This is a genomic window from Actinoplanes sp. CA-015351, from assembly GCF_050955685.1.
Taxonomy (GTDB): Bacteria; Actinomycetota; Actinomycetes; order Mycobacteriales; family Micromonosporaceae; genus Actinoplanes.
The window spans coordinates 6,720,305-6,777,975 of the sequence record NZ_CP192102.1; the positions used below are offsets into that span (position 1 = coordinate 6,720,305).

The window sequence follows — 57,671 nt, forward strand, 5'->3', positions numbered from 1 at the left end:
GTAGCCGCTGGTGTTCGGGTGGTAGGAGTTCTGCGGCGGGATCACGGTGAGCCCGTTGAGGTACGGCCGGGCCGAGCACACCCCGTGCCCGCTGAACTCGTCGCGCACGTCGGAGAAGACGAAACCGGCCGCTGCGGCCCGGCTCTTGATCATTTCGTCGAGGACCTGCGCCCCGCTGTTCAGCGACTTGCGCTTGGCGATGCTCATCTCGCAGAGCACCGACGTCGTGTCGAAGATCAGTGGGTACGACAGAACGACGACCCGAGCGTCCGGAGCCTTCGCCCGGATCGCCTTGTACGCGGCATCGAGCTTGCCGGGCAGTGTGTTGTTCACGTACGTCTTGCCCGACTCGACCTTGGCAGCACAGGCCGAGTCGCTGGAGGTGAGGCAGGTGATGACGGTCGGCGCGAAGCCCGCGTCGTTGCCGCCGATCGTGATGCTGACCAGTTCGGCCCCGGCCTTCATGGCCGGCACCTGGGTCTTGACGACGTCGTCGGTGACCGCGCCGCCGCAGGCCAGGAACTGGAACGAGGCGGGCGAGTTCCGTGCGGCCCACTGTGCCGCGTAGCTGTTGTTGCTGCGCAGGCACGTTCCGGACTGGCCGGGTGCGCCGACGCCGGAGGAGTACGAGTCGCCGAGGGCGACATAGTCGACGGTGCTCGCCGCCTGGGCGGGTGCGGCGAGGACGAGGCTCAGTGCGGTAGTGACGAGAGTGGCGAGGACGGTAGCCGTTCTCATCGATGGCCTCCGATATCCGCGTGGGGACTTCAGGGCCGAAGCGCTTCGGTTACCGAACAGTAAGTCAAGGTATCGAGAAAAGGAATCCAGTGACATTCCTGTTACAGGGGAGTAACATGCGTCGATGTGACCAGGGGTTACGCCCACGGGTGATGTTTCATGTTCTCTCTGTGACGACCGCACAACGGCCGTGGAGCCGATCTTCAGCGTGTCCTCAGATCCGCGCGCTAGATTTCGGTCATGGAAGAGAGCCGGACCCGCCGCCTGGTACGGATCCTGCGGGACCGCAACGTTTTCGCGCATGTCCGGTTGCCGCGTGCCGGCGGCTCGGGTTACGGCATCCGCGTCGTCCTGCCGGACGGCCGCGAGGCCGAGTGGGAGGCCGGCGCGGCCGGACTCCAGGCCCAGGTGATGCGCAACGGGGTCCTCGTCGGGTTCGTCGAGTCGATTCCCGGCTCCGAGCACTTCACCGAGGAGCAGACGATCGAGGCGATCGCGGCCACCGATTACGACCGCCCGATCGGCCGGTCCGAGCCGCCGTCCACTCGCCGCCCGGTGCCGCCTCCCCCACCGCCGAGCCTCGCCGACCGCCTGCGCTCCAGCTTCCGAGGCTGAAACGGCCGACAAGGCCGACATGACCCGGCAAGGCCCGGCAAGGCCGACATGACCTGGCAAGGCCGACATGGACGGCAAGGCCGACAACGCCGACAACGCCGACAGCGCCGGCAACGATCACCATCGGAACGGCCGGCCCGTCGTCGTGCGGGACGCGGTCCGGCCGTCTCGGACGTACCGGTACGTCATCACGACCGCGTACTGCCGGCCCCTCCGTGGCTCGGCCACCAGCGGACCGCAGTCCTGGGTGATCGAGCGCCGGGTGAACGACAGGTCGTCGCAGGTCCGGGGCCCGGCCACGGTACGGCCGGTGCGGGCGTCCTGCAACGCCACCGAGATGCGTCCTCGCCCGCCGGCCGGTGCGGTCAGCGCCGCTCGGAACTGGATCTCGTCGCCCAGCTGGTGACAGGGTCGCGGGCCCAGCGGAGCACGGGTGCGCAGGTCGAGGATCAGGCCCGGGGAGCACTGCCATCGACCCTTTGCCGCTTTGCCCTCCGGGACGTGTGGCCGATCGTGGTGTCGCGACGAAGCGGGGTGCTTCGTGCGTACCGAAGTGGCGGGCTTGGGCGCGGAATGCGCGACTCCCGTCGCGGACCTGGGGAAACGCGCAGGCCGGGTAGAGGTGACCGCCGCGGGAGGATGCGGGGCGGCGGCGTTGCGGGCAGCGGCATTGCGGGCAGCGGCATTGCGGGCAGCGACGGAACCCGCCGGTGAGACCGCCGGCGGCGGCTGGCTGGGTGCGGTGATCACCGTGGGTACCGCTTGGGGATCACCACCGGGACGGCTCAGGTGCCAGGCGCTGGTGGCGATGCCGGAGGCGAGCATGGCTCCGGTGACAGCGAACGCGGTCGCGCCGGGACGCGACCATCTGCCCGCGGGCGCGGCGTTGCCGCGAAAACGGCGACGACGGGGTACGACGGGCCGCGGTACCGACTCGACGACGAGCGACTGGTCCGGAGGGCTGCCCGGGCGGGACAACGCTGGCGTGTCAGTGAGATTGCGCGCGAGAAAGCCCAGGTCGGTGACGAGGTCGGCGGCGCTCGGGCGCTGACGTGGCTTCACCGCCAGGCACATCATGATGATCCGCCAGAGCGGGTCGGGGATGCCGGTACGCCGATCCGGAGCACCTTCGGCGTGCAGGCGCATGAGCTCCGGTATCGAGTCGCTGCGGTACGGCGGCTGTCCGCTGACCAGCTCGTAGAGAAGCACCCCGAGCGCGTAGACGTCGGTGGCCGGGCTGGGTGTCGCCCCATGGAACGCCTCGGGAGCCATGTAGTGCGGCGTGCCGACCACCGCGTTCGGTGTGGTCATGCTCGGCAGCGCCAGAATCCGGGCGATCCCGAAGTCGGTGAGCCGGGTCTCCAGTTCACCGCCGTCGTCGCGCAGCAGGATGTTGTCCGGCTTCAGATCGCGGTGGATGATGCCCAGGTCGTGCGCCTCGGCAAGGGCCGAGGCCACCTGACCGGCGAGCCGCACCGCCTCGCTGGGCGGGACGGTTCCGTTGCGGTGCAGGTGGTCGCGCAGGTTGCCCCCGCTGACCAGGTCCATCACCAGGCCGAGGCTCTCCCCCGCGCTGAACAGGTCACGGACCCGCACCACGTTGCGATGCCGCAGCATCAGCAGGATCGTGCGCTCCTGGACGAACCGGGTGACCAGCCGGGGCTGCCGCAGCAGGCTCTCGTGCAACAGCTTGATCGCTACCGGCTCACCGGTGGCGCGGTCTTCGCCGCGCCACACGGTCCCGGTGGCACCCTGACCGATCGGCCTGACCAAAAGGTACGAATTACCGACACACCGCCCGGCGAGTTGCGTGCCCGAACGGTGGTCCGTGAGATCCTCTCCAGGGTCGTTCGCTCCGGGGTTGTTGTCCACTCCGGTCCTTCCGACGGCGGCAATGCCCCGGAATGATGCTGTTTGTCCGGATAGGCTGGCAAGCCCACAGACGGAAGTTCGCACCCTTAGGGCAGAGTCGCCGCCCCACCGTCACTTCGTCGGCGGCACCTCGTTCTGGCGTACGGGCTGCGGGCCGCACAGCGACCGGATCGCACCCAGCAGCGTCGATCGGGTGAATGGTTTCTCCAGCAACATGCTGTTGTCGTCCAGGTGCAGCTGCGGGCCGAGCGAGGCCGCCGAGTACCCGGACATGTAGAGCACCGGCAGGTCCGGCTGGTGCGTACGCAGCGCGCTGGCCAGCTCCGGGCCGGTCATCGTCGGCATCACCACGTCGGTGATCAGCAGGTCCGGCCGGGCGCCGGAGGCCACCTGGGTGACCGCCATCAGCGCGTCGGTGGCCACCGCGATCTCGTAACCGGCCGGCGCGATGAGCCGCTGCACCAGCTGGGCCACGTCCGGCTGGTCCTCCACGATCAGAACCCGGCCGATCACCGCCTGCTTGGTCCGGCCCTCACCCTCCGGGACCTTGCGCTCCTCGGCGGCCGGCAGGTAGATGTGCACCGTGGTGCCCATCCTCGGCTGCGACTCCAGCTCGATGTGCCCGCCAAGGTTCGTCACGATGCCGGCCGTGGTGGCCAGGCCGAGCCCGGCCGCGGTCGGGCGGGTCGTGAAGAACGGCTCCAGGGCCCGCCGGCGGACCTCCTCGTCCATCCCGACGCCGGTGTCGGTGACCACCAGGTGCACCAGCTTGCCGTTCGGAGCGCCCTCGGCGGCGAACTGACCGGGTTCGACCACCTCGTTCGTGGCGGTCACCCGGACCATGCCGCCGTGCAGCATCGCGTCCCGGGCGTTCGCCGCGAGGTTGACCAGCGCCTGCTCCAGAGGGCCGCGCTCGGCTTTCACCGGCCACACGTCCGGGCCGAACGTCAGGTCCAGGCCGATCCGCTCGCCGAGCGTACGGCTGAACAGCGACTGCACGTCGGTGAGCAGGTCCGGGATCGGGATCACCTCGGGGCGGTTGCCCTCGCTGCGCCCGAACGCGAGCAGCTGGTGGGTGAGCGTGCGCCCGGTGGAGACCGCGTCGAGGATGTCCTTCGCCAGCGCGTGCTGCGAGGAGTCCTCCTCGGTGCTGGTCAAGATCATGTCGGCGGAGCCGGCCACCACGGTCATCAGGTTGTTGAAGTCGTGCGACAGGCCGCCGATCAGCTGGCCCAGGCTGTCCAGCCGGCGCAGGTGGTCGAGCTGGCGCTTGAGACCCCGGGCGTCGATGTGGTCGGTCGTGTCGGTGATCATGCAGAGCACCCCGGCGAACTCGCCGTGGTCGTCGCGGATCGGCATCATGCTGATCCGTACGCTGCGGCGCGACCCGTCGGCGCGCATCAGACGGGTGGCGCCCACCGTCGACCGGCCGGTCTTGCACTCGGCGATCCGGCGGTCCAGCTCCTTCTGCCCGACGTTGTCCAGGAAGCCGCGCAGCGACACCCCGATCAGCTCGGCGCGGGGCATCCCGAGCACGACACCGATCGGCTCGTTCGCGTACGTGGCAACGCCTTCCGGGTCGAGCTGCAGCACGCCCTCGGGGATCGTCTCCAGGACCCGGTGATACCGCTCCTCGGCCGCTTTCAGCCGCTCCTGCGCCCTGGCCGAGGAGACCGCCAGGGAGACCTCACCGGCGATGTCGCGGGCCAGCTCCACCTCGGGCGTCGAATAGAACGCGTCCGGCATGTGCCGGGTCAGGATCAAGAAGCCCGAGTACGTGTTGTCGACGATCACCGGACAGAGCACGGCCGCCGTGATCTGGTGTTCCCCGGTGGCCAGGGCCGCCGCCGGCTCGCCGGCCAGCACGATCGGCCGCCGGCTCGCGGCCAGAGCGGTGGAGTACTCGTCGTCGGGCGTCTCACCGACCCGATCCAGGGCGCGGCCCAGCGTCGCCGAGCGATCGTCTTCGACGTGGTGGTACGCGATGTTGTCGTACCCGCCGTCGTCGCGGAGCAGTTGAACGCCCGCGCCGTCACCGATCATGTCGGCAGCGGCGCGGGCAGCCGTGGAACTGACCTCGGCCGGATTCGCCCCCGCTCGGCTGAGAGCGAGGGCGAGATCGGCGAGCGCGTACCGGAGGGGGTAAGCCATGACACCCATGTGGGTCATGATTCGCGTTGGATCAGCTTTGTGAGGGCGGTTCGCGGGATTTCTACCCGAAAAGCGCGCTCACCGATTCACCGTTGTGGATCCGGCGCATCGCCTCGGCCAGGGCCGGCGCGACCGACAGGATCGTCAGCTTGTCGGTGTGGTTGGACGCCGGGATCGGCACCGTGTTGGTGCAGACGATCTCCTCGATCTCCTTCTCCGCGGAGAGCCGCTGCACCGCGTCACCGGTGAAGAGCCCGTGCGTGCAGGCCACCCGGACGCTGCGGACGTTGCGCTCACGGAGCCGGGCCAGCAGCTCGAAGACCGTGCTGCCCTTCGCGATCTCGTCGTCCAGCACGATCACGTCCCGGTCGGCGACCTCACCGATCACCGAGCTGATCACGACCTTGTCGTCGGCGAACCGCTGCTTCGCGCCGGCCGCCACCTCGATGCCGAGCATCCGGGCGAACGCGGCCGCCTCCTTGGCGTTGCCGAGGTCCGGTGAGACCACGACGGCGTTCTCCAGGTTGTACCGGCGGAAGTGGTTGGCCAGTTCGCGCAGCGCGTGCAGGTGGTCGACCGGGATGTTGAAGAAGCCGTGCACCTGCGGCGAGTGCAGGGTCATCGCGAGCACCCGGTCGGCGCCGGCGGTGGTGAGCAGGTCGGCGACGAGACGGCCCCCTATGGAGATACGGGGCGCGTCCTTCTTGTCGCTGCGCGCGTACGCGTAATGCGGCAGGACCACGGTGATCCGACCGGCCGACGCGCCACGGGCGGCATCGAGCATGAAGAGCAGCTCGGCGAGGTGCTCCTGGGTCGGCGGGGAGAGCGGCTGGATCAGGAAGACGTCCCGTTCCCGGCAGTTGCCCTGCAGCTGCACCTCGATGCAGTCGTTGGCGAACCGGGAGATCCGCGTCGGATTGAGTGGAACACCGAGGTGCTCGCAGATCTCGGCGGCGAGTTCAGGATGAGCTGATCCGGTGAAAACGGCGATGTCGCGCACGGGGACACCCTATTCACTGAGCCTTCTTCAAGATGGCGAGGGCCTCGCCATGCCGGCGCCGGACGACGGCCCGGCGGCTTCAGGCCCGATGCCAGGTTGAAGATTGCTCACAGTGGCGTTAGTTGATTAGTTTGGGCGTCATGAACGGACTGGCCGTGGCCTGCCGCCGGGTGGTGCACATCTATCGCGCCGAAGCCGGTGACGTGGTGGCGCTCGCCGGTGTCGATCTCTCCATCGCTCCGGGCGAGACACTTGCCCTGGTCGGGCCGTCCGGCTCCGGCAAGTCCACGCTGATCGCGCTGCTCTCCGGGCTGATGCGCCCGTCCGCCGGCCGGATCAACGTGGGCACGTACGACATGGGCAAACTCTCCGACGGCGAGATCTCCCGGCTGCGTGGCACCGAGATCGGCGTCGTCCTGCAGGGCGCGGCACGCAACCTGTTGCCGTACGCGTCCCTGCACCGCAACATCTGGCTGGCCCAGCGCCGCGCCGCGCACACCCGGGGCATCCAGCTCGACGACCCGGACCGCATCCTCGACCTGGTCGGCCTGCCCGGTCAGGGCCGGCGCCGGCTCGCCGACCTCACCCCCGGCGGCCGTCAGCGGGCCGCGCTCGCGGTCGGCGTCGCCGCCGGTCCCGGGTTGCTGCTGGTGGACGAGCCGACCAGCCGGCTCGACACCGCGGGCCGCGACGAGGTGCTGGACGCACTCGAAACGGTGAACGCGGAACGGCACACCACGATCGTGGTGGTCACCCATGACAACGAGGTCGGCGCCCGGCTCGGGCGGGCCGTGACAATCCGGGACGGCCGGGTTGGCGCCGAGGGCCGCGACGGGCAGGATTTCGCGGTGGTGGCCGGCGACGGGACCGTGCAGCTGCCGCCGGACGTGCTGGGGTCCTACCCGCCGGGCACGCTGTTCACCGTGCAGAACGTCGACGGCGAAGTGACACTCATTCCCGGAAGCTGAGGACGCCGTCGGCGAGGTGCACCTCACGGTCACAGGCAGCCGCCGTTTCCGGGTCATGGGTTGCCAGAACCACTGCCACACCCCGGTCCGCCTCGGCGCGCAGCAGGTCGAGCACCTTCTGCCGGTTCGCCGCGTCCAGCTCGCTGGTCACCTCGTCGGCGAGCAGCACGTCGCCACGCAGCGCCAGGCCACGGGCGATCGCCGTACGCTGTTGCTGACCGCCGGAAAGCTCGTCGATGAGCTGATTGGCCTGCCCGGAGAGGCCGAGCGCGTCCAGCGACTCGGCGGTGCGCCGCCGGGCGTCGGCCGGAGTGCCGCCGGTGGCGATCACCGCGACCGCGATGTTCTCCGCCGCGGTGAGGATCGCGGCCAGCCCGTTCTCCTGCGGGATCAGCACCACGCCCCGGGCCACCGCCTGGTCCCGGTCGCCGAGCGCCGTCCCGTCGACGGTCACCGACCCGGATCGCGGCGTGAGCATCCCGGCCATCGCGCTGAGCAGCGTGGTCTTGCCCGCGCCGGAGGTGCCGGTGACCGCCAGCAGCTCGCCGGGCCTCGCGGTCACGGTCACCCCGCTCAGCACCGGTTCGCCCGCACCGTGGGCGAGCTCGGCCGCCTCCACCGTCAACGTCGTCACGACAACCCCTTCTCGGTCCGTCTCCACAGATCACGCCCCCCGGCGAGAGCCACCACCACCAACACCGCGAGCACCAGGCCGGCCACCGCGAGCAGCACCGGCAGACGCGGCATCCCCGGCATCGGCAGGTCCGGCGGTGTCAGACCGGCCAGCGGCAGCGCCCAGCCGGTCAGCCACCAGGTCGCCACGCCGACCAGCAGGCCGGTCACCACGGCGAACCCGACAAGCACCGGATAGGTCCAGAGTGTCGCCCCCCGGACCACCCGCGCCGGCAATCCCTGTGCCCGCAGCGCCGACAGGTCGCCGGCCCGCCGGTCCCGGTCCACCGCGACGGTCAGCACCAGCGCGCCCGCCCCGAGCAGGATCGCGAGCACCCCGGCCAGGATGTGGAAGGTCAGCGCGAGCGCCGGCCCCTGCCGATCGAGGCGTTCCCGCACCTGCGCCGCGTCGGTGTCACCCAGCACCGTCAAGCCCTGCTCGGCGATCCGCTCGACGATGTCGTCCGGCGCCGCCGGACCGAGCCACACCTGCGGAGATTGCGCTCCGTGCCCATCCACCGCCAGGCGGTCGGCAAGCTCCAGATCCATGAGTACGGCATTACGCCCGGCCCGTGGCACCGCCGGCAACGACGCGACCCCGGTGATCGGGATCGGGTCCCCGCCCAGACTGGTGATCACACCACCGGGCGGCCCGGCTCCGGCGTACGCAAGGGGCAGGGGTGTGGGGGTTGCCAGGGGCCGGGCCCAGGCGGTCCCGGCCGGAGCGGCGCGGGCGGCAGCGTCGATGACCAGGCTGCTCCCGGTGGTCACCCGAGCGTTCTGGGAAGCCCACCAGCTGCTGGACAAGGCAATGCCGCTCAGGCTCCGGATCTCCACCTTGCCGGTGGTCTCGGTCGCCTTGCCCAGGCCGGAGACGCCGATCCCGTTGATCCAGCATCCCTTCGCGCAGAACGAGAGCGGTTGCCGATAGGTGTTGGGGCCGGTTTTCAACACCCCGATCTCCACGATCGTCTCGCCGAGACCGGCCTGCGAGGAGACGGCGATCCCGAGCAGCAGCCGCCGATCCGCCGCGATGCCGCTGAGCGTCACGTCGACGACGATCTCGTCGTCAGTGAACGACGGTCGTTCCGCGACCTGTGGGCGCAGTCTCGCCGCCACCTCGGCGGCGGCCGGGCCACCGGCCGGCCAGGAGGCCACCGCGGGCAGGCGCGCCGAGTCCACAGCCAGCCCGGGAACCCCGGCGCTGCCGCCGCTGGGCAGCTCGGCCACCGCCATCGCGAACCGGCCTTCCGGGTCGACAGTGCGGACCGCGTCGAGCAGTCGGCGCCGGGACAGGGTCGGCTCGGGGCCGGTCTCGATTCTGAGCACCCGGTCGGCGCCGGTGCCGAGCCGGGCCTCGACCTCCCGGCCCTGCCAGGCCGTGTCGACCGCGCAGGTCGCGAACCCGGCCACTGCCGCGGCCGCCGCCAGCAGCGCGAAGAGCCGGCCCGCGCCAGGCCGGCGGGAGAGCTGCAGACCGGCCAGCCCGGCACCCAGCCGGCCGCGGTGCAGCGCCCGGCCGGCATAGCGGCTGACCAGCGGGAGCACGGCCCGGGCGGCAAGCAGGGCGAGCGCCAGCATGACCAGGGCCGGCGCGAACGTGCCGAGCCCGTCGAGCGAGCCGTCGGAGAGGTAGAGCTGCACCCCGGCCAGCACCGCCAGCACCAGGACGACCGCCTCGATCACCGGGATCGGCCGACGGTTACGAGTGGTCCGCTGCAGCAGCGCGGACACCGGGCTCAGCAGCGGTCCGCGCTGGGCCAGCAACGCCGCGGCCAGGGCGACCACGGTGGCGGCCGGCGCGTACCGCAGCGAGGAGAGCGTGGGATCGGCGCCGGCCCCCGGGAAGATCGCCGCCGACACCGCGTTCACCAGCAGCTGGCCGACGACGCAGCCGGCCAGTGCCCCGGCGAGCACTGCGGCGAGGCTCTCCCCGGTCGCCAGCCACCAGCGGGTCCACCACCGGGAGCCACGGAGCGCCACCACGGCGATCTCGTCCCGCCGCCCTTCGGCACCGTGCCCCACGGTCAGATAGATGCTGAAGCAGGCGAGCAGCACAAGAGGCAGGGCCAGCACGGGTACGAGCAGCCGCGCCTCCGCCCGTCCACTCTCGATCCGGTCGAACAGCCGCGGGATGCCGGTGTCCAGAATGATCCCGGAGACCGCCGAGGTGACGGCCTCCAGCGCCGCGAGGTCGGCGCGAACCGTGTCGAGCCGGTCGATGTCGAGCGTGCCCGGATCCGCGATGCCGTCGATCGCCGCGATCGAGATGGTCCGCTGAACCGAGGTGAGCGTGGTCTTCGTGGTGAAGATCGGCTCACCGGGCCCGATGAACGGCCCGCTGATGAAGTATCCGTGCGTTCCCCAGTAGAACTCCGACGGGTTCGGTACCCGGTACGTGCCGACGATCGTGTATGTCTTCGGCTCGGCGCCCGGGACCCAGGTCGCCGGCCGGGTGTCGCCCTTCATCTGCGCGGCTCGTAGCTGGAAGGCGTCGCCGGGTCTCAGCTTCAGCCGTTCCGCACTCGCCGCGCCGATCAGCACATCACCCTCGCCGGACACGCAGCGCCCGGCGACGAGCACCAGGTGGTCACAGACGTCCTGGCGGAACACGACCCGGGACGCGTACAGATCGGTCGGCTCGATCCCGACCGCCGGCATCTCCTCGGAGTAGATGAAGGAGAAGCCGGTCATCGCGTCGAGCGCCGCGCCGGCCGAACTGATGTCGACTGTCCCGCTGATCTGGTCGGGGGACGTGGCGTCACTCGCGGCCCGCAACTGAAGCCGCAGCTCGTCGAGGTCGGCCGTCTCGATCTGCCCCTGCGCCACCGCGCGTTCCACGGCGAGCAAATACGCCGGGGCGGCGACCGACGAGACGACAGCGAGCATCGCCAGCAGGGCGAGGGTGACGGCCTGGCCGCGCCGGGACCAGATCATCGCGAGAACCACACTGATCATCGGGCGGTCTTCTTCCGCAGCTCCCGGGCCAGCGGGGACACCGCCAGGAAGGCGGCCAGGCCGAGCACTCCCAGGGCGACGGCTGTCGCGATGGCGAGCGCCGCCGGGATCAGCGGATCAGGTGGTGGCAGCACCTGCCAGCCGTCGGCGAACGGCGGCAGGACGCTGCCGGCCAGCGGGACGGCCAGGAGCGCGGCCACCACACCGGTGGCGAGACCCGCAGCGAGCAGGGCGGCCGTCCCGGCGTAACTGGTCGAGACGGCGATCCGCGCCGACAGCCCCTGTGCCCGCAGCCCGCGCAACTGCGCGCCCAGCGACCGGTTGTCCACGGTGGCCGCCACCGCGATCGTGGCGGCCGCGAGCAGCAGCACGGCCAGCGCGTTGATCAGGGCGAATCGCGCCACGGCGGCCGGTCCCTGTGCGCCGAGCCACTCGACGCGGCCGGTCACCGACTGATCGCCGGTGACGGTGAGCCCGGCCGCGGTGAGGTCCGCGATCAGGCCGGGCCGGACGGTGGCGGCGAGCCACACCTGGAACTCACCACCCGGGTCGGTGTCGGCGGCGAGCCGGCGCATCGAGTCCAGATCGGCGACCAGACCCGCCTGACCCACAGCGGGCAGCCCGGACACCACCCCGGCGATCCGGACCGGCGCGGACTGCCCGTACGACTTGAGCAGCTGGTCGTTGTAGCGCCACGGATCCGGGGCCGGCCCGGCCAGCACGACCGGCAGCGGCATCGGGGTGTCCGCGGCGTAGACGGCCGTGCCGATCAGTTTCGACTCGGTGGAGTTCTCGTCGGCGGCCATCCGCAGCCCGCCGTCGATCGCGATGTTCATGTTCGCCCCTTCGGTGCCGGGCCGCCATCGGGCCACGTCACCGAGGACGGCGGTGTCCAGCCCGGTCAGGCTCCGCACGGTCACGGCCGAGCCTTTCGGCGCCGGCTTCAACCGGCCGATCCGATCCGGCGGCAGGGTGACCTCCCAGCGCACGACCCGGCAGCCGGGCGCCGCGGCACAACCCTCGGCCGGCGCGCTGACACGCTGCTCACCGGCTTTCAGGGTGCCGAAGCGGGCGGTCACCCGAGCCCCGGTGCCTTCGTGCTGGAGCACCAGGGTGAGCTGCACCGGCGGGGCGCTGTCCCGGCGCACCTCGGCGGTCAACCGGCCGGCCGTGACCACCGGCGCGTTCGCCAGCGGCTTCAGCACGGTGGGTACGCCGTACTCCGGGCGCCACAGGGTCACCGCAGCGAGCCGGGCGGTGTCCACCTCGAGGATCTCCACGTTGTCGTCGTTGCGGTTGCGGACCACGGCCATCGCCTCCTGGCCGCCCGGGTCGGCGGTGCGGACCGCGTGCAGCAGCGTGGTCCGGTTCGTCGACTCCACCGTGAGGACCCGGGTCGCGCCCAACTCGGCGGCGCTGCGCTCGTCACGGGCGACCCGGTCCGCCTGCCATCCGCCGGCCGCCGTCACGAACAGCGCGACCGCGACCACGACCAGGGTGAACACCCGGTCGGCACCGGGTGACCGGGAGAACTGCAGACCGGCCATGCCGAGACGCAGCCGCCCGGCGCGCAGCGCGATCGAACCGGCCTGGCCGGCGACCCGCCGCAGCAGCCGGGCCAGCAACAGCCCGAGTGCGAGGGCCACCAGCGCCGGCGCGACCACGGCGAGCCCGCTGTTCGTGGTGTCACTGCGGGCCTGGTAGATCGCGGCCGCGGCGATCGCGAGCAGCAGCAGGTCGGTGAGCGCGGACCGCAGGTCGCCCCGGCCCGGAGCCGTCCGCTGCAGCAGCGCCGCGACCGGCCGGCCGAGCATCGCCGCCTCGACAGCGGCGAGCACCACGAGGCTGCCGAGCAGGACCGCGGCCACCGCCACGGCGCTCTGGGTCAGCGCGGTGGCCCGGTCGGGCGTCACCTGTACCGCGCCGGCCAGCAGCCGGGCCAGGAGATAACCGGCCGGCACGCCGATGACCGCGCCGAGCAGCAGCGGCACGACGTGCTGTCCCCAGGCCAGTCGCAGCGTCCGGAACCGGCTGACGCCGCGCAGCTTGAGCAGCGCCGTGTCGGCCCGGCGGTCGCGCAACGTGTACCAACCGGCCAGGCCGACCGCGAACCAGGTGAGGATCAGCGTCTGCACGCCGGCCGCGCGGACCCCGCTCAGGATCGCGGCGCGGTCCTTCGCCACCGTCTGGAGCAGCGGTTTCGCGTTGCTCTGCAGCCGGAATCGCGCCGCGGTGAGCTGGGTGTCGGTGGCGGCGAGCACGGCGGCCAGGTCGTAACCACCGTCGCCGCGGAGCAGCGCGGCCGGCAACTCCACGTCGTAGACCAGTGTGGTGTTCCAGAGTGGTCGTTCCTCGAACGTCTCCAGCACCGTGAACATCGGGTCGATCTGGGTCCGGGTCCGGAAGACCTCACCGGCCCAGTACGTCCCGGACGCGCCGGTCAGGGCGTAGAGCGCGACCACCCGTACGACAAGCGGCCGGTTCGTGATCGAGCTGGCCAGCGACAGCTGCTCACCGGTGGTGACACCGAGCCGCTGCGCGGCCTCGTGGGTGAGCGCCACCTCACCCTTGGCCTGGGGACAGGGCCCTTCCAGTCGTACGTTCGCGCAGAACCCGTCCCGGTGCGCCACCGCCATGGCCGTGGTGGTCGAGCCCTCGCGCACGCTCAGCGGAACCGTGATCCCGACGATCGGGTCGCCGAACACGGACGGCAGCCTGCCGCGCACGTCGCTGGTGAAGCGGGTGAACGCCTCCTCCGCCAGACCCTGGGTGTCGGCGCCGGTGCGCACCGACACGACACGGTCGGCCGCACGGGCCGCACCCAGGTCCGCCTCGGCAGCCTTGCCTGCGGCGGCGAAGGCGTACCAGGGCCCGGCCACCGCGACCGCCGTGGCGAGCGCAGCCAAGAGAAAGATCGTCAACGCCTGCGCGGTCCGTGCCCGAACCGCGCCGATGACGAGCATGAACATCGACACACCCCCGCTTCGCCGGGGACGTTACACACCGCACATTTCTACAGCCACCCGCGTTTTCTCAGGAAAACCCAGAGGCCGGAGGCGGAGCCGGCGATCAGGACACTGCTCACCACGAAGCCACTCGTCTCGTCGTATCCCGGGTACGGCAGGTTCTGCCCGAAATAACCGGTGAGCGCGGTCGGAACCGCGATGATCGCGGCCCAGGCCGCCAGCTTGCGCGTCACTTCATTGAGTACGTTGCTCTGCTCGGCCAGATCGGCGTCGAGCAGCTCGTTGATCCGGGTGATCGAGTGCTCGGTCAGCTCGGCGGCCTGCTGGGCGTGGTCCTCGACGTCGCGGTAGTACGGCCGCAGCTGCTCGGCGCCCGGCCCGATGCCGGCCTGCCCGATGCCGGCCTGCACGGTCTCGCGGACGACGTCCGCCATCGGACCGACGGCCCGGCGCAGGTAGGAGAGAGCCTTGCGGATGGCGAAGCCGTACATCCGGACCGAGCGCGGGGCGCCGCCCTCCTCCAGCAGTGAGTCCTCGGCGGCATCCATCGCCTCGTCGAGCGCGCGGGCAGCCGACTGCTGGCTGTCCACGACCGTGTCGAGCAGGCCGTACACCAGGAAGTTGAGACCACCGGCGGCCGCGAGGCCGCTGTCGGAGTCCCAGCGGGCAACCAGCCGGTCGAGGTCACCGGCCTGCTTGTGCACGGTGATCAGCGCCCGGTCGGTGACGAAGGCGCTGATCTCGATCTTGTTGGCCGCGACCGAGCTGCCCTCGTGGTGGTACCGGACCGCGTAGATGTTCATGAACAGGTGGCCGTCGTATCGGTCCAGTTTCGGCCGCTCGTGCTCGTGCAGCGCGTCCTCGACAGCGAGCGGGTGCAGCTGGAAGTCCTCGGCGAGATGCTGGAGCTCGGCCTGGTCCGGGTCGAGAAGGTCGATCCAGGCGACCGCATCGGTGTTCTCGCGCAGCCGGGCCGCGGTCTCGGCGACCGGGAAGTCCTCTGCGATGACGTGACCGTGCGCATAGAGCCGCGTTCGGGTGGGTGTTTCGCTCACCGGACCACATTAGGATGCGGTGTGACCTGGATCGATCACTTGTTGACCACCTTTTACCACGCCAAGTGGCAGGTGACCGCCGACCAGGCGATCTATTGGCGTGAGATCGTCGGCAACGCGTTCGGGTTGGGCTCCGCGCTGTTCGGCCTGCGCCGCAACTACTGGGCCTGGCCGGTCGGCATCGTCGGCAACCTGCTGCTCTTCACCGTCTTCCTCGGCCAGGCGCTCGGCAACGACCAGGGCACCCCGCTCTACGGCCAGGCCGCCCGCCAGGTCTTCTTCCTCGCCACCAGCGTGTACGGGTGGTGGGCCTGGCAGCGCAACCGCCGCCGCGACCACGGCACCGCGGTCGTGCCGCACTGGGCCGGCCACCGGCAGCGAATGATCCTCATCCCGCTGGCGCTGTTTTTGGTCGGGTGCTGCTTCCTGATCTTCCGCGCGATCGGCGCCGGTTTCCCGGTGCCCTGGTGGTACTACCTGGCGGACTCGTGGATCTTCGTGGGCTCGATGCTCGCGACGTACGCGATGGCCCGCGGCTGGGTGGAGTTCTGGCTCTGCTGGATCGCGGTGGACCTGGTCGGCGTCCCGGAGCTGATCCACTTCGGCTACTACCCGTCCGCGATCCTGTACGGCGTCTACGCGTTGTTCGTGATCTGGGGCTTCGTCGTCTGGCTGCGCATCTCCCGCACCACGCCGGAGCCGCGACCAGCTATCCAGCCGGCCACAGCCTGACCGCCAGCGCTCCGCACCGCCGCGCCCTCGGTGGTCGTGCTCGTAGTAGTGGTCGTGCTCGTGGTAGTAGTGGTGCTCGTAGTAATGGTCGTGCTCGTGCTCGCCGCAGAGTTGCAGGCCGGCAGCGGACGAAGGCGGATTTATCCGGCCTGACGGGCGGGCGGCCGGACCCGAGCAGCTTCCCGCCCGCCAGACCCGTGCCTACGGCCACACAGCCACACGGCCGGGGCCCAGCGTGTCGACTCAGGGCTCAGTGTGTTGATTTGGGGTGCGATCCGCACCCCATGCCGACACGTACGCCACGAAACGGCTGCTGCGTGTTGACTTCCGGTTCGAATCGCACCCTAAATCAACACGTAAAGAGGGGCTGCGGCGGAGCCGCCATGCGGAACGGGGGTTTGCGGCTCCCCGGGCGCGCCCGGCCTGCCTCGCCGTGACAGCGCGTAACACTCGCAGCTAAAAGTCTCCAAGATCCTGGAGTGACCGGCGCGTGCCGCTCCACGAGACTCTCGGCGCCGGACCGCGCGGACGCCGGCTTGCGGACGCCGGCTTGCGGACGCCGGCTTGCGGACGCCGGCTTGCGGGCGCCGGCCTGCGGACGCCGGCCTGCGGACGCCGGCCTGCGGGCGCCGACCTATCGGCCAGCGGTTCAGCGCTGTCTCGCTGGCGGTTTGAACAGCGCTGAGCGCCAGCCGGGCCGGCTGGCGCTCAGGGTTGCCTGCTGTACAGCGCGGTGACCACCCTGTACAGCCGGCGCGGCTGCTGCTCTGCGGAGACGCTCGGGAGAAGGGTGGGTCAGACTGTTTCCAGTACCTTGGGCTCGTCGGCCGGGGCTGGCGTGCGGCGCAGCATCCAGAGGCTCAGGGGGACGCCGGCTGCCACCAGGGCGGCTGCGATGATCAGCGAGAACTGGTAACCCTCCAGGAAGCGGTGCAGCTCCGCGCCCTGGGCGGCGTTGGCCCGGTTGCTCAGGATCGCGCCGAGGACGGTGACGCCGAGCAGGCCGAACACCTCGCGGGAGACGTTGAGCATGCCGGAGGCGATTCCGGCGCGTCCGGGCGGCAGCGCGTCGACCACCACAGTGCTGAGCGGGATCAGCAGGCCACCGCCGACGCCGTAGAGCGCGAACCAGGGCAGCAGGTCGGCGTACGAGGTGCCCTCGCCGTACTGCGCGATGCCGGCGATGGCGGCGGCCATCACGGCGAGACCGAAAGCGGTCACCCGGGCCACCCCGAAGCGGGCCTCGAAGCGGGGTGCCAGGACCGCGCCGATCGCCGTGATGATCGCCATCGGGACGAAGGCCGCGCCGGCGCCGGTGGGCGAGAACCCGAGGACGTTCTGCAGGTAGATCGCCATGTAGAAGTAGATGCCGAACACGCCGAACGCCCACAGGCCCATCGCGAGCAACCCGCCGGTGAACATCCGCGAGCGGAAGAACGAGAGCTCGACCATCGAGTCGGCGTTGCGGCTCTGCACGACCAGGAACGCCACGGCGGCCAGTGCGGCCACCCCGAACGAGCCGAGGATCAATCCGGAGGTCCAGCCCTCCGCGTCGCCCTCGATCAACGCGTACGTCAGGGCGAAGAGTGAGAGAGACGATGTGATCAAGCCGGCCGGGTCCAAGCGCCCCAAGGCGCGAGTGAGCCCGGATGCGCGGCCGGTCGCTCGCTTGGCCGCGTCGTGCGAGGCCGGGACGCTGAAGAGCGTGATCGCGAGTGTCGCCAGGCCGATCGGCAGGTTGATCAGGAAGATCCAGCCCCATGAGACGTGCTCGCTGAGCACGCCGCCGGTGAACGGGCCGACCGCGAGGGCGAGCGCGCCGACGCCGCCCCAGACGCCGATCGCGGTGCCGCGTTCCTTCGGGTCCGGGAACAGTTCCTGGAGCAGCGCGAGCGAGGCGGGCGCCAGCAGCGCGGCGCCGATGCCCTGCACCGCGCGGGCGCCGATCAGCAGGCCCTGACTGTCGGCGAGGCCGGCCGCGACCGACGCGAGGGTGAAGACCACCAGCCCGGACAGGAACGCGAGCCGGGTGCCGAGCACGTCCGCGATGCGGCCGCCGGCCAGGAGCAGACCGGCGAAGACCAGGATGTACGAGCTGGTGATCCACTCCAGGCCCGCGATGCTCAGTCCGAGATCGCGTTGAATGCTGGGTAATGCCACGTTGACGACGTTGTTGTCCAGGTACGTCATGAACGTACCGAGCGCTACCGCTACGAGCGCCCACCACTTCTTCTGCATCGACCTCTCCCCCTGTACTGCGTACATATACAACGTACATGTACCTCGTACATGAGACCTGTACGTTGTATGGTTGTCAAGTGACGGGTGATCGACTTACCAAGGCGGCCGTGGCCGAGCGCGCCCTGCTGCTCGCCGACTCCGAGGGGCAGGAGGCGGTCACGATCCGCCGGCTCGCCAAGGAGCTCGGCGTCACTCCGATGGCGCTGTACTGGCACTTCAAGAACAAGGACGAGCTGCTGCTCGGCGTCGTCGACCACGCGCTGTCCGAGGTGCGCGCCGACCCGCAGACCGGCGAGACGTGGCAGAAACGGCTGCGGACGCTGTTCGAGACGGTGGTCGGCGTCATGCGCGAGCACCCGTCCCTGCCGAGCCTGCTGTTCGCGGTCGACAAGACGCAGACGGGCAGTTTCGCGCGTGCCACCAACGACACTCTCGCCCTGCTCAGCGACGCGGGTTTCACCATCGAAGAGGGTTATTGGGTCGCCACCCACCTGCTGCACGCCGCGATTGGCCTGGTGTCCGGCCAGCCGGGCTGCCCACCAGGCGTTCCGGCCGACCAGACCGAGGAGTGGCGCCGCCAGAAACGGATGCAGATGTCACTGCTGCCGTCCGACCGATACCCGAAACTGGTCGAGTACGCGGCGTCGTACGAGACCGAGCCGGACATGGATCGGTACTACACGTTCTGCGTCGACCTGATCGTCGGCGGCGTCGAGACGATGGCCGCCTCTCGGTAAAACCGCACAGCTTCCGGCGGCCGTCCCCCATGGACGGCCGCCCTTTCTCGTTCATGGACCTGCATCTTTTTCCAATCGGCGAGCAATCTCTTCCAACGTGTGCAAGAAGTTGCTAGCTTGCGTTCCAATGTGAACGCAGGATTACGCCCGTCCCCTTGCTGAAACAACGCCATCCCCGACGTTGGAGGCTCCGCCGTGCCCAAATCCCCGCCACCCCCTTATCGACGCCGCTGGCTGGCTGCGCTTGCGGCCGTACCCATGCTTCTTGTGCTCTTTCCGCCGCTGGCAGCGCTTGCGGCGAACTCGCTGACCGTCTACTACCAGCCGGCCACGACGTGGACCTCGGTGAACGTTCACTACGCGCCCACCGGCGGGTCGTGGACCACGTCGCCGGGTGTGGCGATGAGCGCCGACGGCTGTGCCGGATGGTTCCGCAAGGAGATCGATCTCGGTGACGCGACAGGTGCCCAGCTGACCTTCAACAACGCGGCCGGGACCTGGGACAACAACTCCGGGCGCAACTACAGCGCCGGCACCGGTGTGGTGACGATCGCCGGTGGCACGGTGGGGTCGGCGGTTCCGTGCGGGACGGCCAACACCGCGACGATCTACTACCGGACCGCGTGGGCCACGAGTTATCTGCACTGGGCGCCCGCCGCCGGGTCCTGGACCACCTCCCCCGGCGTGGTCATGAACGAGACGGCCTGTGCGGGATGGGCTCGCAAGACGGTCACCCTCGGCAGCGCGAGCGCGCTGCAGGCGACGTTCAACAACGGATCGGGTACGTGGGACAACAACTCCGGTCAGAATTATCGGCTCGGTGCCGGGGTGACCACGGTGACCGGTGGCGTCGTCACCGGGAACACGAGCTCACCGTGTGCCGTCGTCTCGCCTTCTGTTTCCCCCTCTGTTTCCCCGTCCGTTTCGCCCACTGCTTCTCCGTCCGTCTCACCTTCTGTTTCGCCCACTGCTTCTCCGTCCGTCTCGCCTTCTGCTTCTCCCACGCCGTCGGCCTCCACCCCGGCGACCACCGGCTCGATGCTCGGCGGCGACCCGCGCAAGGACAGCATCTACTTCGTGCTGACCGCGCGGTTCTACGACGGCGACAGCGCCAACAACCGGGGTGGCAGCCAGAACACCAAGTCCGGGAACGCCGCGAACAACGACCCGATGTTCCGCGGTGACTTCAAGGGCCTCGTCGACAAGCTGGACTACATCAAGGCGCTCGGCTTCTCCGCCGTCTGGATCACGCCGGTGGTGCTGAACCGGTCGGACTACGACTACCACGGTTACCACGGGTGGGATTTCTACGAGGTGGACCCGCGGCTGGAGTCGGACGGAGCGTCGTACCAGGATCTGATCGACTCGGCGCACGCCAAGGGATTGAAGATCTACCAGGACGTGGTCTTCAACCACACGTCCCGCTGGGGCGCGAAAGGCCTGTTCACGCCGACCATCTACGGCGTCCGGGACAGCCAGTGGAGCTGGTACTACAGCGAGAAGGTGGCCGGCAAGGAGTACAACCCGCTCGCAGAGAACGCCACCGGCAGCACCTACAACGGCGACCTGTGGAGCAGCACCGCGCCGGCCGGCAACACCTGCCCCAACTACGGCCTCGCGACCGGAGCGAAAAGCAGTGAGGGGTACGCGCTCTACAACTGCCAGTGGCCGTCACCGGCCGCCAAGATGTTCCCGGCCGATCTGTTCCACCAGTGCTGGATCGGCAACTGGGAGGGTGAGGACGCGCGGTCCTGCTGGCTGCACGAGGACCTGGCCGACCTGAACACCGAGAACGCGACAGTGCGGGAGTACCTGATCGGCGCGTACAAGAAGTACATCGACATGGGTGTGGACGGCTTCCGCATCGACACGGCGGTGCACATCCCGCGCGTCACCTGGAACCGCAAGTTCCTTCCGGCGCTGCAAGCGCACCTCACATCGAAGTACGGCGCCGCCAAAGCCAAGGACTTCTACATCTTCGGCGAGGTCGCCGCGTTCGTGAACGACAAGTGGAACCGCGGCTCGGTCAACCACTCGGCACAGTTCTTCACCTGGAAGGAACGCAAGGAGTACTCCTCCGACGACGTCGCTGCCGCGCTCGAACAGTTCAATTACGAGAACAACCTGGGTACGGCGAACCAGCCCACCAGCACGAACGCATTCCTGTCGGTAAACAGTTACCACGCGCCGGACCACAGCCAGTTCTCCGGGATGAACATCATCGACATGCGGATGCACATGAACTTCGGTGATGCGTCGAACGCGTTCTACAACGGCAAGGATTCCGACGACTCGGTGAACGACGCCACGTACAACACGGTCTATGTCGACTCGCACGACTACGGCCCGAACAAGTCGTCGACCCGGTATGCCGGCGGCACCGACGCGTGGGCCGAGAACATGACGCTGATGTGGACGTTCCGCGGCATCCCGACGCTCTATTACGGCTCGGAGATCGAGTTCAAGGCCGGCCAGAAAATCGACTGCGGTCCGACGTGCCCGCTGGAGACAACCGGCCGGGCGTACTACGGCAGTCACCTGGCCGGCTCGGTGACCGCTTCTGATTACGGTGTTGTCGGCTCGGCCAGTGGAACGGTCGCCACGACGCTGGCGCAGCCGCTGGTGAAGCACCTGCAGCGGCTCAATCAGATCCGGCGTGCGGTGCCGGCGTTGCAGATGGGCCAGTACTCGACCGAGGGTGTCAGCGGCGGGATGGCGTACAAGCGGCGGTACACATCCGGGAGTGTGGACAGTTTCGCGCTCATCTCGGTGTCCGGCGGGGCGACGTTCACCGGCATCCCGAACGGTACGTACGTCGACGCGGTCACCGGCGACACGAAGACCGTGACGGGTGGTTCGCTCACGATCAGCCTCAGTCAGAAGGGCAACCTGCGGGTGTACGTGTTGTCGCAGTCCGGCAACCCGGCCCCGGGCAAGGTCGGGGCAGACACGACATACCTCAAGTAGACAAAAAGGCCGCGCCGACTGGAGTCGCCTTGCTTCAAGTCGACATGCATTGCTTCGGGGCGCCGCGGCTCGACATGCGCGCCGTCGGCGGTTTGCCGACGGCGCGCCGCGTCAAGGCCGGGGCACACAGCGTGTGAGGGCCAGGGCACACAGCGACCGCATCCAGACGAATCGGACACCGTGCCGCCATTTCGGCCCGGGAACGCGACTCGCCCCCCAACGTGGACGGGATCGTTCGAGGCGGGCGTGGCGGCTTGGCGGATCCTGGGCTCTGCGGGTGGGGGTGTTCTCGTCAGGTGGTTGCCTTCTCGCGCAGGGCTTCGGCTACTGCCTCGCGGACTCGTTCTTCCTCGCGCTGCTTGCGGGTGGCCCGGCGGCGGCGGGTGAGGATCACTGCGGCGATGAGCAGGGCGATCAACGCGACCACCAGCACGGTCAGCGACCACGGGAATGCCCACACCCGGGCTGTCGCTGTCACCGGGTCCAGGGACGTCGTCGAGCCGGACGCGTCGGTGAGCAGCGGGGTCAGGGTCGCGGTGGCGGCGAGCAGGACTGCCGGGGAGACGTTGTGGACGGGTACGGTCACCGTCCAGGATTCGCCGGGCAGCAACTCCGGAGGGGCGTCGATCGCGCCGGCGTCGGTGCGTAGCCAGCCGAACGGGCCGGCGATCGACACCTGCTGACGAGCCGACTCGACCGCGTTGCCGGTATTGCGAATCGTGTAGCTCACCGTGGCGTCGCCCTTGCCAAAAGCGCCCCCGCCGAAAGCGCCGGCCAGGGAACCCGCGGACGGGCCGTCGAACGAGACCTTCAGATCTTCAACTGCCAGACCGGGTACGAGATCACCGCCCACCCGCAGTTTGATCTTGATGCCGAGTCGGCGCTCGACGTTGATGGTCTCCTGGGAGGCCTGGGTCAGCGAGGTCAGGATGCCCCCCACGTAATCACCGGGTGTCGCGTTCGCCGGAACGTCCACGGTGAACGGAACCTCGGCCGAAGCGCCGGCCGGGACCGTCACCGTCGCGGCGGAGGCGTGCACCCAGGCGCCGATCGCCACCGATTTCTTGTCGGCGGTGAGCAGGTCGAGCTGTCCTTCGCCGGTGGTGTACCCGTCGGCGGTGTAGACGGCGAGCGTGATCGGCGCCTTGCCGTGGTTCGCCACCACCAGGGCGTCCGAGGTCTCGGCGCCGGCGTTGACCGCGTAGGTGTAGCTGGACCGGTCGGCGCCGTAACTGTTCGACGCGGTCCGTACCGTCCAGGTCACGTCACCGTCGGCGGCGAGCGCGGGCGCGCCCGGCACCAGTGCCGCGACAACGGCTGCCAAAACCAAAGCGATGCGCATCAAAATCCTTAGTAGACAGCGGTGGGGCGGCCGCCGAAGACGACCGCCCCACCAAACGAATCAGCTGCTCAGTGCAGTGATCGTGAGGGTCGTACGGTAATTGCCCTTGGCGACGTCAGCCGGGATCTTCAGATCCAGGTCGGCACCGAGGCGGGCGGAGCCACGGGTGTGGCCCTGCGCGGCGGAACCGAGGCCACGGGAGACCGACAGGCCCTTGCCGTCGGTGCCGTAACCGGACTCGACGGCAGCGCCGGCCGAAGCACCCGCGCCGGCGTCGGCGACGAACGGCGTCCAGCCCAGGTACGAGCCGGAGAACGTCTTGTCGGCGTCCTTGAAGTCGCCCACGCTGGCCGAGAGTGACCACGGCGAGAGGGAGCGACGCGAGTCCGACACCTTGATCGGGTTGATCTTGCCGGCCGCGGTGAAGTAGTCACCCGGCTGCTCGACAGCGGTGCCGAGGTCGACCAGGCCGTTGTAACCGTCGATCGTCCAGCCGAACTCGCCCGGCTTCGCGTTCGGGACGTTGACCTGGATGTCCTGGCTGTCGCCGTGGTACGGGTGAACCGTCACCTTGTCGACGACCGAACCGACCGGCTGGGCCTCGGTGGTGTTGGTGCAGGACGAACCGAGCTCGACCGACGCGTTCGGCGCGGCGCAGGAGCCGCTGCGGATGTTCTCCACGACGAGCTTGTCGCTGCGGACACCGACCTTCACGTAGGAGCGCACGTGCTCCTGGTTCTGGACCGAGCTGTACCAGTAGTCGCTCGGCTTCAGCGGGTCTGGCCCGTTGGTGCCGCTGGCGTCCGGCTTGGTGATGTCGTAGTACTTCGAGCCGGAGGCCGAGTTCGCGGTCACGTACAGCACGCCGCCAGGACCGGCGAAGACGTCCTCGGCAGCGGGCTGCTCGGCCGCGTTCGCCTTCTCGCCGTTCTTGATCAGGTAGCTGCGGGCGTAGACGTGGTCGTGGCCCTGCAGCACCAGGTCGACCCCGAGGTCCGAGAACGTCTTCGGGAAGTCGGTGCGGCGAACCTTGGCGTCCGAGTCCTTGGCGTGCGAAGCAGCCGAGTAGATCGAGTGGTGGTAGACCAGCACCGTCCACTTGGCGTCGCCGCCGTGCTGCTTGACCACGTCGGTGACGTACGCGACGTGCGCCGCGTCGCCGCCGCCGCCCTGCGAGGTGGCGTAGCTGTTGCTGTTCAGGTCGATGAACAGGGTGTCCTTGTAGATGTACCAGTAGTCGCCACCGGACGTGTTCGACGCCGGCTGGCCGTTGGAGTAGTACGCGGCCGAGCGGTCCGTGTTCGGGGTGAACAGGTGCTGCTCGTACGCCTTTCCGCCGACGTCGTGGTTGCCGATGGTGGCCACCCACGGGTACTGACGCAGCTTGTCGGAGGCCAGGAAGGCGTTCCACTGCGACTCGGTGTTGGCCGTCTCGACCTGGTCACCGCCGGAGACGAGCAGTTCGGCGTTGGGGTTGGCGGCCAGCGACACGTCGAGGGTGTCGGTCCAGCCGGCCTGGTCCTTGGCGACGTTGCCGGACGCGCCGATCTGCGGGTCACCGTAGAAGAGGAAGTCGTAGTCGCCTTCGAAGTCCTGCGTCTTGAAGGCGTACGCCGACGACCAGTTGCCCTCGGAGCCCACCCGGTACGAGTACGCGGTGTTCTCCTTGAGCCCGGTGATCGTGGCGTGCCGGTTGTAGCCGCCGCTCGTGGCGATGTTCGCGGCACCGACGGCGGCAAACGTCGCCGCGGTCGCCGGGAACTCGCCGGTCACCAGGTCGGCGGTGGGCGCCAGCTGGATGGCTTGGGCGTTGTCGGCCGACGAGTACCAGCTCACGATGCGCTGGGTCTCGTTGGCACCGACGCCGAGGATGACGCTGCTCAGCGTGGCCGTGTCGGCGGCGAGGGCCGGGGTGGCCACTCCGCTGCCGAGGGCGACCGCGACGCCGAGGACCGCGGCCGTGGCGCTCGCGGCGACACGACTGCGGCGGGACAGATGGGTTCTCATCGGTGTCCGTTCCTTGCTTGATGAGAGAAAACGCTTCCCAATGGGAAAGAACAGGAAGCGCCGATCAAGCTCGTCCTGCGTCTTGAACCGCAGGTGAACAAGATCAAGATCGGCGGTGCTCAGGACGCGAAGATCCGCTCGACGAACCAGATGAGCCCCATCACAGCCACACCCGCGCAGAGCAGCCCGGTCACCCAGTTGCCGATCCGCGGCGCGCGCCGGCGCAGCAGCGTCAGCGCCGGGAAGGCCAGCAGGATCAGTCCGATCTGCACGCTCTCGATGCCGACGTTGAAGACCAGCAGCGACCACAGCAACGTCCATGACCATGCCTCGTCGATGCCGAGCGCCCCCGCGAACCCCAGCCCGTGCACCAGCCCGAAGAGGAACACCACAACAAGGCGGCCCCAAGCGGTGCCGGAGCCGGAACCACCACGACGCACCTGGACGAGATGCCAGCCCGCCACCACTGCGATCGACAACGCGATGATCGGCTCGACCACCCTGGCCGGCACCGAGACCAGCCCGAGAGCGGCGAGCACGAACGTCACCGAGTGGGCGACCGTGAACGCGGTCGCCGCGAGGACGATCTCCCGCAGTCGTCGCGAGCCGGCGATCAGCGCCAGCAGGAACAGGATGTGGTCGATACCGAAGAGCAGGTGTTCGGCGCCGAGCACGAAGAACTCGCCGAACCGCTGTCGCCAGCTCTGCGCGGTGGAGAAGACCGGGTGGCCGGCGTCGAGCGCGGCGCTGCCGTCCCTGCCGTCGATCTCGTACGTGACGATCGTCTTGGTGTCGCGCACGTATGTCTCGGCGTCCGGGAAGAGTCCAGTTCGGATCTCGTGCTCACCGGTGCGCTCCGCACACGCCCAGTCGAGCACCAGCGTCGTGTACGGGACGCCGTCCCGCGTACCCATGGTGAAGGGCCCGGAGGCCGACGGCGCGCAAGCGTCTCCGCCCGCGGTGACCGAGAAGCGGTCGGTGACATATCCGAGAGCCGCAGCGGAGTGGGCGTTGAGCGCGGCGGCCTGAGCGGCGGCGTCGCCGGCGTCGAAGGCCGCGGTTCCGTCCTGGAAGAGCTGGTCGTCGTCGCGGTAGTCGGCGGCGGAGACGACCAGGAGGTCGTATTCGAGTTCGAGCGCGGTCCGGACGTGGCCGGACCCCCCGGGCGTGACGTCGGCGTAGACGGTGGAGGAGAACCCGTGGGCGAGTGCGGGACCGGCACTCGCCATCAGGGCACCAGCTCCGATGGTGAGGACCGCGAAGGCACGGCGTAGATGATGTTGCACGGCGGGACACGCTGCACCGTCCGGGTTAACAAGATCAAGATGTTGGGCGAACCGCTGGAGACATCCTGGTCGCGGCGTTCCGATAACCGATCCGGCACGTGTATCAAGGGACCCGTGCTCCGCCTGCTCACCGCGTCTCTCATCGCCGCTCTCCTGCTCACCGGCTGCTCGTCCGCGGATGACTGGTCGCAACCACGACCGGTCCCGGTCCCGGTCGGTGCCCTCGGCGCCGGCTTCGTCGACACCGCCTCGTTGCCCGCACCTGAGTCGACGATCACGCCCAGCCCCGGCTCGTGGGACGGCGTGCATCCGCCCGAGGGTTACCGCGTGGTGCTGCTCACCACCGGATCCGACGCCCCGACCAGGACCCTCGTCACCGCCGTGCAGGAGTGGGCCGACGCCGAGGAGGTGTCGTTGCGGACCGTCACGGCGGACGCCGCCAACCCGGTCGACGGCATCGTCGAGGCGATGGACCTGAAGCCGGACCTCGTGGTCAGCGCCGGTGACGGCCTGGTCGACCCGCTCGCGCTGGTCACGCCGAACCACCTCGACCAGCAGTTCCTGGTGGTCGGGGCCGAGCTGGCCGAGCCGACCGGCAACGTCACCGCGGTGGACTGGACCGGCGCGTCGTTCCGCGGTGAAGGGCTGGGCGCGGCGTCCGCGTACGACCCGGCGTCGTTCACAGCCGAGCGCAGCGCGCGCGCCATCCGAGCCGGCGCGGCCGCCGTTCTGCACCAAGTGACCGGTTTCGTCATCTGGATCAGCTGAGTGTCCTTATTCCCGCTGTTCTCGTGAAAAACCCGACCCTGCCGTTAACCCTAGTTCGGCCATAGGATTTTCGGAGTAACGAGAACGGGGAGTCGCCATGTCCTTGCACCTCGCTCTGGAGGTCGCGCGTGAGCACCTGGACCTGGAGGTCCCCGCGTGATCGACGTCGTGGTGGTGGGCGGTGGGGCGATGGGCTCCGCGGCGGCGTGGCAACTGGCCCGGCGCGGCACGGACGTGCTGCTGCTGGAACGCTTCGCGCCGGGCCACCACGAGGGCGCCTCGCACGGCGCGTCCCGGATCTTCCGGCTCGTCTACGCGGAACCCGACTACATCGCGCTCGCCCGCCGCGCCCTGACGCTCTGGTCCGAGCTCGAATCGGCGACCGGAACCGACCTGCTCGACCTGACCGGCGGCGTGGACCACGGTTCGCCGGCGCTTGTCGAGCCGATCGCCGCCGCCATGGAGGCCGCGGGCGTGCCCGGCCAGTGGCTCGCCCGTGAGGAGGCCGCCGAGCGCTGGCCCGGCCTGCGCTTCGACGGCCCGGCCTTCTTCCACCCCAGCACCGGCCGGGTGCACGCCGACAATTCGATCACCGCCCTGCAGGCGGCAGCCGCCTCGCAGGGCGCGGTGGTCAAGCATGAGACTCCGGTCCGGCACATTCTGGTACGCGGAAACGACCACGCCGAGGTAGTCACCGATGATGGTGTGGTGCACGCTCGACGGGTGGTGGTGGCGGCCGGAGCCTGGACGGCCAAGCTGCTGCCGTTCCCGGTCTCGTTGACCGTGACGCAGGAGCAGCCGGCTCACTTCACGCCGCTTTCCGAGGACGTCCGGTGGCCCAGTTTCATCCACCACGGGCACCGGATCTACGGCATGCTGACCCCCGGTGAGGGCGTGAAGGTCGGCCTGCACGGCATCGGCATCCCGGTCGACCCGGATTCGCGTGACTTCGCCGCCGAGCCATCCCGGGCCGCGCAGCTGGCCGATTACGTCAGCGCGTGGGTGCCGGGTGTGGATCCGGCGACGGCGGCGCCGGTCAGCTGCACCTACACCACGACGCCGACCTCGGACTTCATCGTCGACCGGACCGGTCCGCTGGTGGTTGCGGCCGGTTTCTCCGGGCATGGGTTCAAGTTCACGCCGGCGATCGGTGAGCTGATCGCCGACCTGGCCGGCGGGGCAACGGGGCCGCACCGGTTCTCGTTCGCCGCCCGTGATGTGCATCCCTAGATCACCCATCGGGACGAAACCGCGCATAGCCTCGAAGCAGCGGAACAGGAGTACCCACATGGCCATGCGATCGGCGCTCGAACCACTGCGGCTGCGACGGGTCTTCGGGTCCTTCCCGACCGGCGTGACCGTCCTCGCCGCCCTGGTCGACGGGGTGCCCACCGGCCTCGCCGCCAACTCGTTCGTCTCCGTGTCGCTGGACCCGCCGATGGTGTCGGTCTGCGTGGCGCACACCTCGACCACCTGGCCGGTGCTCCGGCAGGCCGCGCGGATCGGGGTGAGCGTGCTCGGCGCCCACCAGGAGAACGCAGGCCGGCAGCTCAGCGCCCGCGACACCGACCGGTTCGCGGCGCTGGACTGGCAGGCCAGCGACGACGGCGCGATCCTGCTGGACGGCTCCAGCGCGTGGCTGGACTGCTCCATCGAACAGCAGATCCCGGCCGGCGACCACGACATCGTGCTGCTGCGGGTCCACGACCTGGACGCCGATCCGGACGTCGCACCCCTGGTCTTCCACGGCAGCCGGTACCGCCGCCTACTAGATTCACCCCCGTGAGATTCTTCCCGCGCTCGGCAGCAGGCTGGACGATCGCCGTCTTCGGCGTCATGGCAGCGCTTTTCGGCGCCCTGGGCCTGGCCCTGCCGTCGGTCGTGCTGGACACCATGGGTCTCGCGTCGATCCCGGCGAACCAGCGCTCGGAGTTCGACTACACCCGCGTCTTCGTGGCGGCCTCGTCGATGGCGTCGCTGAACATGGGCGTGTACTACGTGGTGGCCGCCGCTACCGAGTGGCGGCCGTTCTTCCGCTTCACGGTCCCGTTCCGGCTGCTGACGTTCACGGTGTTCACGGCGCTGGTGGTGACCGAGGTGGCTCCGTACGGCTTCATCGGGGTGGCGCTGTGGGAGGCCGCCGGAGCGGTCGCCACCGCCCTGGCCCTGTTCTACGACACCCGCCGCCCCGCTCCGGTCAGCTCGTCCGAGGCCGCGCGGTAAGCACCGACGACCGGCAGCCGACGGTGACCGGCTCCAGGCGGCGCGAAGGCCCGTTACCCCTCGTTGCGCGACCGGTCCCCCGCTCCTTCACAGATCTTGGAGACTTCTGGTTGCGGAGTGTTACGCGCTGTCACGGCGAGGTTAGCCGGTAGCCGATGTATGGAGCATGGTGGTGCCTCCAGGCTCCGCCCGTCTCCAAGATCCCGCGGGCACGACACGCAGAGCGACGAAGGCAGTCCCCGGGTGAACCGCGCACCGCTTGGCCGGCTCCGCCACAGACAGCCCTAAAGCGTGTTGATTTAGGGTGCGATGCGAACCTGGCGTCGACATGAGCAGCCGTTTCGCAGCGTGCGTGTGGACATTGGGTGCGGATCGCACCCTAAATCAACACACTGGGCCAGGCCCCGGTTGTGCGGTCGCTCCGGGCGAAACGGCTGGGTGTTGGGCGCGGCGGTGGAACTATCTCAAGAAGAACAAAACGACCGTCAAGGACCACGGAACGGGGGGTGTGCTCGTTCATGAGTTTCTTCGGCTGGAGGTCCACGCCGCCCACAGGCGTGCGTAGAGGCCGTGGGCCGCGACGAGTTCGTCGTGTGTGCCTTGCTCGGTGATGCGTCCGTGCTCCATGACCACTATCCGGTCGCAGGCGGCGGCCTGTGACAGCCGATGGGCGATCACCACCCCGGTACGACCGGCCAGGGCAGCTTCGGAGGCGCTGTCGAGGAGGTCGGCGTGGGTGGAACCGGCCTCGGCGGTCGCTTCGTCGAGGATCGCCAGGTCAGGGTCGGTGAGTAGCAGGCGTGCGAGCGCTATCTGTTGTGCTTGGGCGTCGGTGAGCGGGAGTCCGCCGGCGCCGACCACAGTGTCGAGGCCATCCGGCAACAGGTCGAGCAGGCCGGCTGATCCGGTGGTCACCAGCGCCTCCCGTACTTCGCTGTCGGTGGCGTCCGGTGCGGCCAGCGTGAGGTTCTCGCGCAGCGAGCCGGCGAAGACGTGCACCTCCTGGGTGATGACTGCCGTGCGCTCCGGCCGTGCCACGGTCCCGGCATCAGGCGGGTGGATACCGGCGATCACGGTTGCGAGTGTGGTCTTGCCCGCGCCGGATGCTCCGACCACGGCGACGCGCTGACCGGAACCGATGTCGAGGGAGACGTCGTTCAGCACTAGCGGGCCTTCGTCGTACCTGAACGCGACCTCGTGGAGCCGGACGGAGGTGCCTGCGCCCGGCGCCGGGCCCGGCCGGTCCGCCGCATCCTCCGGAATCCTGATGACGCCGATCATGCGGCTCAGCGAGACGAGAGCGGACTGGAGGGTGTCGATGACGAACAGCAGCTGGTTGACCGGTCCGAGCAGACGCAGCACGAGCAGCATCGCGGTGGTGGCAGCGCCGACGGTGGAGGTTCCGTGGCCGGTCAGGACGAACCCGACGACGAGCACCGCGGCCAGGCTCAGGCACTCGCCGACGTTGAGGCGGGCGTTGAGCATGCTCTGCACGGTCCGGGCGCGCAGCGAGCGCACCGCGACACCCCAGGAGGCGTTCATCACGGCGCGGTGCCGCTGCTCGGCGAACCCGAAGCCGAAGCCGAGCACGGTGGCGTATCCGCGCTGGGATTCGAGGATCTGCTGGGCACGCGCGCTCATCGCCGACCGCTCGGCGCGGTACACCTGCGGCCCGGTACGCAGGTACCAGCGCATGGCGAGCACGTAGACGGGCAGCACGACGGCGAAGGCGGCGGCGTACGGGTATTCCAGCGCCGCAAGACCGCCCAGTGACACGACGATGGTGAAGGCGGTCACGGTGAACGCCGGGATCACCGCGGGGGCGGCGTCGGCCACAGCGGTGACGTCGTCGCTGGACCGGGAGATCAGGTCTCCGGTCCCGGCCCGTTCGACGATGTGCTGCGGGAGTGTCATGGCGCGGCCCACGAGCCGTTCACGCAGCGCGGCGAGGATGGTGTGGTAAACCCGGGTGGCGAGCACGATCGTCACCGCGGTGCCCGCCGCGCCGAGGATCGCCGAGAGTGCCATGACGGCAGTGAGGGCCAGCACGGTGCGCAGGTCGGCGGTGCCTGCCTGCACGTGGTCCACGAGGTTTCCGATTGCCACCGGTGGGATCAGGCCGATGCCGGTGCCGACGATCCCGAGCGCGCCGGTCGCAGCGAGCTGGAGCCGGTGCCCGTGGCTGAGCCGCCACACCTCCGCGGCGGTCTCCCGACCGCCCGCCACCGGCAGTCCAGCATCGGCCGAAGCGGACTCGGTGGCCGCGGATGCGCCGGTCACTGTGCTCCCCGGGCATCCGCCGGCGCATCGACGAGCAGCTCGATGACGCGGTCGCAGGCACCGAGCAGTGCCGGGGCCGAGGCGATCAGCAGCGTCGAGCGCCCCTGACGGATGTCGTGCAGCCGGCCGGCGATGGCATGCTCGGTGACCGAGTCGACCGCGGTGGTCGGGTCGTGCAGCACGAGCACGGGCGCCTCGCCGGCCAGGGCGCGGGCGAGCGCGACCCGCTGGCGCTGGCCGCCGGACAGGCGGTTGCCGCCCTCGCCGGCCGGGGCGTCGAGATCGGCTGCGAAGTCGTCGCAGGCTGCGGCGTGCAGCGCTGTTTCCAGGCGGGCGGCGGCCACGCGCTCGGTCACGGTGAGGTTGTCGCGGAGCGTGCCGCTGAACAATGTCACCCGGTGCGGGGCGACAGTGACCCGGGATCGGTACTCGGCCGGCGACAGCTCCCGCGTCGGGAGTCCGTCGAGCCGGACCTGGCCCGCGTCGCTGGCCCATGGGTTCAGCAACGTGCCGGCAATGCGAGCCGCCGTCCGATCGTCCGTGAGGATTCCTACCAGCTCACCCGGCTCCACCCTGACCGAGTTGCCGTGGCAGGAAAACTCCAGCACCGGAATTGCCGCGACCTCGAGAGGGGTCGCGTCGCCGGGTGCAGGCGTGTGGGTGCCGCCGGCCCGCAGGACGTCGAGGATGCGGGCGGCCGAGGCGCGGGCTCCGGCGAAGTTGGGGACGGACACGTTCGCGATGGACTCGATCTGCGGCAGGAGTGCCTGGGTGAGGCCGACGGCGGCGATCAGCTCGCCGATGCTCAGCTGCCCGTCGACGGCGAGCCAGCCTGCCAGTCCGATCACCGTCGCGACGAACACGCCGGTGACCACCCCCGAGCCCACCAGGAATCCTCCCAGCAGGCCGGCATTGCGTTTGGCGCCGGCGAGGGTCCCCTGGCTTGCCTGCCGGTACCGCCTGGTCGCCTCCGCTTCGGCGCTCAGGCCGATTCCCTTGACCACGCGGTACCCGGCGACCAGGTCGGTGGCCCGCCCGACGGTGGAGGCCAGCAGCTCCTGGTACTCGCGGGTGTCCCGGGAGAACCGCTCGCTGAGCATGCCCATCAACCAGACCGCGGCAGGCGATCCGATCAGCACCACGAGTCCGAGCAGCCAGTGCGCCGCCAGCAGCGATGCCGCGATGAACCCGATGGCCGCGATCCGCGCGAGCGGCATGATCACCAGGATCACCCCGTTGGACAGGCGGGCAACGTCGTTCGTCATCACCGACACGACGCTGCCGTCCGGCGGATGGGCGGTGCCGTCGACCGGATGCAGCACGCTCGTGGAGAGGGTGCCGCGGAGCCGGTGCTGCAACAACTGCACCGCATAGGCGGTCAGCCGCAGGGAGAGCTTCGCCGCCGACGTCAACGCGATGTACAGGGCGACCAGCACACCGAGCCACAGCGTCAGTTGTCCCGTGTCCCCGGTAGCCAGCGCGCGGTCGATCGCGAGCCCCATCACCACCGGGACCACCGCCTCGCCCACCTGCCACACGATCGCCAGCAGCATCGCGGGAACACTGACCCGTGTCACCGAGAAGATCACGCGCAGCAGGAACCCGCCCGGAGTGATACCGGCCGCGGCCGCGAACGGCCGGACATCGATCGGTTCGGCGGGGACGTCCAGCAGGACGGGCAGCCGGCGGGTCAGTGGTCCCCGGCCCAGTCCCGCCGGGTCGGCCAGGTTCACAGCCGTCTCCTGGCTTCGGTGAACAGCAGCCAGGCCAGGTAACCGCCGCCGAGCGTAACGGTGATGATCCCTACCGGCAGTGGAGTGGGTGCGATGTGCTGGGCGATGTAGTCCGCTGCCAGGCACAACAGTGCGCCGACCAATGCGGCGGGTGCGAGGGTGATCCCGGCGGTGCGGGCGAGCCTCCGGGCGATCTGCGGCGCGAGCAGGGAGATGAAGGCGATCGGCCCGGATGCGGCGGTGACGGTTGCGGTCAGCGCCACACCCACCACGATCAAGCAGAGCCGAGCGTACGAGACCCGCACCCCCTGAGAGGCGGCCGCGTCGTCCCCCAGCTCCATCTGCCGCATCGGCCGGCTCAACATCGCCGCCAGCAGCAGGAGCACAGCGATGCAGGCGCCGCCGATGACCACCTGATCCCACGACACACCGTTGAGCGACCCGGCACCCCATGAGGCCGCGGCCATCGCCTGCTCCAGTTCGGCCTTGAGGATCAACCAGGTGTTCAGCGATTCGAGCATGGCCGATACGCCGATGCCGACGACGATCAGCCGGAACCCCTGTACCCCCCGCCGGTAAGCGAGCACGTACACGGCGAGGGCGGTGCCCATGCCGCCCAGCAGTGCCCCGCCGACCAGCTGCCAGTAGGAGCCGTTGACGACCAGGATCACGATCAGCGCTCCGGTGTAGGAGCCCTGGGAGAACCCGATGATGCCGGGGTCGGCGAGCGGGTTGCGCAGCATCGACTGGAAAACCGCGCCGGACACCCCGAGCGCGGCGCCGAACACCAGCGCCGCCACCACCCGGGGCAGCCGCCACTCGACCACGATGTCGTGGACGAGCCCGGCTTCGCCGCCGGTGAGCGCGGAGATCACCTGCCCGGGACTGAGCTGGTACGAGCCGGTCATCAGCGCGAGCACCGCCACTGCTGCGGCCGCGGCCGCGAGCACGGCGCAGACGACGACCGAGCGCCATTCGAGTCGTACCGCGATCCTCCACCGCCGCAACACCAGCGCTCGCCGCGCGGACGAAACGCCGGTGCTCACAGTCCGCTCACTTTCTTACGCCGTACCAATGCGATGAGAACAGGAGCGCCGACGAACGCGGTGACCACGCCGACGGGGATCTCGCTCGGGTGCATGACGACGCGCCCGAGGATGTCGGAGGCCAGCAGCAGGATCGGGGCCAGCAGAACGCTGTAGACGAAGATCCATCGCTGGTGCGGGCCGACGATCCAGCGAGCCACGTGCGGCACCATGAGCCCGACGAAGCCGATGGGTCCGGCGATCGCTGTCGCTCCGCCGGCGAGCACGGTGAGCGCGATGATCCCGAGAACGCGGGTGCGGGCCAGCCGGACACCTTGAGCGACCGCCAGATCGTCACCCAGGGCCATGGCGTTGAGAGGACCGGCCACCGCGAAGGCCAGGATCAGGGCCGCCGCCAAGAACGGCAGGATCGGCCACACCAGGTCGAGTGGCCGGCCGACGATCGAACCGGCATTCCAGGACCGCATCGCGTCGAACGCGTCGGGGTCGGTCAGCTCCAGCGCCGACCCGGCACCTCGGAGAACCGCGCCGACGCAGACCCCGGCGAGCACCATGACCACCGGCGATTGCCCCTGCCGGGTCGTACCGAGGGCGAGCACCATCAGGGTGACGATCAGCGCCCCGGCGAAGGCGAACCACATGTAGCCGCCGATGTCGCGGATGCCGAGCAGCCCCACAGCGACCGTCACCGCGAACGAGGCGCCCGCGTGGATGCCGAGGATGCCCGCGTCGGCCAGTGGATTGCGGGTCAACGCCTGGATCAGCGCTCCGGACACGCCGAGCGCCGCGCCCACGACAAGACCGACGACGGTACGCGGCAGCCGGTAGTCGCGGATCGCGAACTGATCGATGTCGGCGGTCGGATGGAACAGTGCGTCCCAGACCACTGATGGCGCGATCGTGGTCGACCCGATCATCACGCTCAGCACCAGCAGGACCAGCAATGCCACGAGCGCGACGACCAGTCCGGTGAGGCGCCGACGCGGTCCGGGCACCGCCGCGGTGCCCGGACCGTCGTGGCGCGGGGCGAGAGTTGTCACCCCTTGGCGGGCAGCGTCGCCAGTGCGGTGCCGAGCGAGTCCAGGTACTGCAGGACCGGCCCGTAGGAGTTGTTGCCGGGGCAGAAGACGCCGAGCGCGCGACCGGACTTCACGGCGGGCAGCGCCTTCCAGGTGTTGGTGGCGACCACCGGCGCGAACGGCGCCTTGGGCTGGCCCGCGGCGTCGACCGGGTAGGTGATCACGTCGTACTTGGACAGCTCCGCGAGCTGCTCGAACGGCAAGGACGTCCAGCCCAGCGGGTCTGCGCCCTCGGCTGCCTTGGGGAAGTTCATACCGAGGTCGCCCTGGGCGATTTCGACGCAACCGAAGTCCGCGACGGAGAACGTACCGGGATCGGAGCTCTCCCAGCGGTCGAGGTTGACGAACTTGGTGTCGGCGATGAGCGCGCTGTAGGTCTTCTGGATGGTGGCGATCTTCTCCTGGAACTGCGCCTTCTGCCCGCTGAGCCCCTCCGCGACGTTGCCGGCCTGCGAAAGTCCGTCGGCGAGCTCCTTCCACTCGACGTCGAGCCCCCAGAAAACGGTCGGGGCAACCGATTCCAGCTGCTTCTTGATCTGCTCGAACTCGGTGTCGGGGAGCTGGGCCAGGATGAGGTCCGGCTTCAGGCCGGCAAGCTTCTCCATGTCGACCTGGTCGCCGCTGGCGCCGAGGGTCGTGGCCGCCTCGAACGTGGCTTTCTGCTCCTGGGGAATGAGGCCGAGTTCGGAGGCACCCACCTCGGTGACGCCGACCGGCTTGCCACCCATGTCGATCAGCGGAAGGGTCGTGTTGCCGATCGTGACGATCCGCTGCGGGTCGGCAGGCACCTCGACCGGGCCGTTGTCCGCCGTCACCGTGCGCGTCGCAGCGGTCGTGGTACCGGCGTCGTCGCTGGTGCTCTCCTCGCCGCATCCGGAAAGGACGAGCGTGACACTGAGCAGGGCGGCGGCCAGAGCCGCGCCCTGTCGCCGCGAAGGTGTCGTTGTCATATCTGTGCTCTTCTTTCTCTTCTTCATGAGGGGATCAGCTCGTGGACCGTGGTGCCCCAGCCGACGGTGTGCTGCGCGGCGCGGACGAGACCGGCCCGCGCGATGACGGCGTCGAGTTCGGCGGCGGTACGCAGGCCGGAACCGTGCACGGTGAGGGCGAGCAGATCGGCCTCGCCGTCGTGTTCGTCGAGGTCGTCGGTGTCGAAAAGGTCTTCGATCAGCAGCAGGCGGCCTCCCGGCAGGAGGTTCTCGGCTGCTCGGCGCAGGGCATAGGCGGCGTCCGCGTCAGCCAGGGTCTTGAACGCGCGGATGACGAACACGGCGTCGGCCGGCGGGCTGGGCTCGAAGACGGACTGTTCGACCACGCTGACCCGCGCGCGCTGCTGCTCGTCGGGGATGGTGTCGGGCAGGTCGCGGCGCAGCCAGTCGGCTTGGGCGGGCAACGCGCAGATCGTCACGCGCAGGCTGTCACGGGCGGCGACGAACTCCCGGACCTGGGCGCCGGCGCCGCCGGAGTGGACAACCAGGTGCTTGACTCCGGCGAGCAGCTCGGATTTGGCGATCGGCTCGGCCAGCGCGGCCTGGAACTTCGCCAGCCGTTCCAGGTAACGATCCTCGTAGTCCTGCTCGGTCCGTACCTCGGTGAAGGTCTGGCCGGTGACCGCGACGTATGACGCCTGGCCGGTGCGAATCGAGGTGGTGAGCCCGTAGATGCCGAGCATCTCGCGTCCCGCGGCCCCAGCGGGGTGCAAAAGGTCGACCATGAATTCGAGGGTCAGGACCTCACCTACCGGCGTCAGCGCGTAGTGGCCCGGTCCGGTCCCGGTCAGGATGCCCAGGGCGTGCAGGTAACGCAGCAGCTTGCCCAGCGCCCGCTCATCGGCAGCCACCTTGGCGGCCAGGTCCTCGACACCGGTCACGCCTCGGGAGATCAACTCAGGTATGCCCAGCTCGACAGCCGTACGGATCGCGATCGGTGCGATCAGCTCGGCCAGATCGTGGAGCTTCTCGAACGGTGTTCTGGTCTTCTCCGGGTCGGGCACCGCGTTGTCGGTGTCCAGGACGACGACCTCGCCGCGACGCCAGTACCCGATGAACTCGATGTCCTCCTTGGGCACGCCTCGGTCCTCGACCAGATGGCGCCGGATGTCTCGCACCGACCGCTGTTCGCCGGCCAGCCACGCGAACGGCTTGCCGTCCTGCCAGCCGTAGTTCCGGACAGCATCAACCAGGAGGGTTGTCGTGCCGGCCTCGGCGCCGTCGCGCACCAGCCAGGTCACTTCGACGCCGGGCAGCTCCCGCAGCTCCTGGCGGAATTCGTTCTCGGCGACCTCGATGAATACCCGCGCCCTCGTCTCGGTGGGCAGTTCATCGAGAAGCCGGGCGATCGCGGGGATCGCCGTGTCGTCGCCGGCGACCAGGAGCCAATCAGCGTCGTGCGGATAGGCGCGGGACGCACTCGGGCCGAAGAAGTGGATGCGGTCACCGACCTCGGCACGGTACGCCCAGGTGGTGCCCACGCCGACGCCGTGCTTGACGAAGTCGACGTCCAGTTCCCCTGCCTCGGGATCCCAGCGACGCACCGTGTAGATCCGCGACAGCGGCCTTGGATCTCTTGGCAGGTCCAGGCCCTTTTCCTTCTGCACCGGCAGCACCGGCTCGGCCTGGCCGGGGTAGCGGAACACCAGCCGGATGTCGTCGTCGAAGCCCGACGAGTCGAACGCCGGCTGAGCGAAGCCGTTCGCCGAGGTGAAAGCGCGGAGCTGTGCACCGGCCAACGTGATCCGCCGCATTCCCGGCGTCAAATCCCGTACCCGTACGACCTCGACCTCTCGCAAGGTCAACGGGCGCACGGTGATCCGGCGTGAGGTCTTCGGCATGACGCTAAGGTTAGGCAATCCTTACTAGTGATGGTGTGCGTAGATCGCCATATAGTTAGGACATGGGGGAAGTGGATCTACCTCTGCTGGGGCCGAGCCGACCGCCGCCGATCCCTCGGGTGCGATCGAGCGGTCTGTGGGACCAACCCGAGCATCTGCTGCTCTGGGTCCGGACAGGTTCGGCGTGCATCCGGATGGAGGGCACTCCGGAGTTCCGGCTCGCCGAGGGCGAGGGTGTCTGGATTCCGTCGGACGGAGGCAAGAACCGGTGGACGGTCGACACCGAGCCCGGCACTGTCGCCTTCCCGTTGCTGGCACATCCGAAAATCGCCGCCGAGGACTTGTCGGAGCCGAGGCTGGTCGTGATTCCCGACGGCTGGCAGGACTGGCTGATCCAGCACTTCAATCTCATGGTCACGCCGCTGACCAGCCACGAATACTCCCAGGACGCGCTCGTCGACCTCCTCCGTGGCTCCGGCCGGCGACCACTCGTGCCACACGGGGACACCGGAACATCCGCGGTGGATCTACCGGTCATGCCGAGAGCCAGCGGGGCCCGGGTGGTGGCCGACGAACTACTTCGGAATCCCGCACTCGACCTCACCGTCGCCGAATGGGCGGCACGGGTGCTGTCCAGCCCGCGTACCCTGCTCCGCGACTTCCGTGCTGACACCGGGCTGACCTTCGAGCAGTGGCGGCTGCGCTGCCGGTTGAACGCGGCTGTCGAGTTCCTGGTCGCCGGGTACGAGGTCGACCAGGCCGCCGCTCGGGTGGGCTTCGCCAGCCGCAGTGGATTCACCCGCGCGTTCAGGCAGCAGTTCGGGTCGACACCCTACGAGTTCAGCCGGACACTCGCTGCCCAGCGTGTCTTCGGTGACCACTCGCAGCGCGCGACCGCGGCGCGTCAGGCCAATGACCTCGTGACGATGGTGCGGGATGGCCGCGGCTCACCCGACGCACCCGCATTGCTCCCGGCGACCCGCACGACCCCGCACACCAACAACTTCCATGTGCTCAGCTGGGTGTACCGCGGCAGCGGCTACCTGGACATCGGCGATCGCCACTACGAGCGAGGGAGAGGGGTCGCGACCTGGATCCCGGCGGGCGTGGAGCATGTCACGGGTCTTCGCGCGAACTCGGTTTCCCTGCCGATCGGGAACGCGACCACCGGTGAGTTGCAGCTGACCGAGCCGCTGCAGACCCAGTTCTCGCCCGCCTGGGACGACTACCTGATGTTCTGCGCCATCAGCTCCCGAACCCCGATGCGACCGGACGACTACAACCCCAGCCAGGTCCTCGAGCCTTTCGCCGACCAGCTCGCCGCGCGGCGAGCGCTGTCGCTACCGATGCCGACCGGCTCCCGGGCACGGGGAGCGGCAATGGATTACTTGCGCCGCATCGGTACTTCCGGCGGATCGGCGCTCGACGTGCCCGCCGACATCCACCGGGCCTTCCGCGAACAGACCGGAATGACCTTCGCCCGATGGCGTTACGCCGCCCGCATGCACACGGCCCGCGACCTGCTCGCCGGCGGCGCCAAACCCAGCGCCGTCGCCCGCCGCGTCGGGTACGCCCATCTGCCGACGTTCAGCTCCGCCTTCACCCGCTTCCACGGCCTCTCACCCCGGGACTACGCAGCCCGTCAGGTCGACCAACCACCTGGATGACGGCGGATCAGGCGGTGGTGCCAGATGTTTTCCGAGTAGTTGAAGGTTGCCACAGTGGAAAACATCTGCGATAGTTTCCCCCATGGAAAACAATGTGGACGTTCCGAGCCCCTCCGAGGCCCGCGAGGCACTGGCCGGCATCAACACGGTGCAGCGCGCCGTCCGGGACACGCCGTGGCCCACCTGGCTCTACCCCGTCAACGCCCTTCTGCTGGGCGCCATGACACTGACCTTCGCGCTGGGCGACGACGGCTTCATCCCGCTCCTCGCCACCAGCGCCGTGCTCATCGCGGTCAACACGGTCACCGGGTACCGGATGGGCACCCCGTTCACGTACCCCACCAGCCGCATCTTCCTCGCCTCGGTCGGCGCCGCGATGGCCTGCATCCTCGCCGCGTTCATCGTCGCCGATCTCACCACCCGGACATGGCCGATCATCGTCCTCGCCATCACCGCGGCCGCCGCATACCTGGCCGGCGCCGTAGCGCACCGACGCTCCACCGGCGCGCCCCGGTGACCCCGAACCTCGACCCGATCATCCACCCGACACACCGGCTGCGCATCTGCGCGATGCTCGTCGCCGGCGGCACGCTGGAACTGTCGGTCATCAAAGAACACCTCGACCTGAGCCCATCGGCACTCAGCAAACAAGTCGCCGCCCTCCTCGACGCGGGTTACGTCAAGCAGGAACGCCTCGGCTCGGACACCCGGCGGGTGTGGTTGTCGATGACACGCCAGGGGCAGCAGGCGTACCAAGGGCATGTCGCCGCACTCCAGGAGATCGTCAACGCGACAACGGTCCCCTCGATCGACTAGTGGGCCGTGTGAGAGCGAACGACTGCTGGATCTGCCATCAGTTGATCACCGGCGACCTTTCAGCGGTAGGACGCCCTGGCGACCGGATCATGCAAGCGAACGATTCAATACGCCGAACACCACTCTCACTGCAATGCCGATGAGAGCGAGTCTCTCAACCCTGAGACACCCATCAGGGAGAACGCCCGCGAGGTAGTTCGCTCAGGCTCCCGGTCGGTCAAAGAAAACTCCGATGGCCATGTCCACGAACCGCGCGAGATGGAGTTGGATGCGACTGTGACCGCGTCAGTCGGACGGTGTCGATGTTTCGCCACAATGAAGTCGGGGTCTTTGCAATAGTGACTGCATGCAATGACCGAACGAAGGATACCAATCGTCGTCGATGGGCTCTACCTTCTAGCGCATGACATATCCGATCGATGACGAACCTCGACTGACAACCTGGCGATCGATTGTTGACAAGGATTCCTTCGGTCGGCAGCTTGCGGATGCCCGTCGTCGCCATTTGCGCAGGTTAACTGATCAAGAGAAGGTGCTTCGCTTCGTTAACCTCGGAACGCTGAGCGAGCAGTTAGATCCAGGCGCTGGCTTCACACCCGATTCGGACGTCGCTTTAGATCTGATCGTGTACGTAGGAAATGCGGCGGCGGCCGGGTTGATCGGCAACGCCCTATATGACATTTTAAAAGGTGCGGCTAAGCGAGCTCGAGGGGGATCCGGGTCAGTAGTGAGCGCGCTCGACGAAGACGAAGCCATTCATGCAGCAAGGGATGCGCTGTCGGTGTTTCGCCGAGGATGCTCATTCTTCGAAGACCCAGCCACTTACCACGTCGTTTCCGCCGTAATGATGGACGACGAATGGATTATTCGTCTTTCCCTCGATCATCATGACGTGATGCCGTTCGCGATCACCCTGAAGAGCGGTTGGAATGAAAAAGACCCCAAGGCGGTGAAGGCGAAAGTTTGGTAAGGATGTAGTCATTTGAGCCCGCGGGCTACGAGGATCCGTCTTTCGTGGTAAGGCCACCAAGCGATCTAAAGTGGTGACGAGCGCTTCGGATCGGCAGCGAGCTCATGGCCAGTGTCTTAGATCCTGAACCCATCCGACAACCTCCGAGAGCAGGCCAGCGGTGTGGCGCACTGTTCTGCCGCGAGTCGCTCCGTCGGAACGGTGCTGGCAGGCGCTCAAGCCTCGTCGGATTCCGACGGCTCGTAGCTGAATTCGGTGCTCGGCGCCAAAGCCGTAAGCCGGTCGAGGACGGGGCCGGTGTTGGTGCCCCACATCTTGGAGATGACCCAGGTGCGTCCTTGATCGTGCAGGGGGGCGTCCAGGAACCAGCGGCCGAGGCGCTTGGTGGAGCCCGGGTAGGTCGCGAGGAATGCCTTGGCGAGTTCTTCGCCGCTCAGAACGCCTTCAACTGGCAAAAATCGCGAGCGCGGGATGGCGGTGGTGAGCTGATGGGCAGTGACACCTGCCTTGTGTAGGGCTGTCGCCATGGTGAGCACGGCCCAGCGTTTGCGAAGGGGACCGCTGCGACCTTCGGGGGTGACGATCTCGTACTGGGTCCAGTCTCGGCCGTCGGAACTGACCGCTCTGGCCTGGGTCTGCTTACGGCGGATCTGGATGGTGAGTTCGCCGGCTTCGGGTAGGGGGATGATCTGCTGGACGTCCAGTAGCAGGCGTTCAGCGACCTTGTATGGGGTGAGTTTCACGCATCGGATGTCGAGGCCGTAGACGTCCGTTAGCCAGAGCACGGTCGTGGTGATCTCGCGGTCGAATCCGCCGGCCACTAGTACCAGGCGAACTTCGCGGCTGAGTACGGTGTCCTCTCCGCCTGCGTCCTCAAGAAACTCCGCCAGCCGGGCCCTGGCTTCGTCTACGGCTTCAGGTTCGACCTGGGCCAGGTAGTGCTCGTGGTGTTCCACGAGGTCGTCAAACGTCATTACCGACACCATCGCGGCATATCGTAATGCTTGCAGTTCCAGGTGCCCGCCGTCGTTGGTGCGTTTGAGTTCGATGACGACCAGCCGGCCACTACGGTCGACGCCTAGCAGGTCGACGCGTCGCCGCGCATCGGTGAACGCTCCGAACTCCTCAGCCACGACTAGCACGCCCTCGACGATCATGTCGATCCGTGAACGAAGAAGCCGTTGCAGGTCGGCTCGTTCCAGAACTTGCTCCGCTGCGAAGGTAGTGGCCGGAACCGGCTCCAGAACGTTCGACGTCATCTCATACAACGGCATCCGGCCATCATCGCAGCCAGAGGCACGCCGGCGAACGCCCGTGCTCTCCTTCCGCCTCCGGATTCATGGGGCGGCTGAAGGCACACTCGTGCAGAAGTGAGTGATTCTTGGGGTGCCCATGCTATCTACTAGCTCAGATTCCGAGGGATGACAAACTAGGCGGAAATTTCACCGCATCGCGAGCAAGCAATCCGGATGCGGCAACCGCAATAGATCATTAGATCATTTTTCGTGACTGTTCATGCAGCCACTAGCTTGGGCCGGTCCAAGATCAGGCGTTCACCTTGCAGCAGCTTGCGACACTGGAATGGTGATTAAAGAGATCTTGTTCGCGCTAGTACTTGGTTTGATCGCCGGCGCTTCCGGCGTCGTGGCGAACTGGATCCCTCGTCCTGAATGGTTCAAGCCGTGGGCTGCGGTACTCGCGCTTGTGGTCCTGGTGGCCAGCGGATGCCTCGTAGCGTACTGGGCTGGCCGTTCTGACAGCCCCGCAACGGTAACCATCACTTGGCCGACGCCAAACTCTCAGCTGCCGCAGCGCAACGTATTGGAAGGCGTCGTTCAGCAAGATCTTCAAGAAGGTCACCAGCTCTGGTTCGACGTGCACGCCAACGATGAACAGCTCCATCACTTCGCCGAGAAGGGATGCTCGGTGATAGATGAAGCGCTGAGCTGCCCTGAGCTAGTTGTCGGCGACGTCACTGAGCCCGACGGAAAACTTTTCGTCGTCACGCTGTATGACTGTGACGCTCAAGCCGTCGCGAAGCTTCTGGGACCCGCCTACGCGAAGCGCGTCAAAACCGGCGATAACGAAAAGGACTACGCTGGCCAGCCCAAGCCAACAGGCTGTAACCCCATCACGTCGGTTGTGGTTGCACGGGTCTAGGCGATGGTGCCATCAAAAATGTCATTTCTCTCACGAAACGCAACGCACTAAATCGCCGCGATCCGGGCACTTGTGAACGAGAGAGCTATTAGTCCTCTCCGAGTGGGACACGCGCTCGGACTCAGGCTTTGCGGAGCAGCAGGTAACCCTGTGGACAGGTTTCCGATTCGTCTGGTGGGCGGCTACCCCTGAACACCACGCCGAAGCCGGCGCCTACGGCGAGGTCGACCATTTCGCTGGTGGACAGCCAGTACGCGTCGAACTCCACCCCGAGCCCGGCCGACCGCCCACTGCGCCGGCGCTGGCCGTCGCCATCCTTTAACGCTGTCACCAGGTACCCACCCGGCCGAAGGATCCGCGAGAGTTCGGTGAACGCGGTCGTCCGGTCCTGGGGCGCCAGGAAGATCAGCGAGTACCAGCACACCACGCCGGCCAGCGAGGCATCCGGGAACGGTAGCTCGCGCAGATCGGCCACGTCGAACAGGAAGGCCGGGTGGTCACGGCGAGCGACCTCGATCATCCCGGGAGAAAGATCGACGCCGTGTGGCAACAGGCCACGCGAGGCCAGATACGGCTCCAGCCGACCGGTTCCGCACCCGATGTCGGCCGCAGTGCCCGGCCGCGCCGCCTACCCGCATGCGAGGAACCAGACGGAGGAAAGGCGTTCGTCGTTCGGAGCGCACCGGATTCTGGATCGGCCAGAAGCTCGCCAAGGCGGTCATCGAATCCGATCGCAATCCTCACACCCGACCGTCACCCGTGCGCACGACTGCTGAGACTCCAGGGCACGCTCGAAGCCAGGGTCTCCAGGCACGGCCCTGAAACCAACCCGCCCACCTGGGCCACGCATTGCAATCGCAACCCACCGACAGCAAAAAGCCGCCCCCGAAAGGGCGGCCATCGCAACGTGGGGCTTCCGGGGCTCGGCCCCGGAGCTGGCATGGTGGGCGATACTGGGATCGAACCAGTGACCTCTCCGGTGTGAACGGAGCGCTCTCCCGCTGAGCTAATCGCCCTCAACGAGTAGGAACTCTACTAGACAGTGGCGGGCGCGCGCTAACAGGGGGTCAGCGCGCCGCCAGCCAATCCAGCGCGACCTGCACCAGGTCGATGCCGAAGCTGAGCCGGACGCTCACCCAGACCACCGCGCTGATGAAGATCATGCCGACCAGTCCGATGAGGGCGCGCAGCGGGAGGGACTGGCGGCCGATCCAGTGGGTCCAGCTCTGGACATGTCGTTTGGTGAAGGCGAGGACCCCTCGGGCCCAGTGGAATTCGATGGCGAGGATGGCCAGGCCGAGGATCACGATGGCCCAGCCGGGACCCGGGAATGGGATCAGCACGATGCCGATCGCCACGACCAGGGAACCGACGATCCCGACGCCGATCTTGAGAGCCAGCCGCCCGGTTGAGTTGGAACGGATACGGTCGAGCACACGCACGTCTGAAACCCCGTCGTCCGTTTTTGGGCCCATTTCATCCCTCAGTGTCCGGGAGCCCCGTCACTACCCGGGGGAAAAGGACGTTACCGGAGTAAGTCAACTGCTGGACCACCCGACGCCGGGCGGAACTGAGTACCTGGGCAGAACAGGACAAGATATCGCTTTACGTCCTGCGCGGAGGCGTTTTCAGAACCGTCTTCCCACTACTGGGTGAGATCAGCGTATGGCGGAGCGTAATGACAGGGATCACCTGAGTATGGGAAACGCGGGGTTCACCAGCCTCGCAGCGGTGCCGGGGGGAGTTCGTCCATGAGTACCATTCGTCCAACGACCGTCGAGGTCGAAACCTCGCTGCGGCTCGTAGCGCCTGACGCGACGGCACTGCCCGTACGCGCCAGTTTGCGGTACGACCCAGCTGACCCATATGCGGTCCACGTGTTGTTCCACGCAGAATCAGCCGGTGGGGAAGCCGTGAGCTGGTCCTTCGCGCGGGAACTGCTCGTGACCGGGCTTGATGAGCCGGCTGGGATCGGCGACGTACGGGTGTGGCCGTGGGCCACTCCACGGGGCGATTTCGTCGCCCTCGCGCTGTCGTCACCTGACGGCAACGCACTGTTCGAGGTGCCTCGGAGCGTGCTGGTCCGGTTCCTGCGGCGTACCTATGTGGTTGTCCCGCGGGGGCGGGAGTCCGACCACCTGGACGTCGACGCGGCCGTCAACCGGCTACTGGCAGGCAGATAAGAAGGCGCCAACGTACGCGATCAAAGAGCGACCCGCGCGGACACTGCCGATCCGAGCGGGTCGCCCTTTATCCGGAAAAGTAATCGATCTCCGAAAAGAAATCGGAATCGGACGTATAGCGAATACCGAGCAGGAAAACGGACAAAAGCCTTAGTAAGGCACTAGTGGATGCGTAGACGGTCATCGACGGTTACCGTCAGGCACGATGCCCGCACTCATTACTGCCGATACGGCGCCCGCGTACACCCCGCCTGACCGGGCGGGGATCGGCAGCTGCGCCCTTCCAGTGGCCGCCGGCGCCGCCACCGGACTCCTCGCCCACCATGCCCTCCTGCTGACCGTTACCGGACCCGTGACCGCTGAAGTGGACTTCACCGTCCACCGCTGCGGCGCGGGCAGCCTGCTCTGGATCCGTCCCGGGCAGACCCTCCGGTTGGAACCCGGCAAACACGAGACCACCACTGTCGTCTTCCGGCCCGGCCTGTTCGGCCCGGACGAGCTGCCCGGTCTCGCACCCGACGACCCGGGAGGGCCGGCACGCAAGCCGGTCACCCTGACGAACCGGGCCGAGTTCACCAGCCTGATCCACGACGTCGCGGCCCAAGACATCCCGGCCGAACAGAGCCAGGTCCAGGAAAGCCTCCTGAAGCATCTGCTCGCCGCGCTCCTGCTGCGTCTCAGCCTGGTCGATCCGGGCGAGATTCCGCCGGGTCACGTGGAGAGCCGCACCTTCGAGCGCTTCCGCAGCCGTCTCGAACAGGGGTACCCGCACACCCGCCGGGTCGAGGACTACGCGGCCGAACTGGGGTGCTCCGTGCGTACCCTCACTCGCGCGAGTCTCGCGCTCAGCGGACGCACCGCGAAGCAGGTGGTCGACGACCGCGTCGCGCTGCAGGCGCGGCGGCTGCTCGCCGCGACGCCGCTCTCGGTCGCCGAGGTGGGCCGCAGCCTGGGGTTCGGGGAGCCGACGAACTTCGGTCGGTTCTTCCATCGGGAGACCGGATTCAGCCCCGGACAATTTCGCGGACGTTACACCGACGAGCCCCAGGGAGGTATACCCGGTCAGCGACGTCCTTCTGACTGACGGTAATTCCCATAAACCCGTGGGGTATGTGCGTCGGGGATGCGCGGTAGGGGCATGATAGTCAGGTGCAGATCTCCGCGCGCGGTGACTACGCGGTCCGGGCCGCCCTCAGTTTGGCGCAGGCCTACCCCGCCTTGATGTCCGCCCAGGCCATTGCCCAAGACCAAGAGATGCCTCGGAAATTCCTCGAGGCAGTGCTCGCCGACCTTCGCCGTGCCGGCGTGGTGCGGGCACAGCGTGGCGCCGAGGGTGGCTACACGCTGTCCCATCCGCCACGGGACGTGACGATCGGCCAGATCCTGCGGGCTGTCGACGGCCCGCTGGCCGGCGTGCGCGGTCTTCGTCCAGAGGAGACGCAGTACACCGGCGCCGCCGAAAACCTGCCCAACCTCTGGGTCGCGGTGCGCGCGGCCGTCCGTGAGGTCGTCGACGAGGTGAGCCTCGCCGAGCTGATCAGCGGCCGGATGCCGGCGCACGTGCGCAAGCTGACGACGCGTCCGGACGCCTGGCAACCCCGCTGATCTCGAAGACGTTTGTGGATCCGAGAGATCGGGAATCGTCCGCTCATCCGTTACGAGATGGGAGCGTTCCGATGGGACTCGTGTTCCGCAGCCGCAAGAAGTTCGGCCCGCTGATCCTGAACTTCACCGAGAACGGCTACTCGTCGTGGAGCCTCAAGATCGGCCGCTGGTCCTGGAACTCCAAGACCCGCGCCCACCGCGTCGACCTGCCCGGCCCGCTGTCCTGGAAGCAGGACAAGTCACGCCGATAAGGCAATGGTGACGTCACCGCCCAGGCGGCCGTGTTCCGGCCGCCTGGTGACCGTCCCGGCGTCGACGAGCGTGTGCAGCACCCGTGAGGCATCCGCCGCCCGGTAAACGGTCTCGGTCAGCGCGAAAGTGCGCAACTCGGTCACCGTTGCCGTGCCCACCTCGCCCAGATGCGCCAGGATCTCGCGGCGCAGCGGGCCCGGGTGCGGATTGAGCGAGATGTCGATCAGGTGCCGTTCCGGGTCGCCGGGGTCGCGTAGCCGTACCCCCGCGAACTCGTCCACCGCCCAGAGCGCCTCTTTGAAGCTCTCCATGCTCTTGGCCGAGGTCGTGGCGAAGGCCACGACCTCGCCGGGTTCCTCGCCCGTCGCCAGCTCCGCCGCCGTGACCAGCGGAAACCCGATCTCCCGATAGGGCTCCACCGAGACGCCGGGCGCGAGCACCAGCAGGATCTCAGCCGGCTTTCCCGCGGCCACGGCCGCGACGGTGGTCGCCGCAGGCGCCTCGCTCGCGCTCGTCGCATCCAAAAATGCCAGCAACGGTACGCGCGAAGCACCGGCAGCCCGGAGTGCCACTGGCAGCCGGGCATCAGTTCCGCCACCGACCGGCAGCACCGCGAGCCCGGCCCCCGCGCCGGCGTCCCGTTGCGCCGCGACGAGCTTCTCCCCCAGTGCGGTGACATCGACGCCGACCGCCACCATGGACAGTTCCCGCCCACGGGCAAGATCCGGCAAATCGGCCAGAACCCGGACCGCCGCCTCGGCAGCCGCACCCCCGTCGTCGTCGGCATAGCCGTGCACATAGGTCGCCCGCCGCGCTCGATGCAGCGCGCCGGCCGCCCAGGCTTGCAGGTGGCGAACCAGGAGCTCGCGTTTCACGGTCGCTGTCGGGGACATACCGAAGTTCTACCCTGTCCACTTCGCTACCCGAAACTTGTACCTACGGTATTCAACCGAGCACTATGAGATACATGGCCCCTCCGCTCGCTGAACTGACCGCCCAGGCGCAGACGCTGTCGTCGGCCGGCGACCTCGCGGGCGCCCGGGAAGTTCTGGACCATGTGCTGCGCGACGCCAACGCCGACCCCCGCCGCGCCACCGCCGACCTCGCCGTCGCCGCCGCCCTGCACGCCCGGGTGCTGATCGCCCTCGGCGACCCGCAGGCCGCCCGGCTCTGGGCCGGGTTCGCGCACGCCGCCGAGGAACGGCTGCACGGCCCCCGCGACGAACGCACCATCGCCGCGGCCGCCACCCACGCGGCCGTGCTCCAGCTCATCGGCCAGCACGGCCGGGCCGCGATGGTCTACAACGACCTGGTCGGCGAACTCGCCCGGATCGACGGTCCGGACGCGCCCCGGGTGCTCGCCGCCGAGGCCGACCTGGCGATCGCCGAACACGCGGCCGGTCACTGCGGACCAGCCCGGGCCCGGCTCGCACGGGCCTGGCGGCTCCACCGGGACGCGTACGGTGACGCGGCGCCCGCCGGCATCAAGATGCTGGCCCGGCTCGGGGCGATGGAACGTGAGTGCGGGCGCGACGCCGAAGCTGCCGAGCACCTCACGCTGGCGCAGGAGCTGAGCGCCCGATATCTGCCGTCCGACCACCCGCTGGCCCGGCAGGCCACGAAACTCGCCCAGGCGAAACCGTCCGGGCGGCACACCTGCGGCCGGGTCGAGGTGACCGGGGACAAGCCGTTCCGGCCGTTCCCCCGCCGGCCGACGGTGCCTGATCCCGGGCCGGCCAGCCCGTCGCCGTACCCCGCCGACGCGCCCGGCATGCCGCCGGCGGACGACCGGCCCACCGATCCGAACGGCACCGTCTATCCGATCGAGGAGGACGATCTCTTCTCGGACATGCCGGCGCCGGACGACCGGCCCACCGATCCCAACGGCAACGTCTACCAGCAGCCGCTCTATCTCAGCGACGTGCATCGGCTGCCCGGCGATCTGACCGGCCGGCACGCGCGGGCCGACACGCCACCGCCGCTGCCCGGTCATCGTGCGCCGGACTACTCCGAAGGGAAGCCTGCTCCGGTCGGTACTGCTGCTCCGGTGGGTGAGGCTTTACGCGTACCCGGGAAGAAGCCGCAGCGTGCTCGCTCAGCGCACCCATTGATTCTTGCGGCGGTGCTGGCAGGCGGCGTCGCCGCCGCAGCCGCCGTCGTGATCATCACCCTCCCGGACGCGGACGGGGCAACCGATCAGCAGGCCGCACCTGGTCCGTCGCCTTCCGTGCCTTCGGTGACCTTGGAGTCCGCGCCTGTCGCCGGGGACGCGGGCGCGCCGCAGAACGTGCGGTTGCGGGACAACGGGGACAGCGTGTCGCTGCAGTGGGTTTATCCGAAGGGCGCGGACGGGGCAGTGCATCTCTCGGCGGGCAAGGACGGCGCGGAGCCTCGGAAATTCCAGGAGTTGCGGGCCGGGGCGTCGGATTACGTCGTGTACAGCCTGAGTGAGGGCGCCAACTACTGCTTCCGGGTCGCGGTCGAGTACAGCGCGGATCGGATCGCTGATTCCGCGCCGGTTTGCACACGCCGGTGAGCTGCTCCTTTCTCGCAACCGGACGCGAACCGTTCTGCCACCCGGGTGTCGCATCGTTTGTCGTCACGGCGGCTTCAGTCGTCGTCACCGCGACCACCGGAAAGTAGGGGCAGTGACGACCTGTGTTCCCGACCTCGGCGCGCTCGAACGAGTGGCCGAGGAGCTCGAAGGTCGCCCCATGTCGCAGTTCCGGACCGTGCGCGAACCCGCCGCCGAGCTGGAACGGCAGGCCCGTGAGCTGGGCGCCGACGAGCTGGCCCAGCGTGCCGTGCTGCTCCGCGCCGCCGTGCTGCTCCGCGAGGGCCGCACCGGTGAGGGTGGTCAGCTCGCCCACCAGGTGTGTTCCTGGGCCGAGGAGCACGAATCTCCGTACGTGCAGGCCCGGGCGCACCGGGAACTCTCCATCTTCTACCGGGCCGTCGGTGACTTCTCCGAAGGCCTCACCCACGCCGTGCAGGGTGTCTCGCTGCTCACCGAGGACGTGCCGGGCGAGGTACGCGCGCGGCACCTGCTGTCCCTCTCCGTCGCGCTGGAGGAGGGCGGGTCCTACCAGGACGGCGAACGCCGCGCCCGCGAAGCCCTCGCCCTGGCCGCGACCGCCGGTGACATCGAGCTCACGCTGCTCGTACTGAACAACATGGCGTACAGCGCGTTCGAGCTCGACGACGAGCCGGCCGCGCGGGCCCTCGTCGCGCAGATGCGCGAGATCGGTGCGCGCAACGGTCACCGGTTCGGCGCCAACGAGGTCGACACGATGGCCCGCGTCGCATTGATGGGCGATGGGTACGAGGCCGTCGAGGAACTGCTCGGCCCGGTGCTCGCCGACCAGGTCCTCGCCAACGAGAGCGACGCCGTGGCCGAGTGCCTGCTCACGCTGGCCCTGGCCCGCCGCCAGAACGGGCGCTTCGACAAGGCACAGGAAGCCCTCGACGCGGCCCGCACGCTCTGCGCCGACCGCGAACTCGCCGCCGTCAGCGCCCGGGTCCGCGAGGAGCAGGCAGCGCTGTTCGCTGCGAACGGGTTGTTCGCTGAGGCGTACGAAGAGCATCGTGCCTTTCACACCGAGGCGACCGCGCTGCACTCGGCGCAGCGTGACGCCCGCGCCCGCGCGCTGCAGGCCGTCTTCGAGGCGAACGAGGCGCGCCGGGCCACCGAACACTTCCGCGAGCTGTCCCACCGGGACGCGCTGACCGGCCTCTACAACCGCCGGTACGTCAACGAGCGGGTACCGGCCCTGCTGACCGACGCCGCCGCCCGGAACCGGCCGATCTCCCTGGCGATCGTCGACCTCGACCACTTCAAGCGGGTCAACGACACTTTCTCGCACAGCACCGGCGACACGGTGCTGCAGCACATCGCCGAGCTGCTGATGGAGGCCGCGGACGGCACGGCCATCGCGGCCCGGATGGGTGGCGAGGAGTTCCTGCTGGTTTATCCGGGTGTGGACGCTGCGGAGGCGGTGCAGCGGTGCGAGCGGCTCCGCCTGCGGATCCGGGCCCACGGGTGGGAGCCGATCACCGGCGCCCTCCCGGTGACCACCAGCATCGGTGTCACCACCACGCCTGACGGGCGGGGCACCTACAGCGTGCTGCTGGCCCAGGCGGACCGCAATCTGTACGCGGCCAAACGCGGCGGCCGCGACCGGGTGACAGCGGACGTTTGCGTGACGGCTGCCTCAGAGTGAGGTGAGCGGGGGGTTCGCGGGTATGTAGTGCCACATGCGAGCCCGCCACGCCAGTCTGCTGATCGTCGTGGCGGTGGTGCTCACGGTGGTCTGCACGGTCGCGGTGAACCTGTTCTTCTAGGGTTCCCGGGGCGTTGCCAGGGGTTGCCGGGGGTCGCACGGGGTTGCCGGGCTGCTGGCTGTCCCGCGCGGCGACCGTGGTGTTCAGCCCAACCCTCGGCTTAACGCCACGGCCCCCAGCTGTCATCCACGGCGACCGTGGTGTACAGCCCGGATCGCGGCTTAACGCCACGACCCCCAGCTGTCATCCACGGCGACCGTGACGGACAGCCAGATCCGGGCGGCTGCACACCACGGCTGCCAGCTGTCACCTACGGCGGCCGCAGCGTTAAGCCGGCCGAAACCGGCTGCACACCACGGCCCCCGGCTGTCGCCTGCGGCGGCCGCAGCGTTCAGCCGGATTTCTGGCAACCCGACAGCGACCGACACGCACCAGCTCGGTGATCCAGTCAGCCCCGGCAGGGCCGAAGAGAACAGCGCAAGCAACATTGACCTGCCGAAAGGGACCTCTTGCGCAACGCTCTTCGCCGCTTCGCCCTGGCCGCTGCCCTCATCGCCCCGGCCGCCCTCGGCCTCGCCACGATGTCCGTCAGCCCCGCCCAGGCGGCACCGGCGAAGACCAGCGAGACCGTCCTGCAGAACGAGATCAACCGCCTGATCAACATCCAGCGGGTTTCGAACGGCTGTGCCGCGCTCAAGGTCGACGCCAAGCTGACCGTCGCCGCCCGCGGCCACAGCGCCTTCATGGCCCAGACCGGCACGTTCTCGCACACCGGCCGCGGCAACTCCAACTTCGTCGCCCGAGCCAAGACCGCCGGCTACACCAGCCCGTCCGCCGAGAACGTCGCCTACGGATACCGCACCGCCGCCCAGGTCGTCAACGGCTGGATGAAGAGCCCGGGCCACCGCACCAACATCGTCAACTGCAAGTCCAAGACCGTCGGCGTCGGCGCCGTCTACTCCGCCAACGGCACCCCGTACTACACCCAGGACTTCGGTTACTGAAGCCACTGACCCCCTGCACGACCAGCGATGCCCCAGCCGATCCCCCTGCGGCTGGGGCATCGCCGCGTTCCCAGCCGATCTCGGCAAACCCCGCCCGCATGACAACCCGAACTCACCAAGATCTGCGGGAAAAGCGAAGCCCGCACGCCCGCACGCCCGGCGATCTTGAGCGACTTTGCACCCTCTGAGGGACGGTCACCCGCCGGGACGGTCACCCGCCGGGACGGTCACCCGCCAACCGTGCCCCGGCCGGCACTGCCGCCGCCGGGTGGTCGCGTGGTGGGGTGGTTACTCGCCGACTGGGCCGCCTGACACCTCGGTGATGATGTCGATGTGGCCTGTGTGGCGGGCGTATTCCTGGACCAGGTGGAACAGGATGCGTTCCAGGGTTGCCGGGGTGGCCCCGTCCCAGCGGGGGCCCGGTCTGCCCACCTCGTTCAGATCGTGACGCAGCGCCACCGAGCCCGTGTGCGCACCCTGATCGCGCAGTTCCGCCGTGAGGCTCTCCAGTGTCTCGTCCGCCAGAACGTGCCAGCGGCCGTCGCGGCGGTCGGCCCAGGGATCCTCGACCGCGACGCCTTCGAAACCCCACACGATCCAGCGGCGTTCCACGTGGCGGAGGTGTTTCACCAGCCCCAGCGGGGTCCAGCCGGACGGCAACCGGCTGGTGCGAAGCTCCGGAACCGGCAGTTCGGCGACCTTGGCGAGCAGCGTCTCGCGGTAGTAGTCCAGGTAGCGGACGAAGACCTCGGCACGGCTACCAGCGGGTGTGGACGGCGACGGGAACTCGAAGCTCACCGAGGAATTATGTCCAGGTCCACGCGTACCGGGAAGTGATCGGAAGCGGAATCCGCGGCACCGCCTCGGATGACGCGCAGGTCGCGCGCGACGGCTGCCAGGGGTGGGCTCACCAGGACGTGGTCGAGGCGCATCGGGCCGAATTCCTTGCCGCCGAGGCCCGGGGTCGGCACGGTGGGGCCGGCGCCGAGGCCCAGGTCGGTGAATCCCGCGGAGAGGAACGCGCCGACCGCTCGGGTGTCGGCCTCGCCGGCGGCGTTCATGTGGCGGCGGTGGTACAGCGGGGCCAGCCCGGCCAGGCCTGCGGTGTGGTCCTCACCCGGGGCGAGGCCGTTCAGGTCGCCGGCGACCAGGACCATGCCCCGCGAGGGCGCATAACGGGCGGCCAGCCAGCGCGCTTCGCGCATTCTCCGGTACGGCGAGAACGGATTGAGATGGGTGCTGACCACGGTCAACGGGCCGGCCGGGGTGGACACCACGACCGAGGCGGCCGCGTGGTGCAGCCGCCACCGGACGATCGATCGGCCCAGGATCGGAAATTCAGGGCGGACCAGCACGGCGACCGGCTGGCCCAGCACCGACCGGGCCAGATGTGGCGTCATTCCCACGGATTCGGCGAAGTGACGGAGGCGCTTTTCCCCGTACCGATGGAAGTCGCGAAGCTCTTGGACCGCCAGGATGTCGGGGCGCTCGGCCTTGACCACCTCGATGATCGCCGGAAGGCGATCTCCTCCGCCGGTGCGGATGTTCCAGGTCATGAAGCGCATCAGCTGACACGTTCCAGGTGATCAGATTCGGTCGCTTCGGTGGCTTCCTCGGCTGCCTCGGTGGCCGACGAGGGATGCGCGTTGGGGCGGATCGTGAACCAGAGGACGGTCAGCCAGGCGGTGGTGAGCAGCGCGGCGCCGAGCATGTCGGTGGGGTGGTGCATGCCGCGGTACATCCGGGAGAGCGCCACGATGGCCGGCATGATCACCGCGAGGGCCGGGAAGATCCAGCGCCACGGCTGGCGGATCCGGGCCATCGTGATGATCGCGATCGCGGCCCAGAGGCACATGGTCGCGGCGATGTGGCCGGACGGGAACGACGAGGTCGGCATCTGTCCGTCGAGCTGCTCGACCGGCGGGCGGGGACGGTCGACAGCGGCCGCCGCGCAGAGGAACAGGGTGAGCTCGCCGATCATGGTGAGCACCAGGAACAGCACCGGGCGCCACTGCCGCCAGAGCGCCAGCGCGAGCGGGCAGAAGATCAGCGAGATGAGCAGGATGGCGTGCGTGTCGCCGGCCTTGCTCGCCGCCCAGCTCAGATCGTCGAGCTGCGGGGTACGGAATGTCTGCAGCCACCGCACGAATCCGGCGTCGAACCCGGGCGTCCACCGGGTGACCGAGTAACCGACCAGGTAGAGCAGGCCGAAGACGAAGACCCAGCCGACCAGGATCTCGGCGGCCTTGGCCCACGGGTGCGGCAGGACCGGTCCTTCGGCGGGGGCGAGGCGCAGGTCCGGGCCGGACTCCGGTTCCAGGCCGTCGGTGATCTCGCCAACCCTCCGGCCGGCTTCGCGCCGCCACATCCGGAACGCGTACGCCGTGACCCCGATCCACGCCACACCGAGCAGCCAACCGGCCAGCACGTCGGAGACGAAGTGCACACCGAGGGCGATCCGGGTGAACCCGATCGCCGCGACGATCACCGCCGCCGCGCCGATGAAGAACGGGCGCCACTTGGGCCGGACGGCCGGGAGGAAGACCAGCACGATCATCCCGTAGACGATCATCGAGCCGAGGGCGTGTCCACTCGGGAAGCTGTTGCCCGGAGCCTGCGCCACCGGGGACTCGACGACCGGGCGTACCCGGCCGATCAGCGCCTTCAGCGACGGGTCGAGGATCGCCGCGCCGAGTCCGGTGACGACCAGGTAGAGCGCCGGACGCGGCCGTCGCCGGATCAGCAGGATCAGGACCAGCAACACGACCAGCGGGATCATGAATCCACGGCCACCGAACGAGGCAATCTGCTGGAGCACCGCGACCACGGTCTCGGAGCCGGAGGCCCAGCGGTTCAGGCCGTCCGCCACCGACCGGTCCAGGTTCTGCAGCGGTCCCCAGTGGAACCTGACCAGCAGAAGCAGGGCGCCGAATCCGAGACCTACCGCGATGATCGCGGCCAGGCCGAGAACGCTGCGTTCGGCGAAGTGCCGTACCGGAGCCCAGCCGGTCCGCTCGATCAAATGATTGTCAGTCACGGGCCGGTTCTTACCCCGGCGGTTCGGCGGGCACACCGGGTAGTCGCTGAACGGGTATCTCGCCCGTCGCCGACGGCTCCCATTGATCTTCTTGCGCGGGGCGGGCGCCCACCCGGCTCGCCTCCAGCTGGGCCGCGAACGCCAGTCCGAGGAAGAACGCGATGCCGGTCAGGTTCGCCCAGAGCAGCAACGCCATGATCGCGGTGAGCGGGCCGTAGGTGGCGCCGAAGCTGTCGCTGATCCGCACGTAACCGGCAAGCAGCGAGCTGGCGACCCACCACAGCACGGTCGCCACCACGGCGCCGAAGAGCAGCCAGGAGAGCGCCGGCTGCTTGCGGCGTGGTGAATATCGGAACAGCGCCCCAACCGCGAAGACGATCAGGACCAGGCTGACCGGCCAGCGCACGAAGTCCCACGCCAGCCGGATCCCGTGGGCCAGATGGAACTCCCGTTGCGCCGAGTTGCCGGCTTCCCGGCCCGCGACCAGCAACAGGAATCCGAAGAGTGCGGGCAGGCCGGCGGTGACCGCGAGGACCGCGGCCCGGGCGTACTTCTGCACGGCCGGGCGGTCCCGCTCCACGCCGTAGATCCGGTTCGCGCCCCGCTCCACCTGCGCCATCGCCGTGGTGAGCGCGACCAGGCCGGTGATCATACCGAGGGAAAGCGCCAGCTCACCGGCGTCCTCGGTACGCTCGCCGCCGTCCAGCAGCTCGCGGACCACCTCCTGACTCGCGCCCGGGGTGAGCGCGATGACGGTGTCCGCCACCACCTGCCCGCCGGACTCGACACCCAGGTCGGTGGCGAGGCCGGAGAGCGCGATGAGGAACGGCACGGTCGCGAGGCAGAGCTGCAGCGCGAACGCCCGGGAGTGGCTGAAGCCGTCGCCGTACCGGAAGCGGATGAACGCGTCGCGCAGCAACGGCCAGCGGCCGTAGTGGCGTAACGCCAGGAACGCGTCGTCGGCGGAGAGCTCGTCCCCGGACATCGAGCGCGTCTCGGGTACGGGTTCGGTACTGCTCACAGATTTTCCGCTCGGTCGGCGACGGCGTCCGCGTCGTAGGCCAGGTCAGGGTCCGCGTCGGGCTGCGGCACACAGAGCAGCAGCGCTTTCGGGCGTACGTGAATCTTCATGGCCTTCCCCGGTGCGATCAGGTCTCCGTCGAGCTGGCGTGCCTGTGCCCGGTTGCTGTAGATCTCAACACGCGTTGCGGTGTATGTCTCCATCAGCGGCACACGGTCCTGCCTGCGCAGCACGGCCCAGGCCAGGGCGGCCCAGTGCGCCAGGTTAGCCGGAGTCAGGATCGCCACGTTCAGCTTGCCGTCGTCGGGCTCGGCCTTGCTGAGCAGCCGGACACCGCCCTGGAGTCGGCCCACGTTGCCGACGATCACGGCACGCGGCCGTCGCGGCATCGGCGCGCCGCCGTCCAGCC

General features: G+C 68.8%; 47 protein-coding genes, 1 tRNA gene and 1 pseudogene (2 of these 49 running past the window's edge). 21 read left to right on the forward strand and 28 right to left on the reverse strand.

The window, feature by feature from the left end:
* Positions 1-738, reverse strand: partial view of an SGNH/GDSL hydrolase family protein gene (locus ACQP2E_RS30555; RefSeq protein ID WP_433826399.1) — the 5' portion only. It extends 42 nt beyond the left edge of the window; only the first 738 of its 780 coding nucleotides appear in the window; the start codon lies at positions 736-738; its stop codon lies beyond the left edge, outside the window.
* A 240-nt stretch (positions 739-978) separates the two neighbouring features.
* Between ACQP2E_RS30555 and ACQP2E_RS30560 the strand changes: the two genes are divergently transcribed.
* A complete protein-coding gene (locus ACQP2E_RS30560; RefSeq protein ID WP_433826400.1) occupies positions 979-1,353 on the forward strand; it encodes a hypothetical protein in 375 nt (124 codons plus the stop codon).
* 117 nt (positions 1,354-1,470) lie between these two features.
* Here ACQP2E_RS30560 and ACQP2E_RS30565 read toward each other — a convergent pair whose 3' ends face one another.
* The 3 genes from ACQP2E_RS30565 to ACQP2E_RS30575 all read right to left on the reverse strand — a co-directional run bounded on the left by ACQP2E_RS30565 (position 1,471) and on the right by ACQP2E_RS30575 (position 6,376).
* Positions 1,471-3,090: a serine/threonine-protein kinase gene (locus ACQP2E_RS30565; RefSeq protein ID WP_433826401.1), complete on the reverse strand. Its 1,620-nt coding sequence runs from the start codon at positions 3,088-3,090 to the stop codon at positions 1,471-1,473.
* Between the two features lie 246 nt (positions 3,091-3,336).
* Positions 3,337-5,376, reverse strand: coding sequence for a hybrid sensor histidine kinase/response regulator (locus ACQP2E_RS30570; protein ID WP_433826402.1), 2,040 nt, complete (start codon positions 5,374-5,376; stop codon positions 3,337-3,339).
* Positions 5,377-5,437: 61 nt separating this feature from the next.
* On the reverse strand, positions 5,438-6,376 hold the full coding sequence (locus ACQP2E_RS30575) for a ribose-phosphate diphosphokinase (RefSeq protein ID WP_433826403.1): 939 nt from the start codon (positions 6,374-6,376) through the stop codon (positions 5,438-5,440).
* 140 nt (positions 6,377-6,516) lie between these two features.
* On the opposite strand from ACQP2E_RS30575, the gene ACQP2E_RS30580 reads away from it, so the two are divergent.
* On the forward strand, positions 6,517-7,344 hold the full coding sequence (locus tag ACQP2E_RS30580; RefSeq protein WP_433826404.1) for an ABC transporter ATP-binding protein: 828 nt from the start codon (positions 6,517-6,519) through the stop codon (positions 7,342-7,344).
* Here the strand turns inward: ACQP2E_RS30580 and ACQP2E_RS30585 are convergent.
* The 4 genes from ACQP2E_RS30585 to ACQP2E_RS30600 are packed head-to-tail and all read right to left on the reverse strand — an operon-like array spanning position 7,328 to position 14,995.
* Positions 7,328-7,978: an ABC transporter ATP-binding protein gene (locus ACQP2E_RS30585; RefSeq protein ID WP_433826405.1), complete on the reverse strand. Its 651-nt coding sequence runs from the start codon at positions 7,976-7,978 to the stop codon at positions 7,328-7,330. The two genes, ACQP2E_RS30580 and ACQP2E_RS30585, sit on opposite strands and share 17 nt — an antisense overlap.
* Complete coding sequence (locus tag ACQP2E_RS30590) at positions 7,975-10,974, reverse strand: FtsX-like permease family protein (RefSeq protein ID WP_433826406.1); 3,000 nt, start codon at positions 10,972-10,974, stop codon at positions 7,975-7,977. Before ACQP2E_RS30590 ends, ACQP2E_RS30585 begins: the two co-directional genes overlap by 4 nt.
* On the reverse strand, positions 10,971-13,943 hold the full coding sequence (locus ACQP2E_RS30595) for an FtsX-like permease family protein (protein WP_433826407.1): 2,973 nt from the start codon (positions 13,941-13,943) through the stop codon (positions 10,971-10,973). Before ACQP2E_RS30595 ends, ACQP2E_RS30590 begins: the two co-directional genes overlap by 4 nt.
* 44 nt (positions 13,944-13,987) lie before the next feature.
* Entirely contained in the window at positions 13,988-14,995 is a 1,008-nt protein-coding gene (locus ACQP2E_RS30600; protein ID WP_433826408.1) for a magnesium transporter CorA family protein, read from the reverse strand.
* 21 nt (positions 14,996-15,016) lie between these two features.
* On the opposite strand from ACQP2E_RS30600, the gene ACQP2E_RS30605 reads away from it, so the two are divergent.
* Positions 15,017-15,727 carry a nicotinamide mononucleotide transporter family protein gene (locus ACQP2E_RS30605; protein ID WP_433826409.1) on the forward strand — a complete coding sequence of 237 codons (711 nt, stop codon included), beginning with the start codon at positions 15,017-15,019 and terminating at the stop codon, positions 15,725-15,727.
* A 795-nt stretch (positions 15,728-16,522) separates the two neighbouring features.
* On the opposite strand, the gene ACQP2E_RS30610 is transcribed toward ACQP2E_RS30605, so the two are convergent.
* Positions 16,523-17,965 (reverse strand): MFS transporter, encoded by a 1,443-nt coding sequence (locus tag ACQP2E_RS30610; protein WP_433826410.1) that lies wholly within the window; start codon positions 17,963-17,965, stop codon positions 16,523-16,525.
* Between the two features lie 80 nt (positions 17,966-18,045).
* On the opposite strand from ACQP2E_RS30610, the gene ACQP2E_RS30615 reads away from it, so the two are divergent.
* Together ACQP2E_RS30615 and ACQP2E_RS30620 are read left to right on the forward strand one after the other, a co-directional pair.
* Complete coding sequence (locus ACQP2E_RS30615) at positions 18,046-18,705, forward strand: TetR/AcrR family transcriptional regulator (protein ID WP_433826411.1); 660 nt, start codon at positions 18,046-18,048, stop codon at positions 18,703-18,705.
* Positions 18,706-18,963: 258 nt separating this feature from the next.
* On the forward strand, positions 18,964-21,672 hold the full coding sequence (locus ACQP2E_RS30620) for a carbohydrate binding domain-containing protein (RefSeq protein WP_433826412.1): 2,709 nt from the start codon (positions 18,964-18,966) through the stop codon (positions 21,670-21,672).
* Positions 21,673-21,964: 292 nt separating this feature from the next.
* Here ACQP2E_RS30620 and ACQP2E_RS30625 read toward each other — a convergent pair whose 3' ends face one another.
* From ACQP2E_RS30625 to ACQP2E_RS30635, 3 genes are all read right to left on the reverse strand, one after another.
* The gene (locus ACQP2E_RS30625) at positions 21,965-23,014 is read right to left on the reverse strand and encodes a WxL protein peptidoglycan domain-containing protein (RefSeq protein ID WP_433826413.1); all 1,050 of its coding nucleotides are present in this window, start codon (positions 23,012-23,014) and stop codon (positions 21,965-21,967) included.
* Between the two features lie 60 nt (positions 23,015-23,074).
* Positions 23,075-25,021 carry a fibronectin type III domain-containing protein gene (locus ACQP2E_RS30630; protein WP_433826414.1) on the reverse strand — a complete coding sequence of 649 codons (1,947 nt, stop codon included), beginning with the start codon at positions 25,019-25,021 and terminating at the stop codon, positions 23,075-23,077.
* Positions 25,022-25,140: 119 nt separating this feature from the next.
* Positions 25,141-26,307 carry a HupE/UreJ family protein gene (locus ACQP2E_RS30635; RefSeq protein ID WP_433826415.1) on the reverse strand — a complete coding sequence of 389 codons (1,167 nt, stop codon included), beginning with the start codon at positions 26,305-26,307 and terminating at the stop codon, positions 25,141-25,143.
* Between the two features lie 114 nt (positions 26,308-26,421).
* Between ACQP2E_RS30635 and ACQP2E_RS30640 the strand changes: the two genes are divergently transcribed.
* The 4 genes from ACQP2E_RS30640 (at position 26,422) to ACQP2E_RS30655 (ending at position 29,298) form a co-directional block, all read left to right on the forward strand.
* Positions 26,422-27,075 (forward strand): hypothetical protein, encoded by a 654-nt coding sequence (locus tag ACQP2E_RS30640; RefSeq protein WP_433826416.1) that lies wholly within the window; start codon positions 26,422-26,424, stop codon positions 27,073-27,075.
* A gap of 156 nt (positions 27,076-27,231) precedes the next feature.
* The gene (gene solA, locus ACQP2E_RS30645; RefSeq protein WP_433826417.1) at positions 27,232-28,305 is read left to right on the forward strand and encodes an N-methyl-L-tryptophan oxidase; all 1,074 of its coding nucleotides are present in this window, start codon (positions 27,232-27,234) and stop codon (positions 28,303-28,305) included.
* Positions 28,306-28,363: 58 nt separating this feature from the next.
* Positions 28,364-28,861, forward strand: a complete 498-nt coding sequence (locus ACQP2E_RS30650) for a flavin reductase family protein (RefSeq protein WP_433826418.1) — start codon at positions 28,364-28,366, stop codon at positions 28,859-28,861.
* 50 nt (positions 28,862-28,911) lie between these two features.
* Entirely contained in the window at positions 28,912-29,298 is a 387-nt protein-coding gene (locus ACQP2E_RS30655) for a hypothetical protein (RefSeq protein WP_433834100.1), read from the forward strand.
* 516 nt (positions 29,299-29,814) lie between these two features.
* Here ACQP2E_RS30655 and ACQP2E_RS30660 read toward each other — a convergent pair.
* From ACQP2E_RS30660 to ACQP2E_RS30685, 6 genes are read right to left on the reverse strand one after another with little or no spacing between them, the layout of a single operon-like run.
* The gene (locus tag ACQP2E_RS30660; protein ID WP_433826419.1) at positions 29,815-31,578 is read right to left on the reverse strand and encodes an ABC transporter ATP-binding protein; all 1,764 of its coding nucleotides are present in this window, start codon (positions 31,576-31,578) and stop codon (positions 29,815-29,817) included.
* On the reverse strand, positions 31,575-33,311 hold the full coding sequence (locus tag ACQP2E_RS30665) for an ABC transporter transmembrane domain-containing protein (protein ID WP_433826420.1): 1,737 nt from the start codon (positions 33,309-33,311) through the stop codon (positions 31,575-31,577). The genes ACQP2E_RS30660 and ACQP2E_RS30665 overlap by 4 nt, the downstream gene beginning before the upstream one ends.
* Complete coding sequence (locus ACQP2E_RS30670; protein WP_433826421.1) at positions 33,308-34,357, reverse strand: FecCD family ABC transporter permease; 1,050 nt, start codon at positions 34,355-34,357, stop codon at positions 33,308-33,310. The genes ACQP2E_RS30665 and ACQP2E_RS30670 overlap by 4 nt, the downstream gene beginning before the upstream one ends.
* On the reverse strand, positions 34,354-35,397 hold the full coding sequence (locus tag ACQP2E_RS30675; RefSeq protein WP_433826422.1) for a FecCD family ABC transporter permease: 1,044 nt from the start codon (positions 35,395-35,397) through the stop codon (positions 34,354-34,356). The genes ACQP2E_RS30670 and ACQP2E_RS30675 overlap by 4 nt, the downstream gene beginning before the upstream one ends.
* Positions 35,394-36,386, reverse strand: coding sequence for an ABC transporter substrate-binding protein (locus tag ACQP2E_RS30680; protein ID WP_433826423.1), 993 nt, complete (start codon positions 36,384-36,386; stop codon positions 35,394-35,396). The genes ACQP2E_RS30675 and ACQP2E_RS30680 overlap by 4 nt, the downstream gene beginning before the upstream one ends.
* 23 nt (positions 36,387-36,409) lie before the next feature.
* Positions 36,410-38,266: an SIP domain-containing protein gene (locus ACQP2E_RS30685; RefSeq protein WP_433826424.1), complete on the reverse strand. Its 1,857-nt coding sequence runs from the start codon at positions 38,264-38,266 to the stop codon at positions 36,410-36,412.
* A 119-nt stretch (positions 38,267-38,385) separates the two neighbouring features.
* On the opposite strand from ACQP2E_RS30685, the gene ACQP2E_RS30690 reads away from it, so the two are divergent.
* The 4 genes from ACQP2E_RS30690 (at position 38,386) to ACQP2E_RS30705 (ending at position 41,719) form a co-directional block, all read left to right on the forward strand.
* Positions 38,386-39,933: a helix-turn-helix domain-containing protein gene (locus ACQP2E_RS30690; protein ID WP_433826425.1), complete on the forward strand. Its 1,548-nt coding sequence runs from the start codon at positions 38,386-38,388 to the stop codon at positions 39,931-39,933.
* A gap of 82 nt (positions 39,934-40,015) precedes the next feature.
* Entirely contained in the window at positions 40,016-40,450 is a 435-nt protein-coding gene (locus ACQP2E_RS30695) for a hypothetical protein (RefSeq protein ID WP_433826426.1), read from the forward strand.
* Entirely contained in the window at positions 40,447-40,749 is a 303-nt protein-coding gene (locus ACQP2E_RS30700) for a transcriptional regulator (protein ID WP_433826427.1), read from the forward strand. The genes ACQP2E_RS30695 and ACQP2E_RS30700 overlap by 4 nt, the downstream gene beginning before the upstream one ends.
* Positions 40,750-41,152: 403 nt before the next feature.
* A complete protein-coding gene (locus tag ACQP2E_RS30705; protein WP_433826428.1) occupies positions 41,153-41,719 on the forward strand; it encodes a hypothetical protein in 567 nt (188 codons plus the stop codon).
* Between the two features lie 215 nt (positions 41,720-41,934).
* Here ACQP2E_RS30705 and ACQP2E_RS30710 read toward each other — a convergent pair whose 3' ends face one another.
* Complete coding sequence (locus tag ACQP2E_RS30710) at positions 41,935-42,993, reverse strand: hypothetical protein (RefSeq protein WP_433826429.1); 1,059 nt, start codon at positions 42,991-42,993, stop codon at positions 41,935-41,937.
* A 310-nt stretch (positions 42,994-43,303) separates the two neighbouring features.
* On the opposite strand from ACQP2E_RS30710, the gene ACQP2E_RS30715 reads away from it, so the two are divergent.
* The gene (locus tag ACQP2E_RS30715) at positions 43,304-43,879 is read left to right on the forward strand and encodes a hypothetical protein (RefSeq protein ID WP_433826430.1); all 576 of its coding nucleotides are present in this window, start codon (positions 43,304-43,306) and stop codon (positions 43,877-43,879) included.
* A 121-nt stretch (positions 43,880-44,000) separates the two neighbouring features.
* On the opposite strand, the pseudogene ACQP2E_RS30720 reads toward ACQP2E_RS30715, so the two are convergent.
* The 3 genes and pseudogenes from ACQP2E_RS30720 to ACQP2E_RS30730 all read right to left on the reverse strand — a co-directional run.
* Positions 44,001-44,486: pseudogene (locus tag ACQP2E_RS30720) on the reverse strand (class I SAM-dependent methyltransferase); the annotation flags it as partial.
* 334 nt (positions 44,487-44,820) lie between these two features.
* Positions 44,821-44,895, reverse strand: a tRNA-Val gene (locus ACQP2E_RS30725).
* A 51-nt stretch (positions 44,896-44,946) separates the two neighbouring features.
* Positions 44,947-45,321 carry a TIGR02611 family protein gene (locus ACQP2E_RS30730; RefSeq protein ID WP_433826431.1) on the reverse strand — a complete coding sequence of 125 codons (375 nt, stop codon included), beginning with the start codon at positions 45,319-45,321 and terminating at the stop codon, positions 44,947-44,949.
* Positions 45,322-45,630: 309 nt separating this feature from the next.
* Between ACQP2E_RS30730 and ACQP2E_RS30735 the strand changes: the two genes are divergently transcribed.
* The 4 genes from ACQP2E_RS30735 (at position 45,631) to ACQP2E_RS30750 (ending at position 47,918) form a co-directional block, all read left to right on the forward strand.
* A complete protein-coding gene (locus tag ACQP2E_RS30735) occupies positions 45,631-46,062 on the forward strand; it encodes an SsgA family sporulation/cell division regulator (protein ID WP_014446635.1) in 432 nt (143 codons plus the stop codon).
* 205 nt (positions 46,063-46,267) lie between these two features.
* On the forward strand, positions 46,268-47,146 hold the full coding sequence (locus ACQP2E_RS30740; RefSeq protein ID WP_433826432.1) for a helix-turn-helix transcriptional regulator: 879 nt from the start codon (positions 46,268-46,270) through the stop codon (positions 47,144-47,146).
* A 65-nt stretch (positions 47,147-47,211) separates the two neighbouring features.
* The gene (locus ACQP2E_RS30745; protein WP_092554613.1) at positions 47,212-47,667 is read left to right on the forward strand and encodes an RrF2 family transcriptional regulator; all 456 of its coding nucleotides are present in this window, start codon (positions 47,212-47,214) and stop codon (positions 47,665-47,667) included.
* Between the two features lie 71 nt (positions 47,668-47,738).
* Positions 47,739-47,918 carry a DUF4236 domain-containing protein gene (locus tag ACQP2E_RS30750; RefSeq protein WP_433826433.1) on the forward strand — a complete coding sequence of 60 codons (180 nt, stop codon included), beginning with the start codon at positions 47,739-47,741 and terminating at the stop codon, positions 47,916-47,918.
* Here the strand turns inward: ACQP2E_RS30750 and ACQP2E_RS30755 are convergent.
* Positions 47,907-48,812 (reverse strand): hypothetical protein, encoded by a 906-nt coding sequence (locus tag ACQP2E_RS30755; protein ID WP_433826434.1) that lies wholly within the window; start codon positions 48,810-48,812, stop codon positions 47,907-47,909. The two genes, ACQP2E_RS30750 and ACQP2E_RS30755, sit on opposite strands and share 12 nt — an antisense overlap.
* 74 nt (positions 48,813-48,886) lie before the next feature.
* Between ACQP2E_RS30755 and ACQP2E_RS30760 the strand changes: the two genes are divergently transcribed.
* The 3 genes from ACQP2E_RS30760 to ACQP2E_RS30770 all read left to right on the forward strand — a co-directional run bounded on the left by ACQP2E_RS30760 (position 48,887) and on the right by ACQP2E_RS30770 (position 53,204).
* Complete coding sequence (locus ACQP2E_RS30760) at positions 48,887-50,455, forward strand: fibronectin type III domain-containing protein (RefSeq protein ID WP_433826435.1); 1,569 nt, start codon at positions 48,887-48,889, stop codon at positions 50,453-50,455.
* 112 nt (positions 50,456-50,567) lie between these two features.
* Positions 50,568-52,139, forward strand: coding sequence for a GGDEF domain-containing protein (locus tag ACQP2E_RS30765; RefSeq protein ID WP_433826436.1), 1,572 nt, complete (start codon positions 50,568-50,570; stop codon positions 52,137-52,139).
* A 570-nt stretch (positions 52,140-52,709) separates the two neighbouring features.
* On the forward strand, positions 52,710-53,204 hold the full coding sequence (locus ACQP2E_RS30770; RefSeq protein ID WP_433826437.1) for a CAP domain-containing protein: 495 nt from the start codon (positions 52,710-52,712) through the stop codon (positions 53,202-53,204).
* 288 nt (positions 53,205-53,492) lie between these two features.
* Here the strand turns inward: ACQP2E_RS30770 and ACQP2E_RS30775 are convergent, their stop codons facing one another.
* The 5 genes in view from ACQP2E_RS30775 to ACQP2E_RS30795 are tightly spaced (at most 10 nt apart) and all read right to left on the reverse strand, a layout consistent with a single transcriptional unit that may run on beyond the window.
* Positions 53,493-54,002 carry a DinB family protein gene (locus tag ACQP2E_RS30775; RefSeq protein ID WP_433826438.1) on the reverse strand — a complete coding sequence of 170 codons (510 nt, stop codon included), beginning with the start codon at positions 54,000-54,002 and terminating at the stop codon, positions 53,493-53,495.
* Positions 53,999-54,769, reverse strand: a complete 771-nt coding sequence (locus tag ACQP2E_RS30780; RefSeq protein WP_433826439.1) for an endonuclease/exonuclease/phosphatase family protein — start codon at positions 54,767-54,769, stop codon at positions 53,999-54,001. The genes ACQP2E_RS30775 and ACQP2E_RS30780 overlap by 4 nt, the downstream gene beginning before the upstream one ends.
* Positions 54,769-56,241, reverse strand: coding sequence for a phosphatase PAP2 family protein (locus ACQP2E_RS30785; protein WP_433826440.1), 1,473 nt, complete (start codon positions 56,239-56,241; stop codon positions 54,769-54,771). Before ACQP2E_RS30785 ends, ACQP2E_RS30780 begins: the two co-directional genes overlap by 1 nt.
* 10 nt (positions 56,242-56,251) lie before the next feature.
* Entirely contained in the window at positions 56,252-57,262 is a 1,011-nt protein-coding gene (locus ACQP2E_RS30790) for a YihY/virulence factor BrkB family protein (protein ID WP_433826441.1), read from the reverse strand.
* Positions 57,259-57,671: the 3' end of a diacylglycerol/lipid kinase family protein gene (locus ACQP2E_RS30795; RefSeq protein ID WP_433826442.1), read on the reverse strand. Its footprint extends 535 nt past the window's final position; only the last 413 of its 948 coding nucleotides appear in the window; its start codon lies off the right edge, out of view; its stop codon occupies positions 57,259-57,261. The genes ACQP2E_RS30790 and ACQP2E_RS30795 overlap by 4 nt, the downstream gene beginning before the upstream one ends.

Coding starts and splice junctions, on each gene's coding strand:
- ACQP2E_RS30735 (WP_014446635.1), top strand. CDS start 45,631: ATGAGTACCATTCGTCCAACGACCGTCGAGGTCGAAACCTCGCTGCGG.
- ACQP2E_RS30560 (WP_433826400.1), top strand. CDS start 979: ATGGAAGAGAGCCGGACCCGCCGCCTGGTACGGATCCTGCGGGACCGC.
- ACQP2E_RS30630 (WP_433826414.1), bottom strand. CDS start 25,021: ATGAGAACCCATCTGTCCCGCCGCAGTCGTGTCGCCGCGAGCGCCACG.
- ACQP2E_RS30570 (WP_433826402.1), bottom strand. CDS start 5,376: ATGGCTTACCCCCTCCGGTACGCGCTCGCCGATCTCGCCCTCGCTCTC.
- ACQP2E_RS30695 (WP_433826426.1), top strand. CDS start 40,016: ATGGAAAACAATGTGGACGTTCCGAGCCCCTCCGAGGCCCGCGAGGCA.
- ACQP2E_RS30625 (WP_433826413.1), bottom strand. CDS start 23,014: ATGCGCATCGCTTTGGTTTTGGCAGCCGTTGTCGCGGCACTGGTGCCG.
- ACQP2E_RS30590 (WP_433826406.1), bottom strand. CDS start 10,974: ATGATCAGTGTGGTTCTCGCGATGATCTGGTCCCGGCGCGGCCAGGCC.
- ACQP2E_RS30750 (WP_433826433.1), top strand. CDS start 47,739: ATGGGACTCGTGTTCCGCAGCCGCAAGAAGTTCGGCCCGCTGATCCTG.
- ACQP2E_RS30710 (WP_433826429.1), bottom strand. CDS start 42,993: ATGCCGTTGTATGAGATGACGTCGAACGTTCTGGAGCCGGTTCCGGCC.
- ACQP2E_RS30740 (WP_433826432.1), top strand. CDS start 46,268: ATGCCCGCACTCATTACTGCCGATACGGCGCCCGCGTACACCCCGCCT.
- ACQP2E_RS30650 (WP_433826418.1), top strand. CDS start 28,364: ATGGCCATGCGATCGGCGCTCGAACCACTGCGGCTGCGACGGGTCTTC.
- ACQP2E_RS30595 (WP_433826407.1), bottom strand. CDS start 13,943: ATGTTCATGCTCGTCATCGGCGCGGTTCGGGCACGGACCGCGCAGGCG.
- ACQP2E_RS30680 (WP_433826423.1), bottom strand. CDS start 36,386: ATGACAACGACACCTTCGCGGCGACAGGGCGCGGCTCTGGCCGCCGCC.
- ACQP2E_RS30580 (WP_433826404.1), top strand. CDS start 6,517: ATGAACGGACTGGCCGTGGCCTGCCGCCGGGTGGTGCACATCTATCGC.
- ACQP2E_RS30685 (WP_433826424.1), bottom strand. CDS start 38,266: ATGCCGAAGACCTCACGCCGGATCACCGTGCGCCCGTTGACCTTGCGA.
- ACQP2E_RS30780 (WP_433826439.1), bottom strand. CDS start 54,769: ATGCGCTTCATGACCTGGAACATCCGCACCGGCGGAGGAGATCGCCTT.
- ACQP2E_RS30760 (WP_433826435.1), top strand. CDS start 48,887: ATGGCCCCTCCGCTCGCTGAACTGACCGCCCAGGCGCAGACGCTGTCG.
- ACQP2E_RS30755 (WP_433826434.1), bottom strand. CDS start 48,812: ATGTCCCCGACAGCGACCGTGAAACGCGAGCTCCTGGTTCGCCACCTG.
- ACQP2E_RS30705 (WP_433826428.1), top strand. CDS start 41,153: ATGACATATCCGATCGATGACGAACCTCGACTGACAACCTGGCGATCG.
- ACQP2E_RS30620 (WP_433826412.1), top strand. CDS start 18,964: ATGCTTCTTGTGCTCTTTCCGCCGCTGGCAGCGCTTGCGGCGAACTCG.
- ACQP2E_RS30655 (WP_433834100.1), top strand. CDS start 28,912: ATGGCAGCGCTTTTCGGCGCCCTGGGCCTGGCCCTGCCGTCGGTCGTG.
- ACQP2E_RS30610 (WP_433826410.1), bottom strand. CDS start 17,965: ATGCAGAAGAAGTGGTGGGCGCTCGTAGCGGTAGCGCTCGGTACGTTC.